The sequence below is a fragment of the Nitrococcus mobilis Nb-231 genome (assembly GCF_000153205.1).
GTDB lineage: Bacteria > Pseudomonadota > Gammaproteobacteria > Nitrococcales > Nitrococcaceae > Nitrococcus > Nitrococcus mobilis.
In genome coordinates, this window is sequence record NZ_CH672427.1 from 2379694 (window position 1) to 2435383 (window position 55690).

Annotated in this window: 54 protein-coding genes (2 of these 54 running past the window's edge); 19 read left to right on the forward strand and 35 right to left on the reverse strand. The window is 59.9% G+C overall.

Annotated elements, in window-relative coordinates; all coding sequences use genetic code 11:
- From odhB to NB231_RS10860, 13 genes are all read right to left on the reverse strand, one after another.
- On the reverse strand, window positions 1-725 hold the 5' portion of the coding sequence (odhB, locus tag NB231_RS10800; RefSeq protein WP_005002670.1) for a 2-oxoglutarate dehydrogenase complex dihydrolipoyllysine-residue succinyltransferase. 607 nt of this gene lie to the left of the window's left edge; the window shows 725 of its 1332 coding nt (coding positions 1-725); its start codon is at window positions 723-725; the stop codon falls past the left edge of the window.
- Window positions 726-817: 92 nt separating this feature from the next.
- Window positions 818-3640, reverse strand: coding sequence for a 2-oxoglutarate dehydrogenase E1 component (locus tag NB231_RS10805; protein WP_005002671.1), 2823 nt, complete (start codon window positions 3638-3640; stop codon window positions 818-820).
- A gap of 274 nt (window positions 3641-3914) precedes the next feature.
- A complete protein-coding gene (gene tatC / locus NB231_RS10810) occupies window positions 3915-4691 on the reverse strand; it encodes a twin-arginine translocase subunit TatC (protein ID WP_005002672.1) in 777 nt (258 codons plus the stop codon).
- Entirely contained in the window at window positions 4688-5017 is a 330-nt protein-coding gene (gene tatB / locus NB231_RS17825) for a Sec-independent protein translocase protein TatB (RefSeq protein ID WP_005002673.1), read from the reverse strand. The genes tatC and tatB overlap by 4 nt, the downstream gene beginning before the upstream one ends.
- Window positions 5018-5049: 32 nt before the next feature.
- Window positions 5050-5316: a Sec-independent protein translocase subunit TatA gene (locus tag NB231_RS10820; RefSeq protein WP_005002674.1), complete on the reverse strand. Its 267-nt coding sequence runs from the start codon at window positions 5314-5316 to the stop codon at window positions 5050-5052.
- The gene (locus NB231_RS10825) at window positions 5316-5660 is read right to left on the reverse strand and encodes a phosphoribosyl-ATP diphosphatase (protein WP_005002675.1); all 345 of its coding nucleotides are present in this window, start codon (window positions 5658-5660) and stop codon (window positions 5316-5318) included. The genes NB231_RS10820 and NB231_RS10825 overlap by 1 nt, the downstream gene beginning before the upstream one ends.
- A gap of 8 nt (window positions 5661-5668) precedes the next feature.
- Complete coding sequence (gene hisI / locus NB231_RS10830) at window positions 5669-6058, reverse strand: phosphoribosyl-AMP cyclohydrolase (protein ID WP_005002676.1); 390 nt, start codon at window positions 6056-6058, stop codon at window positions 5669-5671.
- Entirely contained in the window at window positions 6055-6828 is a 774-nt protein-coding gene (gene hisF / locus NB231_RS10835; protein WP_005002678.1) for an imidazole glycerol phosphate synthase subunit HisF, read from the reverse strand. The genes hisI and hisF overlap by 4 nt, the downstream gene beginning before the upstream one ends.
- A 19-nt stretch (window positions 6829-6847) precedes the next feature.
- Window positions 6848-7588, reverse strand: coding sequence for a 1-(5-phosphoribosyl)-5-[(5-phosphoribosylamino)methylideneamino]imidazole-4-carboxamide isomerase (gene hisA, locus NB231_RS10840; protein WP_005002679.1), 741 nt, complete (start codon window positions 7586-7588; stop codon window positions 6848-6850).
- Window positions 7589-7595: 7 nt separating this feature from the next.
- Complete coding sequence (hisH, locus tag NB231_RS10845; RefSeq protein WP_005002680.1) at window positions 7596-8243, reverse strand: imidazole glycerol phosphate synthase subunit HisH; 648 nt, start codon at window positions 8241-8243, stop codon at window positions 7596-7598.
- 36 nt (window positions 8244-8279) lie between these two features.
- Window positions 8280-8873 (reverse strand): imidazoleglycerol-phosphate dehydratase HisB, encoded by a 594-nt coding sequence (hisB, locus tag NB231_RS10850; protein WP_005002681.1) that lies wholly within the window; start codon window positions 8871-8873, stop codon window positions 8280-8282.
- A gap of 79 nt (window positions 8874-8952) precedes the next feature.
- On the reverse strand, window positions 8953-9402 hold the full coding sequence (gene dtd, locus NB231_RS10855) for a D-aminoacyl-tRNA deacylase (protein WP_005002682.1): 450 nt from the start codon (window positions 9400-9402) through the stop codon (window positions 8953-8955).
- A gap of 312 nt (window positions 9403-9714) precedes the next feature.
- Window positions 9715-10023 carry a tetratricopeptide repeat protein gene (locus NB231_RS10860; protein ID WP_005002683.1) on the reverse strand — a complete coding sequence of 103 codons (309 nt, stop codon included), beginning with the start codon at window positions 10021-10023 and terminating at the stop codon, window positions 9715-9717.
- A 614-nt stretch (window positions 10024-10637) separates the two neighbouring features.
- Between NB231_RS10860 and NB231_RS10865 the strand changes: the two genes are divergently transcribed.
- Window positions 10638-10925: a CsbD family protein gene (locus tag NB231_RS10865; protein ID WP_005002684.1), complete on the forward strand. Its 288-nt coding sequence runs from the start codon at window positions 10638-10640 to the stop codon at window positions 10923-10925.
- A 128-nt stretch (window positions 10926-11053) separates the two neighbouring features.
- Here NB231_RS10865 and NB231_RS10870 read toward each other — a convergent pair whose 3' ends face one another.
- The 8 genes from NB231_RS10870 to def form a co-directional block, all read right to left on the reverse strand.
- Window positions 11054-12502 (reverse strand): TrkH family potassium uptake protein, encoded by a 1449-nt coding sequence (locus NB231_RS10870; RefSeq protein ID WP_005002685.1) that lies wholly within the window; start codon window positions 12500-12502, stop codon window positions 11054-11056.
- A gap of 13 nt (window positions 12503-12515) precedes the next feature.
- Window positions 12516-13892: a Trk system potassium transporter TrkA gene (gene trkA / locus NB231_RS10875; RefSeq protein WP_005002686.1), complete on the reverse strand. Its 1377-nt coding sequence runs from the start codon at window positions 13890-13892 to the stop codon at window positions 12516-12518.
- An 81-nt stretch (window positions 13893-13973) separates the two neighbouring features.
- A complete protein-coding gene (locus tag NB231_RS10880) occupies window positions 13974-15320 on the reverse strand; it encodes a sigma-54-dependent transcriptional regulator (RefSeq protein ID WP_005002687.1) in 1347 nt (448 codons plus the stop codon).
- A complete protein-coding gene (locus NB231_RS10885) occupies window positions 15317-17524 on the reverse strand; it encodes a sensor histidine kinase (RefSeq protein WP_332247701.1) in 2208 nt (735 codons plus the stop codon). Before NB231_RS10885 ends, NB231_RS10880 begins: the two co-directional genes overlap by 4 nt.
- Window positions 17521-18117 (reverse strand): DUF4390 domain-containing protein, encoded by a 597-nt coding sequence (locus tag NB231_RS10890; protein WP_005002690.1) that lies wholly within the window; start codon window positions 18115-18117, stop codon window positions 17521-17523. Before NB231_RS10890 ends, NB231_RS10885 begins: the two co-directional genes overlap by 4 nt.
- Window positions 18114-19454, reverse strand: a complete 1341-nt coding sequence (rsmB, locus tag NB231_RS10895) for a 16S rRNA (cytosine(967)-C(5))-methyltransferase RsmB (RefSeq protein WP_050756095.1) — start codon at window positions 19452-19454, stop codon at window positions 18114-18116. The genes NB231_RS10890 and rsmB overlap by 4 nt, the downstream gene beginning before the upstream one ends.
- Window positions 19438-20382, reverse strand: a complete 945-nt coding sequence (gene fmt / locus NB231_RS10900) for a methionyl-tRNA formyltransferase (RefSeq protein ID WP_005002693.1) — start codon at window positions 20380-20382, stop codon at window positions 19438-19440. Before fmt ends, rsmB begins: the two co-directional genes overlap by 17 nt.
- 12 nt (window positions 20383-20394) lie before the next feature.
- Window positions 20395-20928, reverse strand: a complete 534-nt coding sequence (gene def, locus NB231_RS10905) for a peptide deformylase (RefSeq protein WP_005002694.1) — start codon at window positions 20926-20928, stop codon at window positions 20395-20397.
- A gap of 124 nt (window positions 20929-21052) precedes the next feature.
- Between def and NB231_RS10910 the strand changes: the two genes are divergently transcribed.
- The 6 genes from NB231_RS10910 (at window position 21053) to hemF (ending at window position 27800) form a co-directional block, all read left to right on the forward strand.
- Window positions 21053-22135, forward strand: coding sequence for a LysM peptidoglycan-binding domain-containing protein (locus tag NB231_RS10910; protein WP_005002695.1), 1083 nt, complete (start codon window positions 21053-21055; stop codon window positions 22133-22135).
- A 71-nt stretch (window positions 22136-22206) separates the two neighbouring features.
- The gene (gene dprA / locus NB231_RS10915; RefSeq protein WP_005002696.1) at window positions 22207-23322 is read left to right on the forward strand and encodes a DNA-processing protein DprA; all 1116 of its coding nucleotides are present in this window, start codon (window positions 22207-22209) and stop codon (window positions 23320-23322) included.
- Between the two features lie 2 nt (window positions 23323-23324).
- The gene (locus NB231_RS10920) at window positions 23325-23798 is read left to right on the forward strand and encodes a DUF494 family protein (protein WP_005002698.1); all 474 of its coding nucleotides are present in this window, start codon (window positions 23325-23327) and stop codon (window positions 23796-23798) included.
- A gap of 75 nt (window positions 23799-23873) precedes the next feature.
- On the forward strand, window positions 23874-26198 hold the full coding sequence (locus NB231_RS10925) for a DNA topoisomerase I (RefSeq protein WP_005002702.1): 2325 nt from the start codon (window positions 23874-23876) through the stop codon (window positions 26196-26198).
- Window positions 26198-26764, forward strand: coding sequence for an L-threonylcarbamoyladenylate synthase (locus tag NB231_RS10930; RefSeq protein WP_005002703.1), 567 nt, complete (start codon window positions 26198-26200; stop codon window positions 26762-26764). The genes NB231_RS10925 and NB231_RS10930 overlap by 1 nt, the downstream gene beginning before the upstream one ends.
- Window positions 26765-26876: 112 nt before the next feature.
- Window positions 26877-27800, forward strand: a complete 924-nt coding sequence (gene hemF, locus NB231_RS10935) for an oxygen-dependent coproporphyrinogen oxidase (RefSeq protein WP_005002706.1) — start codon at window positions 26877-26879, stop codon at window positions 27798-27800.
- 82 nt (window positions 27801-27882) lie between these two features.
- On the opposite strand, the gene NB231_RS10940 is transcribed toward hemF, so the two are convergent.
- Complete coding sequence (locus NB231_RS10940; protein WP_040662231.1) at window positions 27883-28518, reverse strand: PilZ domain-containing protein; 636 nt, start codon at window positions 28516-28518, stop codon at window positions 27883-27885.
- A gap of 166 nt (window positions 28519-28684) precedes the next feature.
- On the opposite strand from NB231_RS10940, the gene djlA reads away from it, so the two are divergent.
- Window positions 28685-29479, forward strand: a complete 795-nt coding sequence (djlA, locus tag NB231_RS10945) for a co-chaperone DjlA (RefSeq protein WP_232210454.1) — start codon at window positions 28685-28687, stop codon at window positions 29477-29479.
- Between the two features lie 58 nt (window positions 29480-29537).
- On the opposite strand, the gene NB231_RS10950 is transcribed toward djlA, so the two are convergent.
- Both NB231_RS10950 and NB231_RS10955 read right to left on the reverse strand, forming a co-directional pair.
- Complete coding sequence (locus NB231_RS10950) at window positions 29538-30953, reverse strand: DUF4139 domain-containing protein (RefSeq protein ID WP_005002710.1); 1416 nt, start codon at window positions 30951-30953, stop codon at window positions 29538-29540.
- 85 nt (window positions 30954-31038) lie between these two features.
- Window positions 31039-31758, reverse strand: a complete 720-nt coding sequence (locus tag NB231_RS10955; RefSeq protein ID WP_005002713.1) for a J domain-containing protein — start codon at window positions 31756-31758, stop codon at window positions 31039-31041.
- Window positions 31759-32487: 729 nt separating this feature from the next.
- Here NB231_RS10955 and NB231_RS10960 point away from each other — a divergent pair.
- From NB231_RS10960 to NB231_RS10970, 3 genes are read left to right on the forward strand one after another with little or no spacing between them, the layout of a single operon-like run.
- Complete coding sequence (locus NB231_RS10960; RefSeq protein WP_198007288.1) at window positions 32488-33534, forward strand: phytoene/squalene synthase family protein; 1047 nt, start codon at window positions 32488-32490, stop codon at window positions 33532-33534.
- Between the two features lie 60 nt (window positions 33535-33594).
- Entirely contained in the window at window positions 33595-35562 is a 1968-nt protein-coding gene (gene shc / locus NB231_RS10965) for a squalene--hopene cyclase (protein ID WP_156776984.1), read from the forward strand.
- Window positions 35559-36305: a phosphorylase family protein gene (locus tag NB231_RS10970; RefSeq protein WP_005002720.1), complete on the forward strand. Its 747-nt coding sequence runs from the start codon at window positions 35559-35561 to the stop codon at window positions 36303-36305. Before shc ends, NB231_RS10970 begins: the two co-directional genes overlap by 4 nt.
- Window positions 36306-36508: 203 nt before the next feature.
- On the opposite strand, the gene dxs is transcribed toward NB231_RS10970, so the two are convergent.
- Window positions 36509-38458 carry a 1-deoxy-D-xylulose-5-phosphate synthase gene (gene dxs, locus NB231_RS10975; protein WP_005002721.1) on the reverse strand — a complete coding sequence of 650 codons (1950 nt, stop codon included), beginning with the start codon at window positions 38456-38458 and terminating at the stop codon, window positions 36509-36511.
- 351 nt (window positions 38459-38809) lie between these two features.
- Between dxs and ispH the strand changes: the two genes are divergently transcribed.
- From ispH to NB231_RS10990, 3 genes are all read left to right on the forward strand, one after another.
- Window positions 38810-39730, forward strand: coding sequence for a 4-hydroxy-3-methylbut-2-enyl diphosphate reductase (gene ispH / locus NB231_RS10980; RefSeq protein WP_005002722.1), 921 nt, complete (start codon window positions 38810-38812; stop codon window positions 39728-39730).
- Between the two features lie 62 nt (window positions 39731-39792).
- Window positions 39793-40950: an adenosyl-hopene transferase HpnH gene (gene hpnH, locus NB231_RS10985; RefSeq protein WP_005002723.1), complete on the forward strand. Its 1158-nt coding sequence runs from the start codon at window positions 39793-39795 to the stop codon at window positions 40948-40950.
- A gap of 22 nt (window positions 40951-40972) precedes the next feature.
- Window positions 40973-42094 carry a glycosyltransferase gene (locus NB231_RS10990; RefSeq protein ID WP_005002725.1) on the forward strand — a complete coding sequence of 374 codons (1122 nt, stop codon included), beginning with the start codon at window positions 40973-40975 and terminating at the stop codon, window positions 42092-42094.
- 173 nt (window positions 42095-42267) lie between these two features.
- On the opposite strand, the gene NB231_RS10995 is transcribed toward NB231_RS10990, so the two are convergent.
- The 3 genes from NB231_RS10995 to NB231_RS11005 form a co-directional block, all read right to left on the reverse strand.
- A complete protein-coding gene (locus tag NB231_RS10995) occupies window positions 42268-42780 on the reverse strand; it encodes a hypothetical protein (protein ID WP_005002727.1) in 513 nt (170 codons plus the stop codon).
- A gap of 91 nt (window positions 42781-42871) precedes the next feature.
- Window positions 42872-45151, reverse strand: a complete 2280-nt coding sequence (locus tag NB231_RS11000; protein ID WP_005002730.1) for a Tex family protein — start codon at window positions 45149-45151, stop codon at window positions 42872-42874.
- A gap of 115 nt (window positions 45152-45266) precedes the next feature.
- The gene (locus tag NB231_RS11005; protein ID WP_005002731.1) at window positions 45267-46403 is read right to left on the reverse strand and encodes an AI-2E family transporter; all 1137 of its coding nucleotides are present in this window, start codon (window positions 46401-46403) and stop codon (window positions 45267-45269) included.
- 339 nt (window positions 46404-46742) lie between these two features.
- Between NB231_RS11005 and NB231_RS11010 the strand changes: the two genes are divergently transcribed.
- Window positions 46743-47891, forward strand: coding sequence for a coiled-coil domain-containing protein (locus tag NB231_RS11010; protein ID WP_040662235.1), 1149 nt, complete (start codon window positions 46743-46745; stop codon window positions 47889-47891).
- A 10-nt stretch (window positions 47892-47901) separates the two neighbouring features.
- Complete coding sequence (locus NB231_RS11015; protein ID WP_005002734.1) at window positions 47902-49221, forward strand: peptidoglycan -binding protein; 1320 nt, start codon at window positions 47902-47904, stop codon at window positions 49219-49221.
- Window positions 49222-49262: 41 nt separating this feature from the next.
- Here the strand turns inward: NB231_RS11015 and NB231_RS11020 are convergent, their stop codons facing one another.
- The 4 genes from NB231_RS11020 to NB231_RS11035 all read right to left on the reverse strand — a co-directional run bounded on the left by NB231_RS11020 (window position 49263) and on the right by NB231_RS11035 (window position 53053).
- A complete protein-coding gene (locus NB231_RS11020; RefSeq protein ID WP_005002735.1) occupies window positions 49263-49763 on the reverse strand; it encodes an alpha/beta fold hydrolase in 501 nt (166 codons plus the stop codon).
- A 7-nt stretch (window positions 49764-49770) separates the two neighbouring features.
- The gene (locus NB231_RS11025; protein ID WP_005002736.1) at window positions 49771-50088 is read right to left on the reverse strand and encodes a DUF4389 domain-containing protein; all 318 of its coding nucleotides are present in this window, start codon (window positions 50086-50088) and stop codon (window positions 49771-49773) included.
- A 163-nt stretch (window positions 50089-50251) separates the two neighbouring features.
- Window positions 50252-50623, reverse strand: coding sequence for a DUF2237 family protein (locus tag NB231_RS11030; RefSeq protein ID WP_005002737.1), 372 nt, complete (start codon window positions 50621-50623; stop codon window positions 50252-50254).
- Window positions 50624-50758: 135 nt separating this feature from the next.
- On the reverse strand, window positions 50759-53053 hold the full coding sequence (locus NB231_RS11035) for a transketolase C-terminal domain-containing protein (RefSeq protein WP_005002738.1): 2295 nt from the start codon (window positions 53051-53053) through the stop codon (window positions 50759-50761).
- A gap of 218 nt (window positions 53054-53271) precedes the next feature.
- Between NB231_RS11035 and NB231_RS11040 the strand changes: the two genes are divergently transcribed.
- Window positions 53272-53481: a hypervirulence associated TUDOR domain-containing protein gene (locus tag NB231_RS11040; RefSeq protein ID WP_005002739.1), complete on the forward strand. Its 210-nt coding sequence runs from the start codon at window positions 53272-53274 to the stop codon at window positions 53479-53481.
- Window positions 53482-53823: 342 nt separating this feature from the next.
- Here the strand turns inward: NB231_RS11040 and NB231_RS11045 are convergent, their stop codons facing one another.
- Together NB231_RS11045 and NB231_RS11050 are read right to left on the reverse strand one after the other, a co-directional pair.
- Window positions 53824-54246 carry a type II toxin-antitoxin system VapC family toxin gene (locus NB231_RS11045; RefSeq protein WP_005002740.1) on the reverse strand — a complete coding sequence of 141 codons (423 nt, stop codon included), beginning with the start codon at window positions 54244-54246 and terminating at the stop codon, window positions 53824-53826.
- Window positions 54237-54491, reverse strand: a complete 255-nt coding sequence (locus tag NB231_RS11050) for a type II toxin-antitoxin system Phd/YefM family antitoxin (protein ID WP_005002743.1) — start codon at window positions 54489-54491, stop codon at window positions 54237-54239. Before NB231_RS11050 ends, NB231_RS11045 begins: the two co-directional genes overlap by 10 nt.
- A gap of 321 nt (window positions 54492-54812) precedes the next feature.
- On the opposite strand from NB231_RS11050, the gene NB231_RS11055 reads away from it, so the two are divergent.
- Entirely contained in the window at window positions 54813-55022 is a 210-nt protein-coding gene (locus NB231_RS11055; protein ID WP_005002751.1) for a hypothetical protein, read from the forward strand.
- Entirely contained in the window at window positions 55015-55263 is a 249-nt protein-coding gene (locus NB231_RS11060) for a hypothetical protein (protein WP_005002753.1), read from the forward strand. The genes NB231_RS11055 and NB231_RS11060 overlap by 8 nt, the downstream gene beginning before the upstream one ends.
- A 17-nt stretch (window positions 55264-55280) precedes the next feature.
- Here the strand turns inward: NB231_RS11060 and NB231_RS11065 are convergent, their stop codons facing one another.
- On the reverse strand, window positions 55281-55690 hold the 3' portion of the coding sequence (locus NB231_RS11065; RefSeq protein ID WP_005002755.1) for a type II toxin-antitoxin system VapC family toxin. Its footprint extends 10 nt past the window's final position; the window shows 410 of its 420 coding nt (coding positions 11-420); the start codon falls outside the window, past its right edge; its stop codon occupies window positions 55281-55283.

A 55690-nucleotide genomic window follows, 5' to 3' on the forward strand; every position in this document is an offset into this window, starting at 1 on the left:
GTGGTGAGCATCGCCGTGTTCTGTTGAGCTTCCACGAGCCGTTCGGCGATGCGCTGGCGCAGCCGGGTCATGGGTGCACGGCGCTCGGGTCGTTCACTGGTCGAGGGCGTCCAACGCGCTTCACTTGTTTCACTCGTCGGTGGCCGTGCGCTTTGCCGGGGCGCCTGCTCGGTTCCGGCGGTCCCGTCGGGTGACTCGTCTTGCTCCGGAGCCGGCTGCTCGTGTGACGCCAGGTGGCGGATGACGTCCTCTTTGATGATTCGCCCGTCTCGGCCGGTACCTTCGATTCGTGCGGGGTCCAACTCATGTTCGGCCACCATGCGGCGCACGGCGGGGCTCAAGTTGTCGTTACGGTGCGGTGTGGCATCGGGCTCGGCGGTCCGGTCCCGGGCCGCATCATCCGAGCCTTGCCTCGAAGTGGGACCCGGTGCCCGGTTATCGTCCTCGCCCTTGGCCGAAGCCGGCCGTTCGGCCTGGCTGTTGGTCTCTCCCTGCTCCAGGCAGGCGAGAACCTCGTCTGCCACTACCGTGGCTCCCTCATCTTTAAGAATCTTGCCGAGCACCCCATCTTCCGGCGCCGGTACTTCAAGGACGACCTTGTCGGTCTCGAGGTCTACCAGATTTTCATCGCGCGCCACCCGATCGCCCGGTTTTTTGTGCCAGCCTACGACAGTTGCCTCGGTAACGGATTCTGGTAGCGCCGGTACTTTGACTTCGATGCTCATCGGCTCCTCGTTTCCTTTTCGTTCAACCTGTCGGGTTGCGTTGTTGTGTCTTGTCTACCCTACGGACCGTCGGCCATGAGGCCACAGGGGAATCAGCTCAACGCCTCGTCAATCAGCTTGCGTTGTTGCTCGTGATGCAGCTTGGCGTAGCCGACAGCCGGCGAGGCTGAGGCTTCGCGTCCGGCGTAGCGCAGCGTTTGGCATTTGGACATGCAGTGCAAGAAGTGATGTTGCGTCGAATACCAGGCGCCCTGATTTTTCGGCTCTTCCTGACACCAGACGATCTCGGTGGCCTGCTCGTAGCGTCGCTGGAGCAGGTTCGAAAGCGCTCGCTCGGGAAATGGGTACAGTTGTTCGACGCGTATGATCGCCACGTCTTGCAGCTCACGCTTGCGCCGCTCCTGCAGCAGATCGAAGTAGACTTTACCGCTGCACAGGATGATTCGGCGCATCTGCCCAGCGCTGAGCGCGTCGATTTCATCGATGACGAGCTGGAATGTTCCCTGGGCGAGTTCGTCGAGCGTCGAGGTCGACAGCTTGTGGCGCAACAGGCTTTTGGGGGTCATGACGATGAGCGGCTTGCGGTAGGGGCGGATCATCTGCCGTCGGAGCATATGGAAGAACTGAGCGGGTGTACTCGGTATGCAAACCTGAATATTTTGCTCGGCCGCCAGTTGCAGAAAGCGCTCGAGGCGGGCCGACGAATGCTCTGGGCCTTGGCCCTCGTAGCCGTGCGGCAGGAACAAAACCAGGCCACAAAGGCGGCCCCATTTGGCCTCGCCGGAGGCGATAAATTGGTCGATTACCACTTGCGCCCCGTTGGCGAAATCACCGTACTGAGCCTCCCAAATGGTCAGGCAATTCGGCTCGGCCGTAGCATAGCCGTACTCGTAGCCGAGCACGGCTTCCTCCGAGAGCAACGAGTCGATGATCGTGAACTCCGCCGGCTCGCGAGGGATCTGCTTAAGCGGTATGTGAGCGGAGCCGTCTTTAGCGTTGTGGAGCACCGCATGACGGTGGAAGAAGGTGCCACGAGCGCTGTCCTGACCGGTCAGGCGTATTCTGTAGCCTTCTTCGAGCAAGCTCGCATAGGCCATGATCTCGGCGAAACCCCAGTCCATGACTAAAGCTCCCGCCGCCATCTTGCTGCGGTTTTGCATTATGGCGGCCACCCGGCGGTTGAGCTCCATGCCTTCCGGTAGCTTATCAAGGCGCTCCTGAAGATGCCGAATGCGCTCAAGCGCCACCCGAGTATCCACTTTGTCGGCCCACTGTTTGTTGAAATAGGAGGGCCAATCCACCAGATAATCGCTGGTTACGCCATGCAGCACATGCGGTGCGACAATTCGTTGCTCGTCGAGCGCATCGCGGTAAGAGTGTTGCATTTGTTGGATCTCTTCTTCGCCGATGATCCCTTCGTCGCAGAGCCGCTCGGCATAAAGCTGGCATACTGGGGGATGTTGCTTGATCTTTTGGTACATAATTGGCTGCGTGGCCGAAGGTTCGTCCGCCTCGTTATGACCGTGCCGGCGATAGCAGACCAAGTCGATTACCACGTCGCGTTTGTATTTTTCCCGATAATCAAGCGCCAGCTGAGTAACGAAGATCACGGTTTCCGGGTCGTCGCTGTTGACGTGGAAAATCGGCGCTTGAACAATTTTCGCCACTTCGGTGCAATAGAAGCTGGAGCGGATATCGAGTGGGTTGCTGGTAGTGAAGCCGATCTGATTGTTGATGATGATATGCACCGTGCCGCCGGTGTAGAAACCGCGTGCCTGGGAGAGCTGAAAAGTCTCCATGACCACGCCCTGGCCGGCAAACGCCGCATCGCCATGGATGAGCACGGAGAGCACCTGGTCGCCGTTATAATCGCGGCGGCGGTCCATCCGGGCGCGAACCGAGCCCAATACCACCGGATCTACGATTTCCAGATGAGAGGGGTTGAAGGCCATTGCCAAATGCAGTGGCTCCCCCGACGTATCCAGATCAGTGGAGTAACCGAGGTGATATTTCACATCCCCGGTGGACGCTTTGCCCAATTTATAATTGCCCTCGAATTCGGCGAAGAGTTCTCTAGGAGATTTGCCTAGAAGATTAATCAATACATTGAGCCGGCCTCGGTGGGCCATGCCCAAAACCAGCTCGGCGATACCCTTTTCACCGGCACGCTGCACGAGCTCATCCAACAAGGGAATGAGGGTTTCGGCGCCTTCCAGTGAAAAGCGCTTTTGTCCAACGTACTTGCTGTTAAGGTATTTCTCGATGCCCTCGGCGGCGACCAAGCGTTGCAGGAGCTGGCGTTTTTTCTCTGCTGCCAGATTGGTCCATCGGCGCGGATTCTCCAAGCGTTCCTGGATCCAGCGCTTTTGAGCCGTGTCGGTGATGTGCATATATTCCGAGCCGATCTTGCCGGCGTAGACTTTGCGGATCAGCTCGACGATCTCCCACAGTGGCAGTTGGTCCTCGGCGAACAGCGACCCCGTGTGGAACGGCCTGTGCTGGTCCGCCTCGCTGAGCCCATGGAAGGCGGGATCCAGGTCGGGGATATCGGGTGACGCCCGCAGCTGCAGCGGATCGGTATTAGCGTGCTGGTGACCGCGCACGCGGTAGGCGTTGATTAGCTGTAGGACAGCGGCCTGTTTCTGGGCGGCCTCTGGCGCCATGGTGGCCGTCGCAGCGGGGCGATGCTGACCGTTGCCGCGGCCGAGCAGTTCGAACTCACGTCGGATTGGGGTGTGGGGGATGTCCTTTTGCGCCTCGGTGTCGCCGGTTTGGAGTCCTTGAAAGTAATGGCGCCACTGCGTATCGACCGACTCGGGATCATGGAGATAGCTCTCATAGAGCGCTTCTATAAAGGACGCGTTGGCACCGTTTAGATAGGAGTTGCGCAGGAGTCTCTCGAAAACACCGTTCATTGGCGAATCACCTGGCGGTTGGACAAGTGAGGCGGAGAATTGGGACAGCTGATCTCGGCGGTCACGGCATGTTCAACGAATAAGCTTATTGTATAAACGCAATTTTGCGTCATTGTGGTTGGATTCCAACTGGTTGCACACTCGGTCGCATACCGGCAAACGGTGACTCGCGAGCTTGCGCACCTGTCAGGATACCTCAATCTTCAGATGATAAATGCAACGGGGCTTGACTGGTTCTCGGGCTTTTGGCAGGCGGTCGTGCCGCAGCCGCCGCTCAGCGCTGGCGGCCGCTGGTTGTGAGGTCGGTATTCGGGTGCGGCGCGAACCGTGCCGATAAGATGAGGCCGATTTCATAGAGCAACCAAATGGGAACCGCCAACAGCACCTGTGAGAGCACATCAGGCGGTGTCAGCAGCATGCCGATCGTGAAGGCGCCGACTATGACATACGGGCGCTGCCCAGCCAGTGTCGCTCGCGTAGTGAGGCCGGTGCGCACTAGTAGAACGGTTGCCACGGGTACTTCAAAGGCGGCTCCGAACGCGAAGAACAGCGTCAACACGAAGCTGAGGTACTCACCGATATCCGTCATCATCGCGACTCCGGGGGGCGTTGCGCGGGCGAAGAATCCGAACAGCAGCGGGAAGACAACAAAGTAGGCGAATGCCATGCCGATATAGAACAGCGTCACGCTGGAGATCAGCAGTGGCCATAGCAGACGGCGTTCGTGACGGTACAGACCCGGCGCGACGAATGCCCAAACCTGATAGAGAATGTAGGGGATGCAGATGAAGAAGGCCATCACCAAGGCCAGCTTCAAGGGGATAAGAAATGGTGTGGCCACCTGGGTGGCAATCATGTGCGCATCCGGTGGCAAAACGGCGCGCAAGGGTCCGGACAGCCAAGCATAGAGAAGCTCGCGTATGGGATAGAGGCCCAGGAAGACCACCAGCACCACGCTGAGCATGCGCAGGATGCGACTGCGCAGCTCAAGCAAATGCGAGATCAACGGCCGCTCGGTATCTTCCTGCCGCGAGTGCTTTTCGTTGGTCATTGCCGCGTGTTTCGGCCGGTATGATCGGGTTCGTCGTGATCGGTGTTCAGTTGGTCGCGCAAGCTCGGTGTCGCGCCGGTAGTGGTTCGAGAATACCCTTGCCGAGCGCTTGCCTCCATCTCGCGCTGCAAGGCGCGTTGAGTTTCGCGCAGCCCCTCGGCATTGATCTCGCGCTCTACTTCCTCACGCACCGAATAAAATGCCGCTCGCGCTCGCCCGATCCATAACCCGACGGTCCGTGCCAGCCTGGGCAGACGTTCGGGTCCCAGCACGATAAGCGCGATCAATCCAATGACGAACAGTTCCCAGAAGCCGACGTCAAACATGGTTACAGCAACCCTCCAGTGATGGGGCGCCGTTACGAGGGGGGATGCTCTTCGCGGGCTTTTCGAGCGTCGCTGCTGTTCGGCTGGGATTCGGTCGAGTCGCGCAGGGAGATCCGCGGGGATTCGTCGCTGCGCTCAGCGTGCCGTTCGGTTTGGCCCTCGTCGAGGGCCTGTTTGAAGCCGCGAATCGCTCCACCGAGATCCATGCCGATGTTGCGTAGCTTCTTGGTGCCGAACAGCAACATCACGATCGCCAAGATCAGTAGCAACGACCAGATACTGATTCCACCGAAGCCCATTACTGCCTCCGCGCCGAAGCGCTTTTATCATCATTTCGCGCCGCTTTCTCCTCGATTCCGGAGGTGCCGAAGCGACGTTCCAGCTCATCCAGCACCGCCTGTGGGTGCAAGTTACTGTGAGCTAGCATGACCAGTGTATGGAACCACAGATCTGCGGTCTCATGAATGATTTGCTCGCGCTCACCTGATTTCGCCGCAAGTACGGTTTCGAAGGCTTCCTCCCCGACTTTCTTGAGGATATGGTCGCCTCCTTTGCAATATAGGTGAGCGACATAGGAGGTGGTAGGATCGGCCCCCTTACGGCGTTCGATGATTTGTGCCAGCCGTTCGAACGTATCGACCATCGTATGACTCAGCTTGAGTAGATATCCTGCGGATCCCGCAGCACCGGCTCTACCGTGTTCCAGCGCGCTTGTTCATGGCGCGTGGAGAAGCAGCTGCGCCGGCCGGTATGACAGGCGATACCGCCTATTTGCTCGACCCGCAGCAGCAAGGTGTCACGGTCGCAATCCGTCCGTATCTCGCGTACCTTTTGAATGTGTCCCGATTGCTCACCCTTATGCCACAGTCGTTGCCTGGAGCGCGACCAATAAACCGCTTCCCCGAGTTCGACGGTCCGGCTCAGCGCTTCGCGATTCATCCAGGCCAACATCAGCACTTCGGCACTGCAATGATCCTGCACGATTACGGCTATCAGAGCGTCGGCGTTCCAACGCAGTTCCTCGAGCCAGGCCTCACTCATCGGCGCACCTCGATGCCGTGCTCCGCCAGGGCGGCTTTCGCCTGTTGTATCGTGAACTCGCCGAAATGAAAAATGCTCGCTGCCAGCACGGCATCCGCCAAGCCAAGCCGCACACCGTCGATCAGATGCGCTAGACTACCGACGCCGCCGGAGGCGATCACCGGCACCCCGGTGCCCTCGGAGACCGCCCGTGTGAGCTCCAAATCGAAGCCGAGCTTGGTGCCGTCGCGGTCCATGCTGGTAAGCAGGATCTCGCCTGCCCCGGTTTCGGCCATGCGGCGGCACCAAGCGACGGCATCAAGGCCGGTAGGCCGGCGCCCGCCGTGGGTGTATACGCCCCAGCGCCGGGGTTCACTCGCTTCGCTCACCCGTTTGGCATCCACCGCCACTACGATGCACTGGCTGCCGACCCGTGCGGCCGCCTCGCTGACCAGCTGTGGACGTTCGACGACCGCGGTATTGATGGCGACCTTGTCGGCACCGGCGTTGAGCAGCCGGCGGATGTCGGCCAGAGTGCGGATGCCGCCGCCGACGGTGAGTGGAATGAACACCTCGCTTGCCACGGCCTCGACTACGTGCAACATGGTATCACGCTGCTCGTGACTGGCCGTGATGTCCAAAAAGACCAACTCATCGGCACCGGCGCGGTCGTACTCGCGAGCAATGGCGACCGGATCGCCGGCATCACGCAGATCGACGAAACGCACGCCTTTGACCACGCGTCCGGCATTCACATCAAGGCAGGGAATGATCCGCTTCGCCAACCCCACGATCGCCGTATTCCTCCTGCTATGAATCGGTGCGCTGCGCGACCGCAGTCAAGGCCTCGCGCAGGTCGATAGCGCCTTCGTATAGAGCCCGTCCGATGATGGCACCGGCGATGCCATCGTCGGCCGCAGCGCAAAGATCATGGACGTCGGCCATCGTGCACACGCCGCCGGAGGCAATCACCGGAATGCTGACTTCCCGGGCGAGCATGCGGGTGGCCTCCACGTTGACGCCCCGCATCATGCCGTCGCGGCCGATGTCGGTGAACACCACGGCTTCCACTCCGGCCTCCTCGAAGCGTTGCGCCATCTCCGCTGCGCCACGCGATGAAACCCGTGCCCAACCGTTCGTTGCTATCATGCCGTTTTTGGCGTCGAGACCGACGATGATATGGCCCGGAAACTCCAGGCAGGCGTTATCGACGAAATAGGGCTCACGAACGGCCTGGGTGCCGATGATCACGTAATCGACCCCGACATCCAGATAGGTCTGGATCACACTGAACGTTCGGACACCGCCGCCGACTTGGATTTCGACCTCCGGGAAGCCCTCGGCGATGCGCCCGATGATATCGGCATTGACCGGAAAACCCGCCACAGCGCCGTTGAGGTCGACGATGTGCAGGCGGCGTCCGCCGGCTTCCACCCAGCGCTCGGCGATGGCGATGGGATCGTCGGAGAAAATGGTTTCGTCATCCATCCGACCTTGGCGGAGCCGTACGCATTTCCCGTCCTTGATGTCAATGGCGGGGATGAGCAGCATGTTGGCCTCAATAACGATTTTGGACGTATCCGTCCCAGCGAATGAAATTTTCCAGCAGCCGCAACCCCGCTTGCTGGCTCTTTTCAGGATGAAACTGAGTCGCGAAGATGTTATCTCTTCCGATCGCGGCAGCGAACGTGGCGCCGTATTCGGCTTGCGCGAGCACAAGGTGCTCATCGGCAGGCGCTACGTAGTAGCTGTGCACGAAGTAGAACCACGCGCCTACTTCGATGCCTTCCCACAAGGGATGTTCGCGCATCCGACACAGGCTATTCCAGCCCATGTGCGGTATCTTGAGTCCTGGGTGTGCGGCGGTCAGATGGCGAAAGTGACGGACGGAGCCCGGCAAAAAATCCAAAGCCCGAACCCCCTCGTTCTCTTCGCTGACGCTCATGAGCGCCTGCATGCCCATACACACTCCGAGAAAGGGGCGCTCAGCGGCGGTTTGGCCGAGCACGTCGATCAGTTCGTTGCGCTGCAGCGCGGACATGCAGTCGCGGACGGCGCCTTGTCCAGGAAAAACCACTCGCTCGGCGTGTGCTACGGTCTCAGCATCGGCCGTGACTACAATACTCTGCGCTCCTACATGTTCCAGAGCCTTGGCCATGGAACGCAAGTTGCCCATGCCATAGTCGATTATCGCGACCCCGGTCATTGTTCGCTCCCGTAATCGACCGCCCCTGGTCAGCGCCTAAAGCAGGCCTTTGGTCGACGGTGTGATCCCCGCAAGCCGTGGATCCGGCTCGCAGGCCATTCGTAACGCCCGACCGAAGGCCTTGAAGACGGTTTCCGCAATATGATGGGCATTGCGCCCGCACAGGTTATCTATATGCAGGGTCATGGCTGCATGATTGACCAGCCCCTGGAAGAACTCCCGCAACAGATCGACATCGAAGCGGCCGATGCGCGCTCGAGGATAATCCACATTGTACTCCAGTCCCGGGCGTCCGGAGAGATCCAGCACGACTCGCGATAGGGCTTCATCGAGCGGGACATAGGCGTGACCGAAGCGGCGGATGCCGGTTTTGTCGCCGATCGCCCGGCTCAACGCCTGTCCCAATACGATGCCGACGTCCTCTACCGTGTGGTGCGCGTCGATGTGGAGGTCTCCGGTAGCCTGGATGGTGAGGTCGATCAACCCGTGACGGGCCACCTGATCCAGCATGTGCTCCAGGAACGGGACGCCGATGGCGAGTTGACGATCGCCACGGCCGTCCACGTTGATGGAGACGCGGATTTGGGTTTCAAGGGTATTTCGCTCGACGGTTGCAGTGCGATCTGCCATATAGTGCAGCCACCCCTCATTCGGTCCGGCGGAGGATACCACGGGTGACCGGACGGTGGGAGTTGGTCGGCCTGCGACATCAGACTGCCGGTGGGACTTGCAGCCAAAAGGTCACGGGTCCGTCATTGATCAGGCTCACCTGCATGTGGGCGCCGAAGCGACCCGCTGCCACAGCACCGTGCTCGGAGCGAGCGCGGTGCAACAGATATCCGAACAGCGCCGAGCCCGACTGGGGTGTCGCAGCGGGCGTAAAGCTGGCGCGCGTTCCCTTGCGGGTGTCGGCGACGAGCGTGAACTGTGGCACGAGCATAAGGGCGCCCGCTGTCTCCCGCAACGAGTGCTCCATGCGCCCTTCGGCATTGTCGAACACCCGGTAGCCGAGCAGCCGCTCCAGCAATCGTTCAGCCTGCGTACGGGTATCGCGGCGCTCGATACCGATCAGCACCACCAGTCCGGGCCCGATCCGGCCAACACAGGTGCCGTCGACATGGACGGCCGCCTCGGTGACCCGTTGCAGCAGCCCAATCATCGCCCTACCTACAAAAGTTGTCAGAAAAATCCTACACGAAGTATCAGCACCACCCGACAGTCTGTACTGATTATCGGTGGCACTATGGAACCTCGGAATAGCGTTGCCTTGTAGTATACGTGACTTCAGGGAAGACGCCGCAAACAAAAAGAAACACAGGGATGCCGCGCGATCTTAAGAAGATAAGGATGCTCCTCCGCTCAGGAAGAGGATAAGCGCGCAGATCACCTCCAGCCAAGTGAACCTATCATGCCGGCGCACGGATTGCGCCGGTTTTTTTGTCCTTGGCCGCCGCGCCTTGCGGATCAGGGTTCAACGCTCCAGCCGTCGGATAAATACCCTGAGCTCCCGCACCACCTGCATATCGCCGTGGCGCTCAGCCACTGCCAAACCCTGACGGTATGTCTCTAATGCCTCCTCTGGGCAGCCGGTCTCGGCAAGAAGGCGCCCGAGTCCTTTCCAGGCAGCCGAATAGTTCGGGTCCAACCGAACCGCTTCCCGTAAATGGCGTAGCGCGGTCTCCCGTTCCCCGCGACGTAGATACGCATTGCCCAGCGTTAGCCGCAGCATTGCACTATCCTGGCCACGGGCGAGCATCTTCTCTAAGGCATCGATATCCATAGCTTGAACATTACCGCCATCCTGTTATTTAAGGCCAATTCCCAATAGCAAGTGCTGACCTTCCGGTCCGCCCGGGCGCCGCCCGGCAGGCGAGCAAGGGGGGGTGGCCACCACCGACCGGCCATTTTAATTGTCAACCGATCGGAAAACCCGAGTCGCACCTCATGACTCCCCGCGCAGCTTCAGAAAATCGTAACTTCTCATTAAGTCCGGAAGTCCGGGCAAGAAGACATTGAAGAGAGTGGTTCGTTGCTTACCATCAACAATAAGCGCTTGATAATTTTGCATTTAATGCACGACCGTAATCTTACCTCCGCCACCCCACACACATTACGCCCGGACTTAATGAGAAGTTACGGAAAATCGAGGGGAGCCTGGAAAGCTTGAGCAAGTCTAGTATAATTATAGACACAGATACTTAAATATATTAATTGCGGAATCAGCCTGTTGTATTCGGGTGAGGGGATGGTTTTTTTGGTTGGATGATATAGATCGGGGGGGCAGCTACCGATCTTTTAGAAAATCCGATTTTGAAGTCGGTAACAGCATTGATCAAAAAATCAATTTCTAACGCAGGATCAATTTCTAACACACCACAGGGGAGGATATTGATCATGAGTTGGAATACGGTTCAAGGAGATTGGCAGCGGCATGTAGGACAGGTGCGGATACTATGGAGCAGGTTGACTGAGGGCGAGCTGCAAGAGATCAACGGCCGCCGGGAGAAGTTGATTGATAAGATTCATGAAAGATACCAGGTTCCTAAGGATTTGGCGGACGAGCAAGTCAGGATATTTGAGAATCGATTCGATGAACCCAACCCCAAGATCGAGCGGGAAAAGAGAGGCGAGGAAATAGTCCCTGGCCCTGGAAAGGCATTGGGCTCGGACGCCGGCACATGATATCGGGGTTAGCCGATATTGAGACTGCTTAAAAGAATATTGATTTGAGGCAAATTTAGATCATTCGTCATAGTTGAGAAGCCTGTCCCGCATCGGTAGCCGGGCAGCAGGTTTCTCAACTATATAAGTTAGCGACGCCAGAAGGCGGGAAGAAAGAGCACCAGTACGGTGAAAATTTCGAGGCGTCCCATTAGCATAGCCAGCGAGAGCAGCCACTTGGCGGTATCGCTTATGTTGGCGAAGCCACCGCTGACCGAGCCGAAAGCGATGCCGAGGTTGTTGATGCAGGCAACGACGGCGCTGAAGGCTGTGAGTTGATCGAGGCCTGTGCACAAAAGTGCCAGTAGAAGGAGCGCGAAGACGGCCATATAAGTGGCAAAAAAGCCCCACACAGCGGTGGTGATGTGCTCGTCCACGCCCCGGTTGCCGAGCTTGACCATGAACTGGCCCTGAGGGTGAATGAGCCGCAACATCTCGCGATAGCCTTGTTTGAACATGAGCAAAAAGCGTATAGCTTTGACTCCGCCGGCCGTAGACCCGGCGCAGCCGCCGATAATGCTGATGAGCATCAGCCATACCGGCAGGAAGCTCGGCCAAGTGGAATAGTTCGCCGTAGTCAGGCCGGTGCTGGTAGAAAAACTGACTACCTGGAAGGCCCCGTGGCGTAATGCATCCACTAAAGAGTTCGCGCCGTAGCCGTATAAAGCGGCGCTGACGACAGCGATGCTTCCCAGGCTGATCAGCAAATAATAAAGGAACTCCGGATCCGTAAAATAAAGGCGCAGGCTGCGTCGGCGCCAGGCACTGAAGTGCAGTGCAAAATTGGCCCCGCCAATGAACATAAACGCCACGCCCAACCAGTGGAGTACTGGTTGCTCGTAATAGGCTATGCTGGCGCTGTGCGGCGCAAACCCTCCGGTCGATACAGTGGAGAAGCTGTACGCGATGGCATCGAACAGCGTCATTCCGCCGGCCCAATAAGCCAGGGCGCAGGCCAGCGTCAGCCCGAGATAGATGTACCAGAGCGCTTTCGCCGTTTCGGCGATGCGCGGTGTGAGCTTGGCATCCTTGATGGGGCCCGGGGTCTCGGCACGGTAGAGCTGCATGCCGCCGATGCCGAGCATGGGGAGGACGGCAACCGCGAGCACGATAATGCCCATCCCGCCGAGCCAATTGAGTTGCTGGCGGTAGTAGAGGATGGAGGGGGGCAGTAAATCGATTTGCGCCAGCACACTTGCGCCGGTGGTCGTCAGCCCGGACATGCTCTCGAAATAGGCATCGGTCAGCGACATGTGGGGGTGTTCGGCAAACATCAGCGGTAACGCTGCGCAGCCGGCCAGCACGGCCCAAAACAGGGTGACGATGAAGAAACCGTCGCGTGAACGCAGATCTCGGTGGCGGGTGCGCATAGGTAACCACAGCCCCGCACCGATTCCGAGAATGGCGAAAAAAGCAATAAGAAAAGAGCCGAGGGCGCCATCTTGCGTCCATAGCGAAATGCTGATGGGTGGCAGCATGGTGGCGCTGAACACCATCATCAGCATTCCGAGGATCCGCTGGATGACATCGAAGTGCATCGATAGCTGGCTCTTAAATAAAGGTCACGCCGACCTGGAACAGCCGCTCCACCTCATCGATTCGGCTTTTGTCCACCAAGAACAAAATGACGTGATCTTCGGGTTCGATGACAGTGTCGTGGTGTGCCATGAGCACTTCCTCGCCACGCACGATCGCACCGATGGTGGTGCCGCGCGGCAGTTTGATCTCCTCGATGCGCCGGCCAACTACCCGAGAACTGGACGCATCGCCGTGGGCGACCGCCTCGATCGCCTCGGCTACGCCGCGGCGCAGACTATGTACATTGACCATGTCACCGCGGCGGATATGTGCGAGCAGGCTGCCTATGGTCGCTTGTTGAGGTGAAAAGGCGATATCGATGCCCTCGGTTGATTGCACCAAGTCTACATAGGCGGGCCGATTGATCAGCGCCATGACCGTGCGTGCGCCAAGCCATTTCGCCAGCATGGCCGAGAGAATGTTGGCTTCGTCGTCGTTGGTTAAGCCACAGAAAATATCGGTATTCTCGATGTTCTCCTCCAGTAACAGGTCTTCGTCGGCCGCATCGCCGCATAGAATTATGGTTTTTTTCAGCTCCTCGGATAGAAGATGGCAACGCCGCTGATCGTGTTCGATGATCTTGATCTGATAGCGTCCCTCCAAAGATCCGGCCAACCGCTTGCCGATGTTACCGCCACCGGCGAGTATGATGCGCTTGACTGGCTTTTCCAAACGCCTGAGCTCGCTCATCACGGCGCGAATGTTTTTTTTCGCAGCCACGAAGAATACTTCGTCGTTCGCTTCGATAATGGTGTTACCTTCCGGAATAATGGCTCGCCCACGCCGAAAAATCGCTGCGACTCGAGCGTGAACCCCTGGCATATGCTCTTTGAGCGTACTGAGTTCATGACCGACTAAAGGCCCCCCATAGTAGGCGCGCACGCCCACCAAACGGACCTTGCCATCAGCGAAATCCAGGACTTGTAGAGCGCCGGGGTGCTCGAGTAACCGCCTGACGTATTGGGTAACCAACTGTTCTGGGCTGATCAGTACGTCGATCGGCAACGCCTCCGGCGAGAACAGCTGCGGGCAACTCAAGTATTCCATGGCACGAATGCGAGCGATTTTGGTCGGCGTATGGAACAGTGTATCGGCGACCTGGCAGGCGATCATGTTGGTTTCGTCACTATCGGTCACGGCAATGAGCATGTCCGCATCGTCCGCGCCGGCGCTCGCCAAGATGGTTGGATAAGTGCCACTACCCACGATCGTCCTGAGGTCGAGCCGATCCTGGAGCTCCTGCAAGAGCTGCGAGTTGAGGTCGATGACAGTGATGTCGTTGGCTTCGCTGGTCAGCTCTTGCGCAACTGTCCGACCAACCTGCCCTGCACCGAGGATTATTATTTTCATAAAGACATAAGGCACATCAACGTTGTTAGCGTGATCATGGTCGGGTACCGTGTGACCCGGCCAATGACGCTTCGCGCGGGTTCAAGCGCTTTCCTTCGGATCGATTCCGAGCGCGCGCAGCTTGCGATAAAGATGCGTGCGTTCCATTCCGGTGAGCCGTGCCAGCCGGGCGACGCTGCCGGCGGCACGCTTGAGTTGATGTTGCAGATAGAGACGCTCGAACTCCTCGCGCGCCTCGCGCAACGGCCGGTCCAGCGACAAGTTTGGCAAGTTCGTGGCGGCATCCATCTCAGCGATCTGTGCGGAGGTGGTGAGGGCGTTGTCTATCTCGGATACCGTGATTTCCAAGCACTCGCCAAGAATCAACAAACGTTGCACCAAATTGCGCAGTTCCCGCACATTACCGGGCCAGGTGTAGTTGCGCAGCCGGTTTTGGGCCGCCACGTTGAAGCGACGATAGGGCAGACTTTGCTGCTCTACCAGATGGTTCACGTAGAAGTTAAGCAGGTCGGGGATGTCTTCAATGTGCTCGCGCAGCGGCGGTATATGCACCGGTACGACATTGAGATGGTAATAAAGATCCTCGCGAAAGTGACCGGCGCGTACCACTGCGGCGAGATTAAGGCGCGTCAGGGCGATAATGCGGGTTGTCAAAGGCTGGGATCGGCTGCCATCGATACGCTGAAACTCCTGTTTTTCCAGTGCCGATACCAGCCGGATCTGGGCCTCCGGCTCGAGATCGGCTACTTCATCCAACACTAAGGTTCCGTTGCTAGCCGCTTCCAGACGACCGGGTGTGTCTTCGTAGCCGAACAGCTCCACAGCCGCTTTTTCGCCGGCGAACTCGATTAGCGGCCCCCGTCGGCGCTCGCTCAGTGCATGTAGGTAGCGGGCAAAACACGTCTTGCCGCTGCCGGGCTCACCGCTGAAAAGAACCCGGCTCTCGCTTGCCGCGAGGCGCCGGACTTGCTTCCGCAATTCCTCGAGCTGATGACTGTGGCCTACGGGCTTTAGCGGTTCACCCGCCCCCGGCGGGCTGCTCTGCGCCGTCTTCCCCGCGCTGTCGGCAAGAGCTTGGCGGACAGTTACAAGCAACTTGGCCATCGACAGTGGTTTTTCGATGAAGTCAATGGCCCCGAGCCGGGTAGCTTCCACCGCTGTCTCTACGGTACCGTGCCCGGAGATCATCACCACCGGGCAACGGTTTGCGTCGTTTTCGCTCCACTCTTTGAGTAGAGTGACGCCGTCTTCGTCGGGCATCCAAATATCGAGTAGGATCAGATCGGGGCAGCGCCGCCGTCGCGCTTCTCGGGCAGCGGCGGCGTTGCCCGCCGTCGCTACTTGGTAGCCTTCGTCCTCCAGGATCTCCTTTACCAATTGTCGAATATCCGGCTCGTCGTCAACGACCAGAACATACGCTGCATTCATAGAAATGCCTCTTTGCTGGTCTTGGCGCGGCGTGGAGATCGGACCCGGCGGTGATCTGGCACCGGGAAGCGGACGATGAGCTGAGCACCCAGCCGTGTATTGTGTGCGGAAATGCGCCCATGGTGTTCTTCGACAATCCGCTTGACGATCGGCAGGCCGAGCCCGGTTCCTTTCGGTTTGGTAGTGACGTAGGGCTCGAAGATCTGATTAAGCATATTTTGGGCGAAGCCCGGCCCATTGTCGCTCACTACCAGCTCCACTGCCTCGGTAGCGCGACCTTCATCCAGGCGGGTGATTATAGCAACCCGACAAGGGCGATCGCCTGGGTTCGCTTCCAGGGCGTTGCGGATCAGGTTGTTCAGCAGTTGGCGCAAGCGTCCCATGTCGGCACATAAGGTCGGTAGATTGTGGGAGAGCATAAGCTCGAATTCGGGCTGATCCGGGTGGCCGCGATAGAGCTCTACCGCATCTTGGATAAGTGCATTGAGGTCCAGTGGCCGGATCTCCAGCCTGGGTGGCCGCATATACTCTGAGAACGCCTTGACCATAGCCTGCATATTATCCACTTGCGCAATGATGGTTCGGGTCGCCCGCTCGAGTACCTCCGCATTCTGTGCATCGGCTCGCGCCAGGTACTTATGGCGGATGCGTTCGGCGGAGAGGCGGATTGGCGTCAGCGGATTGCGGATCTCATGAGCTAGGCGCCGAGCTACTTCACTCCAGGCGGCATCACGCTGTGCCTGAATCAAAGCCGTGACATCGTCGAAGACGATCACGTGCCCCCCGGAGGCCATATCAGCCGGCAGTGCAGCGCCGCTGCAGATGAGCACTCGGCGGCCCTCCGCGGTGTTCAGAGTCAGCTCCTCGCGCCACTCGGCCATGCCGCTAGCCATGCGTTCGGCGACCAAATCCGCGAATGGGGCAACACTCGCATGGGTCCGCGCTATTGCAATCAACGGCCTGCCTATGCTGTCGGCTAGATGCACTGTTAGGATATGGTCCGCCGCCTGATTATGAGTGCGCAAAATGCCTTCATGGTCAACTGCCAGCACACCAGAGGAGAGCCGCCCGAGAACCGTCTCGAGATAGGCGCGTTGCGCTTCGGCTTGTGTCTGACCCTGGCGCGCCGCGTTACGAGCTAGGGCTACACGGCGGCTCATATCGTTGAAGGATTGAACCAAGAAGCCGAGTTCGTCCTTTCCTGCCGAAGGCAGTTGTGTCCCATAGTCACCTTGTGCCAAGGCTCGGGTACCCTCGACCAGGCCGCTGATGGGTGCGACCAGCCGTTTTGCAAGAAAAAACGCCGACCAGACGGCGAACAGCAATGACAGCAGCAGGATCAGTGATAGGGTAAGAATAAAACTGTCTTTGAGTGGGTCACGAAGATAGGTGATTTCGCGGTAATCGCCGAATGCCCGCTGGACATCACCGGCCAGGATTCCGAGGTGTGGCGAGATCGGGAAGAGCGCCTGGAGGATGCGGCTGTTCTGAGGGTTGCTCGGATCGGGGGCTGGGATAACCGCGTAAATTTGTAAGCCTGAGTTGTCGATCGGGTCCAGCCCAACATAGGGGCGGCCTTGACGCAACTGCAGGAGGATCTCCTTTTCGGGGCGGCGGGGAAGAATCGCGGCTGGATCCTGGCTGCTTGAGGCGATGATGCGCCCGTTGTTACCAAGCAGCGTTAACTCGGATGCCTCTATCCGCTCCCGTAGATCGCCGAGGGTAAGCGCCAACATGCCGTCCGGCATATCGATGAGTTGGCGTCTGGCCGACTCGACGCGTTTCAGTACATCGCGCATGCGTAAATCCAGCGAGGCCTGAGAGAGCTTGAGCGCGTTATTCAGTGCCTCTTCCACGCGGATATCAAACCAGCTGTCGATGCCACTGCGCAGGAACTGCATGGAAAAGGCGTACACGACTGTGCCGGGGACGACCGCAAGCACCAAGAACAGCAACAGCAGCTTTGCTGTGAGACGGCTGCCGGTGCGCTTCGCGCGAAACGCCACGATCAGTCGCCAGAGGTTGTGGCCGATCAATCCCAGCAGCGCTATCAACCCTACGGTATTGAATAGCAGCAGCCAGCTGTAAAGGCGGCCGAAGCGGGCGGAGTTCTCCGTGGCCGCCGTGAGCAGATACAGCGATGCCAGAAGCAGCACGCACAGCCCGATTCGGACCGTGCCTTCACGCAGTAGCAGTCGCTTCACGATCCGAGCTGCCATTGCTGCCAATCGCTTACCAGCCGCCATTCCGGCGATAAATAAATGACTGTGCGCAACGGTTGGGGTAAGGCATCGAGATCCAACCGGGCGCGGGCGCGGACTCGATATTGCTGCGGTGCTTGCAATAGTTCGGCGTCAATTACCGGCAGCCTTTGGATGTTGCCGAGTTCCACCAACATGGTCTGCAGGCGACGGAAGCTGCGCGTCTCGCCGCTGTTGATAGCGGTGAGCATATAGCGCTGGCTCAAGGCATGGTACTGCAAACGATAACGTTGGGTTAGCTCCGCGACCACCTCGTCTAACCACCCCCACGACCACCAGCGGGGTCGGATGACCTTGATCTCCAGTTCCACGTATAACGGCACGCCATTGTCCAGCGCCTCCTGCGCGGCCTCGCTCAAATGATACTCCACCTCGGCATCGAGATAATAAACGCCCTCCTGCAGGGAGATGGCGCCGGCACGGATGCGGAACTCGCCATCCGCTCCGGCGCTGGCCAGCGTCGTTACCAGCGCCAGTAGGAAAGCGAGCAACTGCGCCCGGGTATTGCACCGGAAATACGACGTCGCGGTTGTCAATCTTTTTCCAGGCACGCGTAGTAAAACCCGTCCATGTCCCGCTCTCCGGGCAAGATCTGGTGACCGAACTGGAGCGCGCGCCCCAGCGGGATATCGGGCGCGCGGACGAGGGCATCCCCGTGCCCCCGCAGGAACGACTCGATGACCGCATCGTTTTCGGCCCGCAACACGGAGCAGGTAGCATAGATCAGCCTACCGCCGCTGCTCAGCAACGGCCAGAGCCGGTTGAGCAAGCGCTGCTGGGTGGCGGCGAGCGCCGGCAGGTCACTAGGACGACGCAGCCACTTGATGTCGGGATGGCGGCGGATGACCCCGGTGCCCGAGCAGGGTGCGTCCACCAGGATACGATCGAAGGTCAACCCGTCCCACCAGCTTGCGGGGTCTGTGGCGTCACCGACCAGGAGGTTCGCCTGCAGACCAAGCCGTGCCAGATTCTCCGCTACTCGAGTCAAGCGTTGCGCATCGATATCCAACGCCGTTAGCGTTACCTCCGCCTGCTCCAGGATATGAGTCGTTTTGCCGCCTGGTGCAGCGCAGGCGTCGAGCACACGCTGCTTCGGCCGTAAGGCTAGGAGCATAGCGGCGAACTGCGCGGCGGCGTCTTGCACCGAGACCTCGCCGTCAGCGAAGCCCGGTAGCTCGGTGACCGGTAGCGCTCGACTTAGCATTATCGCTTGGGGCAGTTCCGTGAGGTGCGCGCCGGTAAGCGAAACGGCACTCAATTGCGCCAACCAGGCATCGCGGTCGCGCCGGCGGCGATTGATTCGCACCGTAAGCGGCGCGCGCGCATTGCTTGCCTGCACCAGTGACTGCCAATCGGACGGCCAATCCGCGCGCAGCCACTGCAGCAACCAGGGCGGCATGGCATGGCGGGTAGCGCAATCAAGATCTACCGCCTGGAGCCGATTAGCGCGCTCGCGCTGGAAGCGTCGCAGGACGGCATTGACCCAGCCGGCTGCCCAACTCTTACCCAGTGCCCGCGCGGTGTCCACCGTGGCCGAGACGGCTGCATGCGGCGGTATCTGTGTGTACATTAATTGGTATAGGCCGAGCTCGAGAAGCAAGGTGAGATCGCGGTCGCGGTTGCGTGGGCGCTGTTCCAACAGGTTAAGCACCAACGCCTCCAGCCGGGAGTGCCAGCGTAGTACTCCATAGCAAAGCTCCTGACAGAGCGCACGGTCACGGCTGTCCTGTAGTGCGGCTACGGAATCCGCTAAGGCATTGGGCAGGGTGCGGCCGTGCGCCAGGACATCTTGCAAGGTTTGCACAGCCGCCCGGCGTGATGATGTGGCGGGGCTGGGGCGTCGACCAGGCACGGGCTTAGCCCAGACGGTCATGAGGGGAGAGTGGATAACCGTTGAGAAATGCCTTAGCGTGCTGGCGCTGACGGCCCGGGATCTGTAGCTCCTCTATGCGCAGCAGTCCCTCGCCAGTGGCCACATCGATGCCGGCGTCGCCGGCCTCTACGATGCTGCCTGCGGCGGCGAGCGGTGGCGTGGTGGTCAGCGCCCGGGCCAACCACACTCGAAGGATACGCCCGTGGTGTTGGGTGTATGCGACAGGCCAAGGATTGAAGGCTCGGATCCGGCGGGCAATCTCCGTGGCTGGACGCTGCCAGTCGATGACGGCCTCCTCCTTGTGTAGCTTCGCGGCATATGTGGCCTCGGTTGGGTTTTGGGTCTGTGGCTCGATCTCACCGGCCAGCCAGTGTGGTAGGGTGGCCGTGATGAGTTCGGCTCCCAGCTCAGCAAGCCGATCATGGACGCTGCCACCGGTGTCGTCCGCCTGAATCAGGCAGTCCCGTTGAGCTAGGATGGCGCCGGTGTCCAGGCCGGCATCCATGCACATGATGGTGACCCCCGTTCGGCGATCGCCGGCGGCGATCGCCCGTTGTATAGGGGCCGCGCCACGCCAGCGCGGCAGCAGCGAGGCATGGATGTTTAAACATCCCAGCGCTGGGATCGCCAATACTTCCGGCGGCAGGACCAGCCCGTAGGCCGCGACCACAATAAGCTCCGGAGCCAACTCCGCGAGCTCTGCTTGCGCTGCGGCGTGGCGCAGGCTCTGCGGCTGATATACGGGCAGGTTGTAAGCCTGTGCGGCTGTTTTGACGGGGCTCGGGCGCAACCGCCGGCCTCGGCCGGCGGGTCGATCCGGCTGTGTGTAGACGCCGATCACTCGCTGTGGACCGCGACTCAGCCGCTGCAAGGCGGGTACCGCAAATTCCGCCGTGCCCGCGAAGACGATCAGCGGGGCATCGCTCATCGAGGGGGCGACTCAGATCACCCGTTGTCTCGGATGCGCCGGCGACGTACCTTGACGTGCCTGCTTCTCCAGCTTCTTACGCAGGCGCTTGCGTTTGAGCTCGGAGAGGTAATCAACGAAGAGCTTGCCCTCGAGATGATCGATTTCGTGTTGAATGCAAACCGCCAGTAAGCCGTCGGTTTCGAGCTCGAACGGCTCGCCGCTGCGATCTTGGGCGTGTACCTTCACCCATTCGGCACGACGCACCGTATCAAAATAGCCGGGCACCGACAGACAGCCCTCTTGCATCTCCTCCTCGCCCTTGCGTTCCAGGATCTGCGGGTTGATGAAGGCGAGCGGCTCGTTCTTGGCTTCGGTGATGTCGACCACTAGGACACGCCAATGTATGTTCACCTGGGTGGCGGCTAGGCCAATGCCGGGGGCGTCGTACATGGTCTCGAAGAGATCGTCCACCAAGCGGCGTACCTCGTCGGTCACCTTTTCGACCGGTTGTGCCCGAATGCGAAGTTGCGGATCGGGATAATGCAGGATATCCAAGATTGCCATATTTGATCCGTTGCGATTGGCGACCCTTCATTGCTAATCTGGGCGCTGATTACTTGGACGTAAACTATAACGAACTCAACTCGGTTGCCGCTACTATGGATAGGGCCTCAAACAGGGAACGTCGATGCTCATCAAAAACGCGTTTGTTTGGGTACTGTGCACTCTGCTCATGCTCACCTCCCCGCTCATGGCCGCCGCGCTTCCGCTTAAGCAGGGACACCCGAGCCAGTATACCGTACAGCCCGGTGATAATCTGTGGGATATCTCGGCCCGCTTTCTGAAAGACCCTTGGTACTGGCCTGAGATCTGGTACGTTAACCCGGCTATCGAAAACCCACACCTGATCTATCCGGGCGATGTAATCAAGTTTACCATGGTTGGCGGTAGACCCCGGCTCGTGGTCGAACGGCAAGGCGGCACTATAAAGTTGTCACCCGAGGTTCGAGTGAAAGAGCTGGAAGAGGCCATCCCTGTCATTCCGATCAGTGTCCTGCGGCCGTTTCTTACCGGCGATCGTATGGTTTCGGCCGAACAATGGCGCCAAGCGGCCCACATTGTGGCCGCCGCGGACGAGCACGTGATGGGCGCACAGGGGGATTCGATCTACGTGCGCAGTCTCGGCCAGGATAGGACGAATCGTCTATACGGTATTCTGCGCAAAAGAGGGCCGTTGGTGGACCCGGAAAGCGGAGCGGTGCTCGGCTATCAAGCCACCCACGTCGGCGATGCTGTGTGTAGGTCAAGTGGTGAGCCTGCAACGTGTACCATTAGCCGCAGCAATCGTGAGGTGTTGCCGGGAGATCGTTTGCTGGGCGTAGAAGAAAAGGCGCTCAGGGGTCGTTTCTACCCTCGCCCCCCGGCGCAAGCGGTCGAAGGAGTAATCGTTGCGGTCATGGGCGGTGTCTCACAGATCGGTCAATATAATGTAGTGGCCATCAACCGTGGTGAGGCACAAGCTCTCAAACCCGGTGACGTGTTGCTGGTCTACAAACCGGGACGGGAAGTGGTCGACCACTTCGACGGGCACCTTGATCGGGTGGAGTTACCGGACGAACGGGCGGGGAGCATGATCATTTTTCGTACGTTTCCCCAGCTGAGTTTCGGCTTGATCATGGAGGCTACCCGTGCCATGAGTGTTCATGATCGGGTCCGCAACCCCGCTGTCCAACTGCCGCTGCAGCGCGCCAGCATGACGGCGCCGCTCTAGCCGTATAAGCCGACGGTGTCGGCGCGTATTCCGTCGTCTGGACCTCGGTGGTCGCAGCAGAGCAGCGCAGCATGCCGAATCGTTCGCGGGATGAGTCACGGGTGGCCTGGTTGCGCCTGTATCGCACGCCGGGGCTCGGCGCCCGGACCTTTCAGCGCATACTCGAGTGCTTTCAGACCCCTGCGGCTTTTTTGGCTGCCTCGCGCAAAGAGCAAGCGCAGGCGGGATTTTCCGCCAAGGTGCTCACTGCTCTAGCGCGCGCCGACGAGGCCAGGGTAGAGACGGATCTGCGGTGGTTGGAAAGCGAAGGCCATCATTTGTTGTGCTGTACCGATCCAGTTTATCCTGAATTGTTACGGCGCATCCCGGTACCGCCGCCGCTGCTGTTTGTCGTCGGCCAGCCCGCTGTTTTGAACCAACCGCAGCTTGCCATAGTGGGTAGTCGCAATCCGACCCCGGGTGGCATGAGCAACGCCCGCGCTTTCGCAGCGCATTTGGCAAGCGCCGGCTTGACGGTCACCAGTGGTTTGGCGCTCGGGATCGACGCCGGCGCCCATCGTGGCGCGCTTGAGGCCGAGGGCCTTACCGTCGCTGTTTTGGGTACTGGCCCAGATCGCATTTATCCGGCGCGCCACCGTGATCTCGCTCACGCCATCGCCGAGCGGGGTGCGTTGATCAGTGAATTTCCGATCGGTAGTCAGCCGCGGCGTGAGCATTTTCCGCGGCGCAACCGCATTATCAGCGGCTTGGCCTTAGGCACGTTGGTCGTCGAGGCGAGCCCGCGCAGCGGCTCATTGATCACGGTGCAACACGCGCTCGAGCAGGGGCGGGAGGTGTTTGCCATCCCCGGCTCGGTTCATAATCCGCTCGCGCGAGGCTGCCATGCGCTAATCCGCCAAGGGGCGAAGTTGGTGGAGTCTGCGGCTGATGTGCTCGAAGAGCTTCCCCCTTTTGCGGGGGCGATGACCGAGAGGCCAGCCGACTCCGGGAAGACGCCCTCTTTAGATTGGGGCTACCGTCGTGTGTTGGCGGCATTGGGGTACGATCCCGTCCCGGCGGACGTGCTGCTCCAGCGCACCGGATTGACGCCCGATACGCTTTCCGCCATGCTTTTGCAATTGGAATTAATGGGCTATGTAGCGACCTGTCCCGGTGGTCGGTATGCTCGTCGGGGCGATGGGACGTGAGGATGAAAGAGAACGTTTTCGATGTCTTGATGTACCTGTTCGAAAATGACCTTTATAACGAGGAAGAGTTGGGCTCGGATAGGGAGCTTGTTGAGACAGAGCTGTTCGAGGTGGGATTTAGCCAGCTTGAGATTCGTAAGGCGTTCGATTGGCTCCATGCGCTTGCGGATAGCCGTAACGTTCCTGTTTTGGAACCCGACAGCAAGCGCTCGATCCGGTTGTTCACCGAATCGGAGCTAACCAAATTAGAGGCGGATTGTCGCGGCTTTCTGCTCTACCTCGAACAGGTCGGTATCCTGACTTCAGTCAGTCGGGAGCTGGTTATCGACCGGATGATGGCCCTCGATGATGAAATTGATTTGGACACCTTGAAATGGGTGGTCCTTATGGTTCTTTTCAGTCAGCCAGGACAAGAAGAGGCGTATGCCTGGATGGAAAACCTGATATTCGACAATCCGGCGCATTTCCTCCACTGAACCTGCTTCGCAGCATGTCTGCGTTGCTTGTGTCGCTCGATTCATCTTCAGATCATCTTCAGACTGTTTTTTAACATGGCAAAAAACCTGGTAATCGTCGAATCACCAGCCAAGGCGCGCACGATCAACAAGTACTTGGGGACCGATTTCGAGGTGCTGGCCTCCTACGGTCATGTGCGTGATCTAGTGCCCAAGGAAGGAGCGGTGGACACCGAGTGTGACTTTGCCATGAAGTACACGACCATCGAGCGCAACGCGAAGCACGTCGATGCCATCGCCAAGGCCATTCGAAAGATCGATACCGTCTACCTGGCAACGGACCCGGATCGAGAGGGGGAGGCCATTTCCTGGCATCTCTCGGAGTTGCTCAAAGAGCGTGGCGTGCTCGAGGGCAAGCCCATCCATCGTGTTGTCTTCTATGAGATTACCCAGCGTGCTATCCAAGCGGCCATGGCGCATCCACGCGGGTTATCGACGGATCTCGTCAATGCGCAGCAGGCCCGCCGGGCGCTGGACTATCTGGTCGGCTTCAAGCTCTCGCCCTTGTTATGGAAAAAAATTACCAGTGGACTCTCCGCCGGTCGAGTTCAGAGTCCGGCGCTGCGATTGATCGTGGAGCGCGAGCAGGAGATCGAGGCTTTTACTCCGCGCGAGTACTGGACGATCGAGGCCGATCTAGAGCAATCGCAGCAGCGCTTCATCGCTCGATTGTCCACGCTTGCTGGCGAGCGGGTCGAGCAGTTCTCGATCAATACGGGTACGCAAGCGACCGAGGTGACTGTCCGGCTCGGGCAAGCGGCGGATGGCTGTCTGCGGGTTGCCAAAGTAGAGCGCAAGCAGCGGCGGCGTAACCCGGCGGCCCCTTTCATCACCTCGACCCTGCAGCAAGAGGCCTCGCGCAAACTGCGCTTTTCTACCCAGAAAACCATGCGAGTGGCACAGCAGCTCTACGAGGGCATCGACACGGGCAGCGGTGCCATCGGTTTGATTACCTACATGCGCACCGACTCGGTCAACCTGGCCCAGGAGGCTGTAGCGAATATCCAAGAGGTGATTGCCGAACGATACGGCCGCGACAAACTGCCCGAGCGCCCGCACCGTTATCGAACCCGGGCCAAGAATGCCCAGGAGGCGCATGAGGCCATTCGGCCAACCGACGCTTGGCGCCTGCCCGATGAGCTCAAGGCCTTTCTTACCCAGGATCAATATCGACTCTATGAGCTTATCTGGAAGCGCTCGGTTGCCTGCCAGATGATCCATGCCACGATCAATACGGTGGCGGTGGATCTCGCCTGTGGCAGTGAGGGCGTATTCCGCGCCACCGGTTCTACGATCGCGGATCCGGGTTTCATGGCGGTGTATTCGGAAGGCACCGACGATGCCAATGCCGCTGAAGACAATGAGCGGACCCTGCCGTCTATGCAGGTCGGCGATGAGATCAAGTTGTGGGAAATCCGGCCCGAGCAGCACTTTACCGAGCCGCCACCACGCTATTCCGAAGCGAGCCTGGTACGGGCTTTGGAGGAACGGGGCATCGGTCGCCCTTCCACCTATGCCGCTATTTTGTCGACGCTGCAGCAGCGCAATTATGTCGTGTTGGAGAATCGGCGTTTCCGTCCCACGGATACCGGTCGGGTGGTGATCAAGTTTCTCAAGGAACACTTCGACCGCTATGTGGATTACGATTTCACGGCCCGTATGGAGGATGATCTGGACGCCATCTCCCGCGGCGAACGGGATTGGATTCCGGTGCTGCGCGCGTTCTGGGAACCATTCAAAGAACGTATCGAGGATAAGAGCAAGGTGTCGCGTGGCGAGGTGATGCAGGCACGCGAGCTGGGCGTCGACCCGATCAGTGGTCGACCTGTGACCGCCCGGTTGGGTCGCTATGGCCCCTATGCGCAGATCGGCAGTGCGAACGATGCGGAAAAGCCAAGCTTTGCCGGGTTGGTTCAGGGACAGAGCATCGATACCATCACGCTCGAGGAGGCCTTGGCGCTGTTCAAGCTGCCCCGGGAGTTGGGTGAGACGCCGCAAGGGGAAAAGCTCGTGGTCGGCATCGGTCGTTATGGTCCCTATGTGCGCTATGGCAGCAAGTTCGTTTCCCTGAAACGCGACGATGACCCCTATACGATTACCCGCGAGCGGGCGTTGGAACGGGTGGCCGAGAAGAAGGAAGCCGAGGCAAATCGGCTTATTCGTCGCTTCGATGGCGCTGAGATAGAAATTTTGCGTGGTCGGTTCGGACCGTATATCACCGACGGCAAGAAGAATGCCCGTATTCCCAAGGGGCGTGAGCCCGATGAGCTCGATCTCGAGGAATGCCGACAACTGTTGGACAAGGTGCCGGAGCGTAAGAGCGGGCGGCGCGGGGGTGGACATCGACGTAAGAGCGGTTGATGGTGCGCGCTCCGTCTGGTTTTCGTCTGTGCCGCTATGCGGCGTTACTGAGCGCCGGTGGTGTTATTGCCTATCCCACGGAGGCCGTTTATGGTTTAGGCTGTGATCCGCGGCGCCGCGATGCCGTCGTTCGTTTGCTGGAGCTGAAAGGTCGCTCGGCGCGCAAGGGATTGATATTGATCGCCCCGGAGGCGGATTGGCTCGCTGAGTATATGGCTCCCCTCAGCGAGGCGGTGGCGGCGCAAATGATGGCGAGCTGGCCGGGTCCGGTGACTTGGGTGGTGCCGGCCGCGGCCCGTGCACCCATTTGGTTGACCGGTGGCCGCGGGACTATCGCGTTGCGAGTGACGGCGCACCCGGTCGCCAGTGCCTTGTGCCGGGCCTTCGGCGGAGCGCTGGTGTCGACTAGCGCCAATCGTGCCGGCGGCACCCCGGCGCGTACGGCGTTGCGCACGCGGTTATTATTCGGGCCTGATTTGGATGCGGTCGTGCCGGGCAAGCTCGGTGAACTCGATCGTCCTACCCCGATTCTCGATGCGCGCTCGGGGATGATTCTGCGTGAATGAGTTTGCATTCCATGATGGCCAAGAGCCGGTTGTCAAAGCTTGGTAGGTAGTAAGCCCTTGGTGGGTAAAATATTAACAGACCATGGCAGATCGAGAGCAAAGCAGCACCCGAATGGATAAGCCTCGCCCAGCAGCCGTTAAAAGCTATCTCCTGGACCTGCAGGATCGAATTTGCGAGGCCATTAGTGCCGAGGACGATGCCACCGCGCGCTTCCACGAGGATCCTTGGAGCCGTGAGGAGGGGGGCGGTGGTCGCTCTCGTGTGTTGTGCGAGGGCGTCACCTTTGAGCAGGCGGGTATTAACTTCTCCCATGTATATGGAAGCGCTTTGCCGGACACCGCCAGCGCGCGCCGTCCGGAACTGGCTGGACGGTGCTACCAGGCCATGGGTGTTTCGCTGGTCGTCCATCCGCGCAACCCCTTCGTGCCGATCTCTCATGCTAATGTCCGCTTTTTCCTTGCCGAGAAGCCGGGAGAGGCCCCGGTGTGGTGGTTCGGTGGCGGCTTCGATCTGACCCCTTGCTACGGCTACGACGAAGATGTGTTGCACTGGCACCAGAGCGCCAAGGCCGCCTGCGATCCGTATGACGAACGCTTCTACCCCCGCTTTAAAGCGTGGTGCGATGAATACTTTTATCTGCCGCATCGTAACGAGCCACGGGGAGTCGGGGGGTTATTTTTCGACGATTTCACCGGTGCCGGGTTCGAGCACGCTTTTGGTTTCATGCGTTCTGTGGGTAATGGCTTCCTACAGGCCTATTTGCCCATTGTCAGGCGCCGCAAGAGCACCGACTATGGTGAGCGCGAGCGCCGCTTTCAACTCTATCGGCGGGGCCGCTACGTGGAGTTCAACCTGCTCTTCGACCGCGGCACACGCTTTGGTATCCACTCCGGCGGCCGAGCCGAGTCCATCCTCATGTCGTTGCCGCCACTGGTGCGCTGGGAGTACGGCTGGCAGCCGGAGCCCGGCTCAAGGGAAGCGGAACTCTACGCGCGCTATCTGCAGCCGCGTGATTGGTTGACGGAACTGCGGTAGGGCGCTGAAGGTAGGCCCGTGTTCAAGTGCTCGATTCGCCGGCTTGCAATTCGAGCGCGCACCGAGGCCGTCTGACGCGTTGTCAGTGCTGCGCTTGTGTGTGCTGGCGGAAGACGTAGCGGTTAAGGATCGTTTGCGTTTCGGCGGCGATATTTTCAAAACGGATAGCGAGAGTCCGGCGGTTGGTATCGGCATGGTCCCGGTTTATCCGCACTACCTGGCCTTTGACCTCGAAGCGTTCAGCATTGCTAAACTGGACTCGCAGATGAATAGAGTGGCGCCCCGGGCGGGTAAGGGTTGAGGGCAGATCGGTCAGTGACAACCCCGTGGCGGAGAGGTCGCGCACCTGGGGCGCTTGCAACAGGCCGCGGCTGTCGATCACTCGTATATCGCCTTGGTAGGGGTGAACACGGACCGCCCGTGCGGTCCCATCGCGCTCGATGATGGTGGGATAGCCAAAACGCAGGGCCACCGGAGGGCCGGCCGTTGGGCGCTCCACGTAGAGCTTGAAATCAAAGATGTAGTTGCCTTGTTCGAGCTTGAGCTGCAGGTGTTTGGCATCGCTTAGCAACTGCAGCAGCTCGGTATCGCCGCCGTAGGGATCGAGCGCAAGCGTGCGTGAGCGAAGCAGGGGAACCTCGCGCAGCTCGTTTGCAGCAAACAATTCGCGTAGATAGCCTACTTCCTCAGCGGTGAGGTGTGCTGATTTAACCACCATAATCAGTCTCTTCCACTGGTGTGGCTGTGCCCTGCCGCCGTGATCCCTATAAAAGCATAATGTCTATATAACGAACGTATGGCAAGACTGTTGCTATCTTGATCAGTCAGAGTTGGTTTGCCTCGGGGGCGTAGGCTCGGGCAAACGCGATTTGGCCAGGAGGAATGTGGATACGACGATGTGGGTGGGAAAGCTAATCGGTGGTCTGCTCGGGTATTGGCTAGGAGGGCTATTCGGTGCGTTGTTTGGTGTGCTGCTAGGGCATCTAATCGATCGAGGCCTAGCTGTTTCCCGCTTTGCTCTAGGTGATCTGAGGCGTATCCACGAGATTTTTTTTCGTTCCACTTTTGGCATTATGGGCCATGTGTGCAAGATCGATGGTCGCGTCAGCGAAGCCGAGATCGCCGCGGCCGAATCGATCATGGCCCAAATGAACCTCTCGGCGGAGCAACGGCGTGCGGCGATCGGCTACTTTAATGCCGGTAAACGCGCCGATTTCGACCTGGATAGAGCCCTGAGAGAGTTTCGTCGGGTCAGCCGGGGGCAGATCAATTTATTGCGGATGTTTCTGGAAATCCAAATTCAGGCAGCCCTGGCCGATGACCGTATCGACAAGGCCAAGCGCGGTATTTTACTCTACATCGCCCGAGGACTCGGCCTACAGGAAAGTGAGTATGCTCGTTTAGAGGCATTTTTGGCCGGTAACTACCAGCGCGCCCAGGCAAATCCTCGGGGCGCCCGGAGCGATGGACTTACGGATGCATACCGCACATTGGGCGTCAGCCCAAGCAACAGTGATTCCGAGGTAAAAAAAGCCTACCGGCGGCTGATGAATCAACATCATCCGGACAAGTTGGTTGCTCGGGGTTTGCCCGAGACGATGGTCAAGTTAGCGCAGCAACGCACCCAGGAAATACGGGCCGCTTATGATTCCATCAAGCGTGACCGTGCCATAAAATAGCTCCCGAATCTCGTCGCAGTTACTTCGCTCGCCGTGTGGCTATCGATACTCATCCGAATCAGCGCTGATAACGGGCTTGGTAGCTCATTGTAGCCGTGCCGGTTGCAGGCACCGCAACCGCCCATTGTGCGATCGCGGACGATATGCGTTCGTGTGATGCGGTATGCTGCACGATTTCCCAGTCACCGGGCAGATGTTCGCGGAGTTGCACCGTGACTGGTTGTGTCCCGGCGTTGCGCAGTTCGATGCGCCAGCCGACTTCGTAGTGATCTTTGCCTAGGCGCCGGAACAGTGTGCGCGTGCGGCGGGCGGTGATATCAAAAGCCGTGCCGAGGGCTAGCTCCAGCGGCTTGCCGGTGGGCGTATGATCGATCCGGTCGGCACCTAGATAACGCGGCTCGCCATCCGCGCCCACCTCCCTTATACGCACCGTTCCGGCTGGAAGTGCAAGTGGTTGTTCTGCGGTGGTGGTATCCACATGCAGACGCACTCGAACCGGTGTTTCGCCGCCATTACCGGTGGCGTTGCCGCTAACCCGATAGTAGCGCTGTACCGCCAAGCCTTCCGCTCGGAGCAATTGCAGGCGCAGCGTGGCGGCATCGGGTAAGCTCACTGGTTGATCCAGGCGATATAAATGCCACGCCAAGACCGGCTCGGCTGCGCTCGCTTCGGCTGCTGAGCGCAGATGCTGCGTTTTCATCATGATGGGGCTTATCCGATCAGCGCGGGCAATATCCCCGGCGATCAAACGCACCTTGGCGCTCGGATAGTCTCCGCCACTGTGGTTGACGATTCGTGCAAAGCCTTCGAGCCGAAGTTGCTTGGCCTGCAGCTCGGCCCAATAGTCCATTTGCCAGCCGAGCCCGTCGCTTAGGTAAATCAAATCCAGTTTGTGACGGCCGCCCATAGTACCAGATAGCCACAAGTTGAGCGCGGGGCCGGCCACATTGACACGCGGATCCAGCGGCAAGGCAATGCGCCAGGGCGTATCGGGCCCGCCGATTTCCAGCCGCTTGCCGATTCGAACGATCGGGTTATCCCCAGCCGCGCTGACGAGTATCCCTCTGCGCGGCTGGCCATTTTCTCCGGAGCGGGGCATAAGCAGTACCGGACGGCCCTGATAAGCTTGCAATAGCGTGCGGGGTGTCCATTTTGCGTTGCGAAACCGCTGTCGCTGGACATGAACAGTCGAGTTCAGGGTGATGGCCAGCGTATCCGGCTGTAGACGTGCCGGTAAATCAAGGAGTGTGAGCTGATCACGGGCCGGAGAGAGGGTAATTGCTCGAGCCTCGTGCACGAGGCTCAGGCCGTTTTGATAAATCGTCAGGGTAAGCGCACGGCGGTCTGGGGTATCACCTTGGGCGGCCGCGGCTGCAATCGGTTGCGGGGGTGCGCGGCCGACATCGTTCTCGACGGGCAACGCGCGAGCCGCCGCTGCGCCCATCGCACTGGCAGCAGCCAGGGCGAATGCCATAAGGGGTGGATAACTCCCGTGCAATGCGGTCTCCTCTTTATGCTAAGGGTTAGTTTAGTGCACCACCGAAAGAGCGGCGATTCGATCATGGGTTCGGCCGCTGTGTGCGTAACAGCTGCGCTTTAGCCGCATTGAGGCGCGCAGCGAGATAACCGGATCCGCCGCGGTCCGGGTGCAGCCGTTGCATCAGCCGTCGATGGGCCGCCACAATTTGCGCCCGGTCGGCGCCATTCGCGAGCCCGAGCATGGCGTAGGCTTGGGTATCCGACAAGGCTTTATTGCCACCCGAAGCATAGCTTGTATTCTCGTTGCCCTGATTGGCCTCGCCAGCTTGCCAGCCCGTATGGGCTTGATCGAGGTAGGCGGCCAAAAGCGCTGCCGTTTCCTCGTCGAGTGCTAAATAAGCGTTGTGTAATACCCGCAGTTCACTGAGCGCAAGTCGGCTCAACTGGCGGCCCTGCAGACGGCCGTCGAGGATTGTGCCGTCGATGCATCCGCTGCGTGGATCGATTGTAATCGCTAAATTTTTCGTTTTCAGGTAACAATAGCCGTCCCCCTGGGAGGGGTATGCGTCTTCGGACGAGCCGTTTAGCTTGATGAGCGCTCGGCGTCCTAGCAGAGCGATGGCGAGGATGAGCCCGACTATCCAGTGCAGGCGCCCGGTCGCGACCAGTAGGGCAAACAAGCCCAGGCCAGCGTAGCCCAGTAGCCGTGGTAAGCGCCGCCGCAGCGCCGCGCGCGCCTCGGCGGAGCGCCAGAGGACGAAGGCTGTGATGACGGCGGTGAACAGGAGCAGTTGAGCCATTGACATGCACCCATAAAGCGGTGGAACAAGGCCGCTCGGGAAAGCGGTCATGCCAAGCTGGCAGCCAGAGAGAGCCCGCTGGGTTGGCCGCCCCAATAGCTCCGAGTGCCTGGCTGAACTATACGAGATAGGGTGCAGCGGGGTCGATCTGTTGCTCCTCGTGGCGGGCACGCACCGTCATATCCCGCCGCAGGGCGACGATCAGCGCCAGCCGGCACTTATTCAGATGGGGCATGCATAGAATATGCTCAGCATTTCCCGGTAATTCTCCTGCATCCAGTCCATGGTGAGCATCGAATTTTATACGCGCAATCCGTGATGTATTCGTGCCGTCGATGCGGGTATGGTCGTTTGGCGATGCCCGTGTTGCCCAGCTTTACACTTCGTACTTATTGGTGTATCAGCCGTATCGCGGTCCGTAGGATGGGTATGTGATGCATGCACACGCGGCGGCGCACCCGGCCGATGCGGTTCATTTGCCACTGTCCGTTGCGCAGCTTACACTTCTTACGGCTGGCACAGGGTTGGGTAAGATAATTGCCGGGTTGAATAAGATAATTTGGATAATTCACGATCGATACACTCGGCCCTTCGTGAGGGAGCGATCCGAGGACACGGCAAGCGAGCGAACACGTCGAGCTTTTAGCCGCTAGCCTGCTCTGCCATATCATGGAGTGAAAAAAGCCCGATATGCAAGCCAGCGACCAGCAATATCCGCGAGGTGGGAGTGTGGGGGTTTCCCAGCAGCAACTGTTGCCGGGTGTTTCGCGCACGTTTGCTCTTACCATTCCGCAGCTTCCCGAGCCGCTTCGAACCTCGGTCACCAATGCTTATCTGCTGTGCCGGATTGCGGATACGATTGAGGACGAGCCTACCTTGAGTGCTCGGCAGAAGCAGAGCTTTCATGACCGCTTCAACGTCATCGTCGCAGGGGAAGGTGAACCGCCCAGTCGTTTCGCGGCCGATCTCTACCCCATGCTCTCCGAGACGATGTCGGCCGATGAACGCGAGCTCATCCGGCAATTGCCCGGGGTCATCGCGATCACCCATTCGCTGCCCGCAAAGGAGCGAGCTGCTCTGGAGCGATGTGTGCGGATCATGTGCGAAGGAATGCCTTGGTTCCAGCGTAATCGACGGCAGGGTGGACTCGACGACATATTCGAGTTCGAGCGTTACTGTTATTACGTTGCTGGCGTGGTCGGAGAGATGCTGACGGATTTGTTTTGCCAATATTCCGTCGACATTGCCCATCAACGAGAGCGATTGCGTGCCCTAAGCGTTTCGTTCGGCGCGGGTCTGCAGATGACCAACATACTAAAGGACGTATGGGAGGATCGCCGGCGGGGTGCGTGCTGGTTGCCCCGTGATGTATTCCAGCAGTTTGGGTTCGAGCTGTGCGATTTGAGCGAAGCGCATTATGATCCGGCTTTCGGTGCCGGGATTCAAGAGTTGGTGGCGCGGGCTCATGGCCATCTTCGCAACGCGTTGGCCTACGTGCAGTTGCTTCCTCCGGGCGAGGTTGGTATCCGGCGGTTTTGTCTATGGGCGCTGGCGATGGCGGCGCTTACCCTGCAGCGGCTGAACGCCAATCCCGCTTACCGTTCGGGCAGTGAGGTGAAGATATCGCGCCGCGCCGTTCGCGCAACAATGCTGAGCTTCGGCTTGGCAGCCGGGCGGGATACCATGTTGCGGCGCCTCTTCGACTGGGCGGCCCGCGGATTACCATTACGCAGTGTGGATTGCACGGTGGTGGAACGTAGGCAGGTCAGGGTCTGACCTGCTCTTTTCCATGATCGCCTGCGTCTGGTTCCTGCGCGTCTTTAGTTGGAGAACTGTATGAGATCGATGGAGCAACAGCCCGAGCTGATCTCTGGGGGGGTAGGCGGTGTCGCTTATCCATGGGATCTTGGCTCGCAAGCGATCGAAGAGGCGATCCTTGCGGCTCGCGCGGCTTTGTTGGCCCATCTGCACCCGGACGGTTACTGGTGTTTTGAGCTCGAAGCCGACTGCACCATCCCGGCCGAGTACATCATGATGATGCATTACACCGGGGAGCTCGAGGCGGCGCTGGAGCTGAAGCTGGCCCGCTATATCCGTGAATGTCAGCTCCAGGAAGGCGGTTGGCCGCTCTACTATGGCGGTGCCATGGATATTAGCTGCTCGGTAAAGGCGTATTTCGCCTTGAAGTTGGCCGGGGACGACCCCGAGGCGGCGCATATGCGCCGCGCGCGCAAGGCTGTCCTCGAGCGCGGTGGAGCGGTCAACGCCAATGTCTTCACACACATCGCCCTGGCTCTTTTTGGTGAAATCCCCTGGCGCGGCGTGCCGTTTATGCCGCCGGAGATCCTGCTTTTACCCCGTTGGTTTCCGTTCCATCTGAGCAAGGTCTCCTATTGGTCGCGCACGGTTATGGTGCCTTTGTTCATTCTGGCCGCGCACAAGCCGCGGGCGCGCAATCCGCGCGCGATACATATCAGCGAGCTCTTCGTTACCGATCCGCAGCTTGAGACCGGATATTTCAAGGCGCGTTCTCGCCTTAACCGCCTGTTTATTACCCTCGATGCGCTGGGGCGGCGCATCGAGCCGTTCATTCCCCGAGCAGTGCGTGCCAAGGCCTTACGCCGGGCCGCCGAGTGGTTTATAACGCGTCTCAACGGTGAGCACGGCTTAGGCGCGATTTTCCCGGCCATGGTCAACTCTTACGAAGCGCTTGAACTGTTGGGGTATGCAGCCGATCATCCTCTTCGACAGCAGGTTCGCAAGGGATTGCGCGATCTGGTAGTCGAACAAGCTGATCGAGCTTACTGTCAGCCCTGCTTATCCCCGATTTGGGATACTGCGCTGGCTTGTCTCGCCCTGCAGGAAGCCGACCGTGGCAGCAGCAGCGCGCAGGTTCGCCACGCCTTGGATTGGCTGCAGGCCCGTCAGTTGTTGGATACACCGGGAGACTGGTCTGAGCAGCACCCGAGCCTTCCGGGTGGGGGATGGCCGTTTCAGTTTCGCAACGATCATTACCCGGATCTGGATGACACCGCCATTGTGGCCTGGGCTATGCAGCGCGCCTCGGACCCCGAGCGCTATGGTGCTGCCATTCGCCGGGCGACAGTTTGGTTGCTCGGTATGCAATCCGCCAACGGCGGCTTTGCGGCATTCGACTCCGATAATACGCGCTATTACCTCAACGAAATCCCGTTCGCCGACCACGGCGCTTTGCTTGACCCGCCGACGAGCGATGTGACCGCCCGCGTAGTGGCATTGCTCGGTAGTTTGGATGGGGAAGTGCACGATCGTAGTGCTTTGAATCGCGCCGTTGCGTTTCTGCATCGTGAGCAGGAAGCCGAGGGTTGCTGGTACGGGCGCTGGGGTACCAATTATATCTACGGCACGTGGTCGGTTCTGACCGCACTCGAGCAACTCGGCTACGATTTTAATGCACCCTGGGTGCGCAAGGCCGTGATTTGGTTGAAGAGCGTGCAGCGGGATGACGGCGGTTGGGGAGAGAGCAACGATACCTATCTGGACCACCGGCCCCAAGATAGGCAAGCCGACGAGAGCACACCGTTTCAGACGGCTTGGGCGGTGCTTGCGCTTATTGCCGCAGGGGAATGCCGCTCGCCCGAAGTATGGCGGGGGGTGGAATATCTGCTACGCCACCAGCGCCCCGATGGGCTTTGGTACTGCCCTTGGTTTACAGCGCCGGGATTTCCGCGGGTCTTTTATCTCAAATATCATGGTTATGACGCGTATTTCCCATTGATGGCGCTGGCTCGTTATCGAAACTGTGTTTTGGACAACGACGCGTGAGCCGAATCGGCATAGTGAGCGCCCTGGCGGTCGAAGCCCGCTGCCTGCCAAGTCGCCGCGGGTTGTTTGGATGGCGGAATGCACTGCCCGCTGAGGCAATGCTGGGGGTATCAGGCCCCGGCGCCATACGTGCACAGCGCATGGCCGAGCAATTGGTGGCGCGAGGCGCTACGCAATTGGTCAGTTGGGGGTTGGCGGGTGGGCTGGATCCCGGGATTGCCCCCGGTACGCTGATCGCTACCGATCGGGTAGTGGTTGCTCGCGGTGGAGAATATCCTACCGACAAAGGTTGGCGGCAACGCATCCTCTCCGTTCTCCCGCGACAGGTGGCGGCGCTCGAAGCACCGCTACTTGCGAGCGAGAACATCGTCGCAACCTCGGCGGACAAGACTGCATTGCGTCGCCGTTATGCGGCGGTTGCGGTCGATATGGAGAGCGGTGGCATCGCTTGGGTGGCAAGCCAGCACCGATTGCCGTTATTGGTGCTGCGGGTGGTCGTGGACCCGGCTGCTATGGCGCTGCCCCCGGTGCTTGCCGAGCTCGTGACGAGCGATGGAGGAGTGCGTCTATCCGGCCTGGCCGGCCTCCTGATCCGCCGGCCAAGCGTACTGTGGCCATTGCTCGAGCTTGCTTGGAATGCTCGGATCGCCACTTCGACCTTACGACGGATCGCGCCGATAGTGACGGATCGTGGTGTTTGGCTCTCGGCCGCAGCTGAGGGCAGCCTCCCATTACCGTCTTGAATTCTGCCCCCATGCAGTAATTCCCGGTCAACGCTTAACAAACTGATTTAGAAGTATATTTTCTGGAGTTTTTTGCAAATCTAAAAGCACGAAATACATATATTTCAACAAGTTATAGAAAGATTGGCCGGGGATGCTGGCTCCTCTGTTCTCTTGACCATTGTCACCGTTTTTTTTGCTTCCTCAATCAGCGACGAGCCTCTTTAAGGCTTAGCCGCCGGGTGCTTTTGGGTGTCTGAGCTGATCTTTCCCGGGCCATATATCCGGGGTTTGCGGCGGGGCTGTGCGCCGACTATATGCTGTGCTCGGCTATCGTTTTGCAGTGTGGCCAGGATTCCGTCGGCATCGAGTCCAAGCTCCGTTAACTGCTCTTCCTGGCTGGCGTGATCGATAAAGCGATCGGGTAGCCCGAGCTGCAGCAACGGAATACTGATGCCTTCTTTGGCCAAAGCCTCGCCGACCGCACTGCCCGCGCCTGCGGCGATGACATTGTCCTCGACGGTTACGATGAGGTCGTGACCCGCGGCAAGTTCGGTGAGCAGCTTCGTATCCAGCGGCTTTACGAAACGCATATTGACCACGGTTGCTCCCAAGCGCTCGCCCACCTGTAGACATGCCGATAGGAGAGTGCCGAAGGCTAGTATGGCAATACCTGAACCCGACCGGCGTATCTGCGCCTTGCCGATCGGCAGCGCGCGCATCTCCGAGCCGATCGCCACTCCCGTGCCTTTGCCGCGCGGGTAGCGCACGGCTGCCGGTCCGTCGAGCAGGAAACCGGTATAAAGCATCTGTCGACACTCGTGCTCATCCGCCGGCGCCATAATGACCATGTTCGGTACGCAGCGCATAAAGCTCAGGTCAAAGGCGCCTTGGTGGGTTGCGCCATCGGCGCCTACCGCCCCGGCTCGGTCCACCGCAAAGAGTACCGGCAGATTCTGCAGCGCCACATCGTGGATGAGCTGATCATAGGCCCGTTGCAGGAAGGTGGAATAAATAGCCACCACAGGCTTCAAGCCATCGGCGGCCATGCCGGCGGCAAGCGTTACGCTGTGTTGCTCGGCTATGGCGGTGTCGAAGTAACGCTCCGGAAAGCACTCGGAAAAACGCACCAACCCTGAGCCTTCGCGCATCGCGGGGGTGATGGCGACCAAGCGCTGATCGCGGACCGCCATGTCGCAAAGCCAGTCGCCGAATACCTGGCTGTAGGTCGGGCTTGAGGGGGGCGTGCTCGATTTGCGTATTCCAACCTTGGGGTCGAACGGCGAGACACCATGGTATTGGACCTGATCGGCCTCCGCCGGTGGGTAGCCTTTGCCTTTGCGGGTCACGACGTGCAATAGCCGCGGCCCTTGCTGCATGCGCAGATTGCGCAGCGTGTGGATCAGCGTTGGCAGATGGTGGCCATCGATCGGTCCAAAATAGCGAAAGCCGAGCTCCTCGAACAGCGTGCCGGGCACGACCAATCCCTTGGTGTGGGTTTCGACCCGTTTGGCGAGTTCCCACATCGGCGGTACCGTCTGCAGGATACGTTTGCCGCCTTCGCGCAACGCTGTGTACTGCCGGCTCGAAGCACAGCGGGCGAGATAGTTGGTCAGACCGCCGACATTGCGCGAGATGGACATTTCATTGTCGTTGAGGATCACCAGCAGATCCGGATGCCGATCACCCGCATGGTTGAGGGCTTCATAGGCCATTCCGCAGGTCATGCCACCATCGCCGAGCACGGCCACGGCCCGCCGTTGCGAATTATGCTGCGCGGCGGCGAGGGCCATGCCGAGTGCCGCGCCGATCGCGGTGCCTGCATGGCCTACGGCGAACGTGTCATACGGGCTTTCGTCGCGGTGCGGAAAAGGCGCCAGGCCGCCGTGCTTGCGGATCGTGTGCAGCCGCTCCCGCCGGCCGGTCAGAATCTTGTGTGGATAAGCTTGATGTCCAACATCCCATACCAGACGGTCGTCCGGGGTTTCAAATACGTAATGCAGCGCGATGGTCAGCTCTACGGCACCGAGTCCGGCGCCGAGATGGCCACCGTTACCGGAAACCGTCTCCAGCAAAAATTCCCGCAGCTCCCGCGCGAGAACCGGCAGCTGCGATTCGGGCAGTTGCCGAAGGGCCTCGGGATACATCACGGATTCCAGCAGGGAGTGCGCCATAGCGAACACCTTCCATACTCAGCGGTTAACCTTGATCGTTTCTTTGGCGCCTATTGTGACTGTGGTTGCGATGAACAGCTACCGCCAGCACAATCGGCCGTTATGCCACCAGTTGCGAATCAGGTTGCACTACAGGGGCATAGAAAATCGACTTCATCTGCCAACTTAGGCTTGAATGGTCAAGCGGTCTAGTGCTACACGTGACATAACGCGCGCGGTTTGTTGCTCTGGGCATTGTTGCCGCCGTTGCGCCGACGAGTCGATGGGACGCAAAACTACCACAGTCCCGCCGCTAGGAGTGTGGCAAAATTGTCGACAAACTGTCGGACCCGATACTGAGCCGTGTGTGCAATGGATGTGATATTGGCTCAACCCCGTGGATTTTGTGCCGGCGTGGTTCGCGCCGTCGAGATCGTCGAAAGTGCTTTGGCACTCCACGGCGCCCCGGTCTACGTGTTGCACGAGATCGTGCACAATCAGCATGTGGTACGGGATCTCAGCGAGCGTGGCGCAATCTTCGTGGAGTCCGTGGAGGAGGTTCCCGCGCAATCGGTCATCATATTCAGCGCTCACGGGGTTGCCAATGCCGTAGCCCAGCGAGCGCGTGGGCGGGGCCTGCGGGTGATCGATGCGACCTGCCCACTGGTAACCAAAGTCCATCGGCAGGCGCAGCGCTATCGTGACGCGGGTCGTGAACTCATCATCATAGGCCATGGCGGACACCCTGAAGTGCAGGGCACCCGCGGTCGAGTGGACGGGCCGGTGCACGTGATTGCAACGTTGGAGGACGTCGATGCATTGCAAGTTCAGGATCCGCAGGCGCTCGCCTACGTCACTCAGACGACCTTGAGTCTCGATGACACCCATGAGGTTGTCACGGCGCTCAAGGCCCGATTCCCGAAAATTCAGGGCCCCGGTCTGAACGACATCTGTTACGCTACTCAAAATCGTCAGAATGCGGTGCGTGAGCTGACCGCGCAAGTCGATGTGTTGCTCGTGGTCGGGGCTCGCAACAGCTCCAATTCCAATCGTTTGCGCGAGGTTGGCGAACAGATGGGAGTTCGTTCCTACCTGGTGCAGACTGAGGATGATCTGGAGCCGGAGTGGTTCTCTGCCTGTACCCGGGTAGGTATAACCGCGGGGGCGTCGGCCCCGGAAGTGCTGGTGCAGAGGGTACTCGAGCGATTGCGCGCGCTTGGCGCCGATGCAGTCGCGGAGCTCGATGGCGTGAAGGAAGCGACGCGCTTCCGGTTACCACCCATGTTGGATTGACCGAGCGGTGCGAGCATTTGAATTTTACTTACCCCTCTTCGGTCTAGGGAAGGAAGTTTATTATGGGCATCCCGCTGATCCAGAAGTATCGGATCGGTCGTTATATTCTCTCCAAGCGACTCAAGGGCGAACGGCGTTACCCGCTGGTGTTGATGCTTGAGCCGTTGTTCCAGTGCAATCTGGCGTGTGCCGGTTGCGGCAAGATTGATTATCCCAGCGAGATTTTGCGCAAGCGCTTGAGTGTTGAGCAGGCACTCGGCGCGGTGGACGAGTGCAATGCGCCCGTGGTCTCCATTCCCGGAGGCGAGCCCTTGATCCACAAAGAAATGCCGCGCATCGTCGAGGGGATCATCGCACGCAAAAAATTCGTCTATCTCTGTACGAACGCAATTTTGTTGGCGAAGAAGCTGGATGACTACCGGCCCTCACCGTATCTGACGTTCTCGGTGCATTTGGACGGCAACCGCGAGCGGCACGACGAATCGGTTTGTCAGGAAGGTGTGTTCGACAAGGCGGTCGCCGCCATCCGCAAGGCGAGGGATCGCGGGTTTCGGGTCAACATCAACTGTACCCTTTTTCAGGGCGAAGACCCGGCCGCGGTCGCCGATTTCTTCGACTTTGTTACCGAACTCGGCGTCGAGGGTATTACAGTATCCCCAGGCTATAGCTACGAGCGCGCACCGCGCGATGATGTTTTTCTAGCTCGCAGCCAGAGCAAGCACTTGTTTCGTGAGGTCTTCCGTCGTGGCTACCGCCGTCGCCGGCGGTGGCCGCTGAGCCATTCCGCGTTGTTCTTGGATTTCTTGGCGGGCAATCAAACCTACGAGTGCACGCCCTGGAGCAATCCCACCTACAATGTCTTCGGCTGGCAAAGACCGTGCTACCTTCTGGCGGATGAAGGCTACGCAGCTACGTTCAAGGAACTCATGGAGGAGACCGACTGGGAGCGCTATGGCACCGGACGAAACCCGAAATGCGACAACTGCATGGCCCACTGCGGTTATGAGGGAAGCGCGGTAGCCGACACTCTGTTGCACCCTTGGAAAGCGCTTGGGGTGAGCTTGCGTGGCCCGCGTACTCGAGGTCCGATGGCACCGGAGGTGCCGATTCGTTATATCCGGGAGGAGTTTGCGGCCCGCGCCGATGAGGTTCGGATACCAGTGGAGCGCATCACCCAGAGCGAGTCGCGCGCGGCTGTGCGGTCCGGGGCGCAGCGCTGATTCAGGGAGCGTCGCGTTCAAGGTGCTCTGGACGGCTTATTCGGCTTTGTTGGGGGCGGTTTTATGGCTGAGCGTGCTCGCCGCGCCGTGGCGACCCTGGAGCACACAGGAACGCCTGGATGAGGCCTGGGGCGATGTCGGGCAGGGCGCTGATCTACGTGATATCACGGTTTTGATTCCAGCGCGCAACGAAGTGCAGGTGATCGCTCGCTGTTTGTCTGCACTCGGCGCGCAGGGCAAGGATTTGCGGGTCGTGATCGTCGACGATCAGTCTACGGACGCTACCGTAGCGGCCATTCCCGCGTTGCCAGCTCTGCGCCTCGAGGTTATCGCTGGTCGGCCGCTGCCGGAAGGTTGGGCCGGCAAGCTTTGGGCCTTGGAGCAAGGGCTGCAGCGAGTTCACACGCCATTTACCTTGTTGCTCGATGCCGATATCGTGCTGGCTCCCGGGCTGGTGGCCATATTGCGTGCTCGCCTTCTGCAGCAGGGCTTGGATTTGATCTCGGTCATGCCGTGGTTGCGCATGCAGGCTTTTTGGGAGCGGCTGCTCATCCCGGCGTTTATCTTTTTTTTCAAATTGTTGTATCCGTTTCGGCTCGCCAATTCCGGCTCGGCGCGTTTTGCCGCCGCCGCGGGTGGTTGCATCCTGCTGCGTACCGAGGCCTTGCATCGCATCGGCGGTTTTGCGGCCCTGCGTGGTGCGCTCATCGATGACTGTACTCTGGCGCGGCGAGTCAAGGTGGCCGGAGGGCTGACCTGGATCGGTCTGACGCGCAGCGCGTGGAGTCTGCGCAGCTACCGGCGCCTGAGCGAGCTCTGGAATATGGTCGCGCGTTCGGCCTTTACTCAGTTGCGCTACTCGACCGTCCTCCTGTTTGCGTGCACGCTCATAATGATGATCGGTTTCTGGGGTCCTGTGGTCGGGTTGGCCTTGGGGGAGGGGATGGTTCGATGGGTCGGTCTGCTCGGTTGGTCCGCTTTGTGCGTAAGCTATCTACCGACGCTGCTGTACTATCGATTGAGCCCGCTGTGGGCGCTGCTGTTGCCGATCATCGCTATGCTGTATCTGGCCATGACTTGGACGTCGGCCGTACGCTACTGGCGCGGCATACGCTCGCGCTGGAAAGGGCGCACTTATGTGTGAGACGCAATTAATTCTGGCTAATCGAAGCGCAGGCTCGGCTGCCATCAACGAGACTGCGCTCGTTACGCCTCTTCTTGGATACGAACTTTCAAGGCGGGCGTGATAAGCCTACAGAACCGGGGTGAGTTGCCGTGCCCGGCAACCACAATGGGGCGCATCGATACCCTAGCGGCTCAGGCAGCGGCCGCCAGAGCTGTTGGCTGCAGCGCTTCGACCAGTTCCAGCAGCAGCGCTTTCTCGGGTGGCGAGAAGCGTTCATGTGCATCATAGGGATAGCGGGGTACCGTGGCGGCTCCGATATCGAGGCAGTACTCTAGGATCATCCGGCGCCGTTTATTATTCACCTCGGGATCCGAGTGATCGAAAATCACGGGCATGGCCAATTGCCGAAGCTCGCGCAGCATCGTGGGACTCGGCTGCTTGTTGAGGAAGCGCTCGACGAAGGCGTTGACTTGCCCGGCGGTAAGCACACTCAGACCATGTGCTTCGTAGTCCAGCTCAGCGAGCCGCCGTAAGGCGAACTCGTAGACGAGGGCCGCCTCGGGGGGTTTGCTTCGGCCGTCAGCCCATACCATCTCAATGAGCGGAATCAGCTCGAGGAGGTAGATCTCATGGCCTTGAATGCCGTACTGAGTTTCCAGCACCGTCAGAGCATCTTCACGCGTGATGCGCACTACGTTTTGCATTCGTATTCTCTTCGTATCCTGGCCCAGCGTGGCTCATATCGGCAGTATGGCAGCAACTCGTCTCGGCGCATAACCGATCGTCTGCTATTTGCTACCGTTGATGCTTTTTGAACGCGGCGGTTAGGGCCGGCGCTGGGCCGTGCTCCCTAGCGCTGGCGTTGTCTTTCCGTTGGTCGCGCGACGGCCGTTGCCCATCACCGGCTAGGCGCATGGAAAGCCCGATGCGGCTGCGTTCGAGATCGACGCTCACCACCCGCACCTTCACCACATCGCCCGTCCTAGCCACTTCGCGCGGATCGCGCACGAAATGCTCGGCCATGGCCGAGATGTGGACTAGCCCATCTTGATGAACACCGATGTCCACGAAGGCACCGAAGCTGGTGACATTGGTTACGACGCCCTCGAGAATCATACCGGCGGCGAGATCCCCCAGTTGCTCCACGCCATCCCGAAACTGGGCGGTGCGAAATTCCGGGCGCGGATCTCGCCCCGGTTTCTCCAGCTCACGCAGGATATCGGTTACGGTGGGAATGCCAAAGTGTGCATCGGTGAAATGGGCGGGTTTGACAGTGCGCAGTAGTTCGGCATTACCGATCAACGATTGAATGGGACAAGCTAGAGTCTTGGCGATACGCTCGACCAACGGGTAGGCCTCGGGATGCACGGCGGAGGCATCCAAAGGTTGCTCGCCATTGCGAATCCGCAAGAAGCCGGCAGCCTGCTCGAAGGCCTTGGCACCGAAGCGCGGTACGGCTTTGAGTTCTTCTCGGCAGCGGAAGCTCGTATGACTCTCACGGTAGGCGACCAGTCGCTCGGCCAATGCCGACGAGAGCCCGGCCACGTGCGCCAGAAGCGCGGCTGAAGCTGTGTTCAGCTCGACGCCCACGGCATTGACGCAGTCTTCGACCACGTCTCGTAGAGTGTTTGCGAGCTCTGTTTGATCAACGTCGTGTTGGTATTGGCCGACGCCAATCGAGCGGGGTTCGATCTTGACCAATTCGGCAAGCGGATCCTGTACTCGGCGAGCGATGGAAACCGCACCGCGCAGGGAAACGTCCAGCTTCGGCAGCTCGTCGGCGGCTCGTTGCGAGGCAGAGTACACCGAAGCCCCCGCTTCGGAGACCATGATGTCCGTCAAACCGAGCTGCGGATGCGCACGGCGCAAATCGCCGACCAGCTTCTGAGTCTCGCGCGAGGCAGTTCCATTGCCAATGGCGATCAGTGTGACCTGATGCGTTTGTGCGAGCGCGGCCAGAGCGGTAATCGTTTCAGCCCAGTGGTGCCTTGGTGCATGCGGATAGACCGTGGTCGTGGCCAATAGCTTGCCAGTCGAGTCCACGATGGCGACTTTGCAGCCCGTACGCAGGCCGGGGTCGATGCCTAGCACCACGTGCGGCCCGGCTGGCGCAGCGAGCAGCAAATCGCGCAGATTGCGGCCGAACACTTGGATGGCCTCTGCATCCGCCGCCGTTTTGAGACGGCCGAACAGATCGGTCTCCAAGCGGGTGAGCAGCTTCACCCGCCAAGTAAATCGCACCACTTCGGCGAGCCAACGATCACCGGACCGTGTGCCCTCGCGCAGGCCAAGGTGGGCGCTGATCATGCGTTCCCCGACGCTGGATGTACCGCGCGGCTCATCCAGCTCATCCGGCATGACCAGGCGAAGGCGTAGCACGCGTTCGCGCCGGCCTCGAAACAGCGCCAGCACTCGATGAGACGGGATTTTGCGGATGGCCTCGCGATAATGCGCGTAATCGGAGAACTTGGCCTCGTTTTGTCCCGCCTGCTCGCTGCCTTCGGCGATCAGCAGGCCATGCCGCCAAGCGTGTTCGCGCAGACGATCCAACAGCTCCGCGTCCTCGACGAAGCGCTCGGCGAGGATAAACCGTGCGCCTTCCAAAGCGCTTGCCGGAGCATTGATGCCTTGCGCCGGGTTGAGGTAATGCGCCGCCAGCGTTTGCGGATCCTGCGACGGGTCAGTCAACAGGGCTTGTGCGAGTGGCGCCAAGCCCGCCTCGCGCGCGATTTCACCTTTGGTACGGCGTTTCTTTTTGAATGGCAGGTAGAGATCTTCCAGGCGGGTTTTGGTGTCTGCCTGTCGGATCGAGCGAGCGAGCTCCGCCGTGAGCTTGCCCTGTTCTGCGATGGCCTTGAGAATTACATTGCGGCGCTCTTCCATGCCGCGCTGATAGCTTAGCCGTTTTTCCAGCGCACGCAGCAGGTTGTCATCGAGCCCACCGGTCGCCTCTTTGCGATAGCGGGCGATGAAGGGCACGGTTGCACCTTCATCGAGCAGATCAATCGCCGCCGCCACTTGCTTGGAGCTTACCTGCAGTTCCTCAGCGATACACTGCGCGATGTTTTGCGCCATGGGTCGATCCGTCCGAATTAATAGCGGATTACCGTTCAACAGGCCCTGGTACGATAACAGCGGCTTTCAGCCGTGCAACCCCTTGCGGCAAAGCTTCCCCAAGGGTGGGATGGGCTCAGTATTCCGAGTCCTGCTGTTCGCCGCCTACCCGCGGTTCACCATAGAGGCTGCTGCGCAGGTAACGATCATGGGCATGCCGCAGCAGCACCATGATGATCGCGGCGATCGGCAGTGCCAGTAAAATCCCGCTGAAGCCGAACAGCTGCCCGCCAGCGAGCACGGCGAAGATAACCGCCACGGGATGCAGGCCGATGCGATCCCCGACCAGTAACGGTGTCAGCAGCAGGCTCTCGAGTAGCTGACCGACCAAGAACACGCCACAAACCAAGCCGAGCGGCATCAGCCAGTCGCTGAACTGAAACACCGTAGCCAATGCCGCCGAGCCGATCCCGACGATAAAGCCGAGATAGGGCACGATGCTGGCGATACCCGCCAGCATCCCCACGAGCAATGCCAGATCGAGCCCGAGCAGCCATAAACCGAATGCGTAAATCACACCCAGCGCGAGCATGACCAAGAGCTGGCCGCGCAGGAACGCCGCCACAACCTCATTGCACTCGCCCGCCAGCGTGCTGATGATCGGCTCCATCCGGCGCGGTAAGAGGTCGCGAATACGCGCGATCAGTACATCCCAGTCTCGCAGTAAATAAAAGGTTACTACGGGGATGAGGGCCAGGTTGGCCAGCAACCCGGCCAGAGCCAGGCCGGAGCTCGTCGCCTGGGCGACTACGCTGGCCGCAAAGCTGCTAGTGGATTGCCAGTGCTCGGCGATCGCCCCACGTAGGGTTGCCAGATCCAGCGACTCGATGCCGACCCCAGCGTGGGTGCGCAACCAGGGCAGTCCTACCTGATGCACCCAATCCACCACTTGAGGCAGCAGCGAGCGTAGCGAGTCGAGCTGACTGCCGAGCATGGGCAGGAGCAGCAATAGCGCGCCGACGCCGACCAAGCTCAGTCCAGTGAATACGACAATGACCGCGAATGTGCGATTCAACCGCAATCGCTCCAGACGGTCGGCCAAGGGGTCGGCGAGATAAGCCAATAAGGCACCGGTGAGAAAGGGCATCAGAATGGGGCGCAACAAATAGATCAACACACCGCCCAAAGCCAGAGCGAGCAGGAGCGGCCAAGCCCGGCGGTCGGGCAGGCGTGGCTTCAGCTCCGGTCCCGGGCCGGGGTCGAGGGTTGTCATGGCCAAGCTCTACGGCGGCAATGGACAAGCCCGACTTCGCCTCGAGTGGGACTGGCCGAACAATAACGGCTGTCTCTGGCGCAGCGTGTGATCATGGACGGTATCCACATGATGCAGCGGTTCTCCCCCAGATCCTTTAGCGGTTAGGCTAGTGGTGGATGAAGATCTTGAGGAGTCGTATTTTTTGTTAATCTGGCATGCGGGAACAGGACTATAACAGATGGGTGGCGGCATGACCGCATCCAAGGGTTTCTGCAGGAGGGGCGGGTTTGAAATCTACTGCTATAGGGGTCGGTGGAGGTGGTGCGCCGAGTGTACCGCCCTATCAGGAGGCCCGCAGTGCGTAATCCGTATCGTGTCCTGATCTGGATGAGCCTGTTTCTACTTGCCGTGGCCATCGTTTGTGCCATGCTGGCGGTCCCGCTGCGCAGCGCCTTTATGGCGAATCCGATCTTCAACGGCATGATCCTAGCCGTGTTGGGCATCGGGCTTGTCATCAATTACCGCCAGGTACTGGTGCTGGCCCCCGAAGTGCGCTGGATCGAAGCCTTTCGCCGCGCCGAAGGCGAGATGCCGTTACCGAGCAGTCGACTGCTTGGTTCGATGGCCCGCATGCTGACGGGTCGCTATGGGGATCGCTTCAGCCTCTCGGCGCTGTCCTTACGCGCTTTGCTAGATGGAATCCGCTCCCGGCTGGATGAGGCCCGCGACTTATCTCGTTATATTGTCGGACTGCTGGTTTTTCTGGGATTGCTCGGGACGTTTTGGGGTCTGCTCGAGACCTTGCGGGCCGTGGCGGGTGTCATCGGCGAGTTGGACGTGCAAGGTCAAGGCGCGGCGGCCATGTTCAGCGAGCTCAAGTTGGGGTTGCAGCGGCCGCTCTCCGGTATGGGCACTGCCTTCAGCTCCTCGCTGTTCGGCTTGGCGGGCGCGTTGGTGTTGGGTTTTATCGATCTGCAGGCGGGACACGCCCAAAACCGTTTTTACAACGATCTTGAAGAATGGCTCTCCGGCCAGACCCGATTATCCTCGGGGGCCTTCACTGGAGAAGGTGAGGGCTCCGTGCCCGCCTATATCCATGCCTTGCTGGAGCAGACCGCGGACAGCTTGAATAAGCTGCAGCGTGTGATGACGCGCAGTGAGCATGAGCGGCGAGCCGCTGATCAAAAGCTACTGAGTCTCGCCGAGCAGATCGCGAACCTCTCCGAACAGGCACGCAGCGAGCAGAAGGGCCTGATCGGCTTGACTCGGATGCAGGCCGAGTTGCAAGGCCTATTGGACCGGATTGCCGATGGACTCGCGGGTAACGAAGAGCACGCCCAAGAGGCAAGTGCGCTCCTGCGTCATATCGCGCACGGCATCACGAACTTGCGTCAGGAACTTACCGTGGATCGAGAACGCCTGAACAACGAGCTGCGCGAAGAGGTACGCTTGCTGACACGCACGGTGGCCCATTTGGGCAGTACGGATCGGCCCCCGAGCCAGTGACGCAGAGGCCATGTTCGAAGCGCAGCGCCGCGGCCGTTACAGTCTCAATATTTGGCCGGGTTTCGTCGACTCTTTGGCCACGATTCTGCTGGTGTTTGTCTTTGTCTTACTGCTGTTCGTGGTCGGGCAATCCTATCTGAGCCAGGTGTTGACGGGGCAGAGTCAGGCATTGGAGCAGCTACACGCTCAGGTGGACCAGCTTGCCCAGACGCTGTCGCTCGAACGGGAGCACAAGGCCCAGGTCGAGGCGAAGCTATCACGCGTCTACCAACAGCTGCATGCCACGCTCGCGGAGCGGGCTCAACTGCGTAGCGATTTGCAGCTGAGCCAGATCAAAGTCCACCAACTTCAGGCTGATATAGCCCAAGCCAATGAGCGAGTGAATGTCTCGCAGCGCCAGCTCAAGCTGCGGCTCAGCGAGATTGCCTCGTTGCAGGCGGACATAGACACGCTACGTAAGGTGCGTGAGACGCTCGAGGCAAAGGTTGGCGAGTTGGTTTCGCATCTTGAACACTCAAGGGGACAGCTTAGTGCGGCTCGGGATCGTACTAAGGCGCTTGAGGCGCTGCTTGCCGAGGCGCAGGAGCGCACCCAGCTGGCCCAGAAGACGCTCCAGCATAGGGATATCCGCATTCAGGATCTGGTGGCTCAAATAGAGGAGCGGCAAGAGGCACTCGCGCACCAACATCGGCTAAGCGCCGCGGCCGATGCCAAACTCGGCGCATTGCGCCGGCAGCTACAGGCCTTGCAAGAGCAGATCAGCGCGCTGGCCGCTGCGCTGCACAGTTCCAAGCAAACGGTGGTTTCACAGAAGGTGCAACTCCGACGCCTCGGCGAGCAGCTCAACGTAGCACTGGTGAAGAAAGTCAAGGAGCTGTCGTATTATCGCTCGGAATTCTTCGGCCGATTGCGCCAAGTGCTGGGCGATGTGCCGGAGATTCGGGTCGTCGGCGATCGCTTCATGTTCCAGTCCGAGCTCTTTTTCCCCAGCGGTTCGGCGCAAATCGCAGCGCCAGGCAAGGATAAGCTCGACCGTCTCGCTACCGTACTCGAGGAGGTTTCCCGGCGTATTCCCGGCGATGTCGACTGGGTGTTGCAGGTCGATGGCCATACCGACCGGCGCCCTATTCACACGCCTCGATTTCCCTCCAACTGGGAGCTCTCGACAGCCCGCGCCTTATCCATCGTGCATTATCTCGTCACCCGGGGCGTGCCGCCAAACCGCTTGGCGGCGGCGGGATACGGCCAATACGATCCGATCGATTCCCGCGACTCACCGCAAGCCCTTGCACGCAACCGCCGGATCGAGCTGCGTTTGACGAGCCGTTGATTGAACGGTTCAGACGGCCGATCCGCAAGGATGAGCGGAGTTCACAATTGCAGCTCGTCGAGAAAGTTCTCGAACAGCCGCTCAAGCCGTGGCAGGTGGACATTGAGCGTATGGTTACCGTCGAGCACATGCAGGCGGACGCGATGTTGCTGCGCAAAGCGCCAGCTATGCTCAACGGGTATCACCTCATCGGCCCAGCCGTGCACGATCTCCACGAGGCTGGCGCACGGCGGCGTGTCCACCTGATAACCGGGCATGAGCAAGGCGGGCGCAATCAGGAAAAGCCCCCGCGGATTGAGGGTACGGCTCGCCACCGAGGTCACGTAGCCACCCATGCTTGAGCCGACGAGCACCAGTGCGTTACCCCTCGGTGGATTGAGGGATAACAGATAACGCACTCGCTCGTCGGCATCGTAGGTAAAGCGGAAGTCCGGGCTTTCGACAGCGAGACCACGGCGGCGAGCGAGTTCGGCCAGTGCCGTGATCTTGTATCCCCAGGGCCCGCTTTCTTTGCCGTGCGCGAAGTAGACACTCGTGCTCATAGGCCAGTTAGTATTGTTGTTGTCGCTGACCATCGGTAAGCGCAGCCAGCTCGGCGGTAGGCCAAGCGTCGAACGGCCAAGGTCGTTCTTCGCGATTGAAGGTGACGTAGAGCAGCACCTGATAGAGGTACGTGCTCAGTTGCCGCGCGAACGCCAGCAGCCGGGGGTTGCATGCACCACTGAGCAGTATAGAGATGAACTGGAAGACCACGATGGCCGTCAGCACCATTCCGGCGGTGCTGTAAATAATCGAGAACAGCACAATGAACAGCCCCCGTAGCCAGGTCTGCCGGTGGGTGAGATGCGCTTTCAGCGTGGAATCCATGAAAAATGCCTCGTGTCGATGGGGTCAGGGGTCGCATGATAACCGCCATCGTGGCTGCGTAGTAGCCATCCGGCGGGCGCTCGACTCAAAAGCAGCCTGACTTGGCCCCGGAAACGGGGCGCTGGGCGAGGTGCTAAATGCCGCGCGGCCAATGGATTCGCGATCAACACAGATCCAGTGCAAAGCGCTTGAGATCCTCCAATGCCACCACCTCTAGAGCGGCCTCATGGGTGGCTGCGAGCACCACGCGTGGCGCGCAGCCTGCTTCCAGCGCCTCCTGCCAGCGGGCCGCACAAAGACACCAGCGATCGTTGGGCTTAAGCCCGGGGAAGCCGGCCTCGGGCAGCGGGGTGGTCAGGTCATTGCCGCGGGCGCGCGAGAAAGCGAGAAAGGCCTCCGTTACTTGAGTACAAACCGCATGCACGCCAAGATCTTCGGGCCCTACTCGGCAGTGGCCGTCGCGATAAAACCCGGTCATAGGATCGTAGCAGCAAGGCTCCAGCTCACTGCCCAGTACGTTGCGATGTTCTGCCATGGCTCTTAGGGGTCCTCTGTGCGAATCGTAGCGAAGCACCCAGTGTAGCTGCGGTGCTCACTAATTCGAAGCCGATTGCGTGCCGCGGCGCTTGAGCGAGCAACAAAATTCGGTCCCCTACCGAGCAAGCACCGCTTATCGGTCGCTTGTGGCAGCCAGCATGGAGCGGGCGGCTGCGATGATCTGTTCTTCATTCGGCAGTACCTGCTGTGCCGCCTTCCCCAAAGGGATATAGCTGTCTTCACCGACGACGCGCCGAATTTGAATACTGCGACCGCAGGTCTCGACAATAGCGGTGACGATCTCCTCCGAGAGCGCGCCGGTGCGTCGACCCTCGTCGACTACCAGGACCCGCCCGATTGACCGCGCGTGCCGAGCGATGAGCATGCGGTTCAGTGGCTTGAGCCAGCGCAGATCGACGATACGTATCCGTGCCCCGCTCTCCCGGCGCAGCCGTCTCGCCGCTCGCAGCGACAGCCAGACTCCGTTGCCGTAGGTGATGATCAGCAACTCGTGTGCCCGCGCATGATAGACCCGCGCTGAACCAAGAGGAATGGCGCGACCAGGCGCGGGATAAGGAAACAGCCATTTGCCGTCGTTGGGTTGGTAGAGATCCTTGGTCATGTAAAGCGCTATCGGCTCGAGGAAGGCCACCACACGGCCATTTACTGTGTTCAGCGCTGCGCAGGTGCGTAGCATCTGCACCGCATCGTCGCCGCGGGCGGGACAAGCGATGATCAGGCCTGGGATATCGCGCAACGCAGCGATGGAATTATCGTTGTGAAAGTGCCCGCCGAAGCCCTTCTGGTAGGCGAACGCCGCGATGCGCATCAGCAGGGGGTTGGCGTACTGGCCGTTGGAAAAAAACTGCAGGGAGGCCGCCTCGCCGCGGATCTGATCGCAGGCGTTGTGAAAATAGGCGAGATATTGGATCTCCGGGATCGGCAACAGTCCCAGGTAGGCCGCACCTTGAGCCAACCCGAGCACGGCGGTTTCGTCGATCAAGGTATTGAATACACGGTGGCCTTTGAACGTCTCGTAGAGCCCGGCGGTGACCGTGTAGACACCACCTTTTTGGGCGACGTCCTCGCCAAAGACGATGGCCTGTGGGTATTTCACCAGCAATTCGTGCAGCGCCCGGTTGAGCTGAACGGCGAGGTGGCGGGGCGGCTGGCGCTCCGGCAGTCCGCCCGAGCCGCCGAACGCGCGCTGAGGCTCGGTTTGATAATCGACCCGGCGCGCCTCGGTGTTGACCGCCGCGGCATCGTAGGGTGCGAGCGGGCGCATGATCTGCGTGCGGTGCTCGAGTTTGGGCGTCCGTGCCGCGCGGGACGCCGCCTTACGCACCCGCTGACGAGCCATTTGATAGCGGTCCAGAATCTGCGTCACGCTCAACAGACCCGCACGCAGCGCCGTGCGTGCACTATGCAGTAGCGGGTCTTGTGCCTCGCCAGCCTCGATCTGTGCCAGGCTGCGGTATTTGTCTTCCAGGTCCGAGCCTGCATGGCCTAGCAAGCGCTGCATATGAAGGTGCAGGAAGGCGGGTTGGCGGGTGCGGCGGACATACTCCACGGCCGCCGCGGCGACGGCGTGGGCCGCGACGAGATCCAAGCCGTCGCCGGTAAAGTAGCGGATGCCCGGACGCCCGCGCAGGCTAGCCTCGATCCAGCCCGCCGGCGGGCGCAGCGAAATGCCCAAGCCATTATCCTCGCAGACGAGTAGGATCGGGCAGGGCAGATGTTGGTGGGTCGTCCAGGCGGCGGCGTTGAACCCCGCCTGCGTGGCGGCGTGGTCCACGGAGGCATCACCGAAGCTGCAGACGATAATGGCATCCGGCGGGATCGGTAACCCGGTTCCGCTGCGCCGCGCGAGTGCGATGGCGATGGCCATGCCCACCGCCTTGGGTAGCTGCGAACCGATGGTCGAGGTCTGCGGCAATACCCACAGCGGTTTGGAGCCCCAGACCTTGTGACGGCCACCCGAGATCGGATCCGCGGCGCTTGCCGCCAGCGACAGCGCCGCATCGTACACCGGATCGATGTGTGGGAGCTTGCGTGCGCGCTCCATCATAAAAGCGCCGGATCGGTAATGCAGGAATGCGGGGTCGGTATGGCGTGTGAGGCGTCCGAGCACGGCGTTGCCTTCGTGTCCGGCGCTGCCGATCGTATAGAAGCCCTCGTTGCGGGCGCGCATGGCGCGTGCCTCGAAATCGAGATGGCGCGAGAGCACCTGTGATTCGAACAATTCAAGGAAGGCCGCACCGCTGAGAGTCGAGCCGCTGCGGATCGGTTCGGTGAGCGCGGCGCGGCCTGCCAGTAGCTCGTCCCACGTCTGTAGGAGCCGAAGGAAGTTTTGATCGACGATTGCGGCGCGGTTGATGGTGTGCGCCGTGTGCTTGCCGCGGGTGGGGCGAGGATCTTTAGATATCATGGCCAAACCTGGCATGGGGCGTCGGCTAGTAGGCATACTCTAGCGTAGTCTCCCGCCCCATTTGGCGCTTATAGCGCCAAATGGGGCGGGGCACTACACCAGAGCAGCGTATGACGAATCGGTGAGCGACTGACAATCGAGCGCACGCGCCGTGATCTCTATGGTATGAGTTTCGGTGTCGAGTCGGATCATCCACCTGCTACGAGGACGACTCCGTTATGGCTACACGTTTCAAAATCGGCGATCACGTTCGCTGGAATTCCGAGGCGGGCTACGTCAGCGGCTGCATCGTTAACATTCATACTCAAGATTTCCGGTGGAAAGGGCATATCCGCCGCTGCAGCGAGGACGAGCCGCAGTACGAGATCAAGAGCGACAAGACCGATCACATTGCCGTGCACAAGGGCTCGGCGCTGACCCGCATCTGACGCCGCCGGGCCCGATGGCGGGTTAGGACAGGCCTTACATTTGAAATAGCTGTCGAAGAGCCTTGTCGTCTCCAGTTCAATACGCGACGCCGCAAGGCGGTGGCGACGGGATGGTAAACCCCTTATGCATTGAGTTCGCCGGAGCGCTTTATCACGTGACCGCGCGCGGCAACGCCCGAGCTCCATTTTGACGACGAAGACCGGCGACAATTTCTGAGTTTGCTGCGCCAAATGTAAGGCCTAACCCTTGTGCTTGAGTCGAAGGCGGACTCTGTTGTTGTGTTTTTGGGCTTTGCTATCAGAGGCTGAACGGCCAATAACGGCCAATGGAGAACTCCATGTCTACAGCCGTGGTTCGCCCGGCAGCGTTGCGAGCCGCAGCCCCGGCAGCCCAGCGAAATCGCTGGCATTGCGGGTCAACAACGCGTATCCGTGCTCGATTGCCTGCGCGGCCAGCCATAGATCATTATAGCGCGGCCGCGGGGAGCGCCCGGCGCGCTTGACGGCGGCCGCGAGCACGCTAAAAGCCGCGGCCGTGTGCCTGGAGATCTCCAGGGTGGGGCGCTGCTCTACCTGTTGGAGGTAGGCGGCCCGCACCGCTCGCTCGGCCGGATCGGCACAGATCTCAACACCGAAGCCCAGCTCTCCGAGCGAGATTACCGAGGCGAACACCGGTGCGTCTCCGGCCGCTGCGATAACGCTCTGGTGGTCCACCTCGCCGGCAGCGAGCCCCACCCAGATGCAGCTATCGAAAATCATGCCCATGGATCGCGCACCGCTTCGTCGAAATCTTCCTTGCTATCCTCAAGCCAGCGAGCGGCTTGCTCCGGCGTGAGCATAGGCGTCAGTCCGGCGAGTGCCTGGGCTGCGGTCATGGTCGGCTCAGGCGGCACGATTCGGGCGATCATGATGCGGTTTCGCTCGATTGCTACGCTCTCACCCCGACTGGCCACCTTGTCCAGAACCTCGCGAGTGTGCCGGGCCAACTCGGTGGCGCTGATCGTTTGCATCCCTCGATCTCCCTGTTTTACGTATCAATACGTATTATGCACGTTATATGCGCACTCTTCCAGAATGCAGCACACAAGCCGATCGGTTATGGACTGCCGGGCGCCCGCCTCGCGGCCGCGCTGGGGGCGCTATGTTCGTGGTAGGGCTGCAGCAATTCTAATTATGGCGCTCGAGCCAAAACATGTTGAGCGTCAGCGCGCAGCGGATAGAGGAAGAGGCGCTTGGGGGCGGCGTCGTGGCGGTCTTTGTGGCCGCAGTCGGTGGTCAAGCCAACTGTAGTTCCTGGCCTGGGCGGCAATAATTAGAATTGCTGGCTTTCCATGGCTAAGCTTGATCTTTCGACCCAGCCGTCGCAGAAGGAGGCCCAGCTGAAGAGCAACAGCAAGCTGCCGCAGATTACCGAGCAGGTGTCATTGTGCATCATGGTGACTCCCAAGCAGAGGCGCGAAATCAAGTCCTACGCCGCCTCACTTGGGCTCACGAACAAGGAACTGATTCTGCGGGCCATTGAGGCGTTCCGCCATGACTGATCAGGAACCGGAGAGTCAGACCCTTCGCTACCTGCGGTGCATCGACGAGAAGTTGGATGGGCTGCGTGAGGATATGAGTGGCGTCAAGAGCCGTCTTGGCCGTTTGGAGACAGGTGAGGCCCAACTGCATGTTGACCTCGCGCAGATCCACGCCGCACTCGCTGAGCACTCAAATCGCTTTGACCGTACTGACGCGCGGTTTGAACGAATCGAGCGGCGCCTCGAATTTAGTGACATCTAGCTCGCGTTCTTCAGAGCTTACGCCTCCCACGGATTGATAACCTCCACGCCGGCGGCTTTGAAAGGATTTGTGTCGCGCGTGGCGACGGCAAGTCCGTTCGCAGTAGCAATGGCTGCGATATATCCATCGGCTGCGGCGATTGCCAGACCAACCGCATGCGCCTTCGCCATCAGTTCGGCATAGGCTTGCGTGCATGCGAGATCAAACGCGAGCACGCGCCCGGCGAACAGCGGTATCACCCGCTTTTCCATGTCCTCCTGTAGCCTGGTCCGCCGTTTGCCAGGCGGCAGAAGAGCGACTCCCGCTCGTAGCTCAGCAACCGTGATGGCGGACAGATAGAGCGTTTCAAGCGGTTGCGCATCGATCCACTCGATGACTCGGGCTTGCGGCGTACGGCGCAGCGGCTCAGAAACCACATTGATATCAA

What these genes read in the sequence shown, in the direction of transcription:
- NB231_RS10995 (WP_005002727.1), bottom strand. Translation starts at nt 42,780, where the DNA reads ATGCAAAACGTAGTGCGCATCACGCGTGAAGATGCTCTGACGGTGCTG.
- NB231_RS10805 (WP_005002671.1), bottom strand. Translation starts at nt 3,640, where the DNA reads ATGAACGGTGTTTTCGAGAGACTCCTGCGCAACTCCTATCTAAACGGT.
- hisH (WP_005002680.1), bottom strand. Translation starts at nt 8,243, where the DNA reads ATGACCGGGGTCGCGATAATCGACTATGGCATGGGCAACTTGCGTTCC.
- NB231_RS11030 (WP_005002737.1), bottom strand. Translation starts at nt 50,623, where the DNA reads ATGGCAGAACATCGCAACGTACTGGGCAGTGAGCTGGAGCCTTGCTGC.
- tatB (WP_005002673.1), bottom strand. Translation starts at nt 5,017, where the DNA reads ATGTTTGACGTCGGCTTCTGGGAACTGTTCGTCATTGGATTGATCGCG.
- ispH (WP_005002722.1), top strand. Translation starts at nt 38,810, where the DNA reads ATGGATGTGATATTGGCTCAACCCCGTGGATTTTGTGCCGGCGTGGTT.
- NB231_RS11015 (WP_005002734.1), top strand. Translation starts at nt 47,902, where the DNA reads ATGTTCGAAGCGCAGCGCCGCGGCCGTTACAGTCTCAATATTTGGCCG.
- NB231_RS11060 (WP_005002753.1), top strand. Translation starts at nt 55,015, where the DNA reads ATGACTGATCAGGAACCGGAGAGTCAGACCCTTCGCTACCTGCGGTGC.
- dtd (WP_005002682.1), bottom strand. Translation starts at nt 9,402, where the DNA reads ATGATTGGGCTGCTGCAACGGGTCACCGAGGCGGCCGTCCATGTCGAC.
- NB231_RS10950 (WP_005002710.1), bottom strand. Translation starts at nt 30,953, where the DNA reads ATGGCATTCGCCCTGGCTGCTGCCAGTGCGATGGGCGCAGCGGCGGCT.
- NB231_RS11005 (WP_005002731.1), bottom strand. Translation starts at nt 46,403, where the DNA reads ATGACAACCCTCGACCCCGGCCCGGGACCGGAGCTGAAGCCACGCCTG.
- NB231_RS11045 (WP_005002740.1), bottom strand. Translation starts at nt 54,246, where the DNA reads ATGGGCATGATTTTCGATAGCTGCATCTGGGTGGGGCTCGCTGCCGGC.
- NB231_RS10865 (WP_005002684.1), top strand. Translation starts at nt 10,638, where the DNA reads ATGAGTTGGAATACGGTTCAAGGAGATTGGCAGCGGCATGTAGGACAG.
- NB231_RS11040 (WP_005002739.1), top strand. Translation starts at nt 53,272, where the DNA reads ATGGCTACACGTTTCAAAATCGGCGATCACGTTCGCTGGAATTCCGAG.
- hemF (WP_005002706.1), top strand. Translation starts at nt 26,877, where the DNA reads ATGGATAAGCCTCGCCCAGCAGCCGTTAAAAGCTATCTCCTGGACCTG.
- NB231_RS11050 (WP_005002743.1), bottom strand. Translation starts at nt 54,491, where the DNA reads ATGCAAACGATCAGCGCCACCGAGTTGGCCCGGCACACTCGCGAGGTT.
- NB231_RS10955 (WP_005002713.1), bottom strand. Translation starts at nt 31,758, where the DNA reads ATGGCTCAACTGCTCCTGTTCACCGCCGTCATCACAGCCTTCGTCCTC.
- hisI (WP_005002676.1), bottom strand. Translation starts at nt 6,058, where the DNA reads ATGAGTGAGGCCTGGCTCGAGGAACTGCGTTGGAACGCCGACGCTCTG.
- NB231_RS11025 (WP_005002736.1), bottom strand. Translation starts at nt 50,088, where the DNA reads ATGGATTCCACGCTGAAAGCGCATCTCACCCACCGGCAGACCTGGCTA.
- NB231_RS11000 (WP_005002730.1), bottom strand. Translation starts at nt 45,151, where the DNA reads ATGGCGCAAAACATCGCGCAGTGTATCGCTGAGGAACTGCAGGTAAGC.
- hisA (WP_005002679.1), bottom strand. Translation starts at nt 7,588, where the DNA reads ATGCTGCTCATCCCCGCCATTGACATCAAGGACGGGAAATGCGTACGG.
- NB231_RS11055 (WP_005002751.1), top strand. Translation starts at nt 54,813, where the DNA reads ATGGCTAAGCTTGATCTTTCGACCCAGCCGTCGCAGAAGGAGGCCCAG.
- NB231_RS10930 (WP_005002703.1), top strand. Translation starts at nt 26,198, where the DNA reads ATGGTGCGCGCTCCGTCTGGTTTTCGTCTGTGCCGCTATGCGGCGTTA.
- NB231_RS10820 (WP_005002674.1), bottom strand. Translation starts at nt 5,316, where the DNA reads ATGGGCTTCGGTGGAATCAGTATCTGGTCGTTGCTACTGATCTTGGCG.
- NB231_RS11035 (WP_005002738.1), bottom strand. Translation starts at nt 53,053, where the DNA reads ATGATATCTAAAGATCCTCGCCCCACCCGCGGCAAGCACACGGCGCAC.
- NB231_RS10925 (WP_005002702.1), top strand. Translation starts at nt 23,874, where the DNA reads ATGGCAAAAAACCTGGTAATCGTCGAATCACCAGCCAAGGCGCGCACG.
- hisB (WP_005002681.1), bottom strand. Translation starts at nt 8,873, where the DNA reads ATGGCAGATCGCACTGCAACCGTCGAGCGAAATACCCTTGAAACCCAA.
- NB231_RS10860 (WP_005002683.1), bottom strand. Translation starts at nt 10,023, where the DNA reads ATGGATATCGATGCCTTAGAGAAGATGCTCGCCCGTGGCCAGGATAGT.
- NB231_RS10870 (WP_005002685.1), bottom strand. Translation starts at nt 12,502, where the DNA reads ATGCACTTCGATGTCATCCAGCGGATCCTCGGAATGCTGATGATGGTG.
- NB231_RS10940 (WP_040662231.1), bottom strand. Translation starts at nt 28,518, where the DNA reads ATGGTGGTTAAATCAGCACACCTCACCGCTGAGGAAGTAGGCTATCTA.
- dxs (WP_005002721.1), bottom strand. Translation starts at nt 38,458, where the DNA reads ATGGCGCACTCCCTGCTGGAATCCGTGATGTATCCCGAGGCCCTTCGG.
- fmt (WP_005002693.1), bottom strand. Translation starts at nt 20,382, where the DNA reads ATGAGCGATGCCCCGCTGATCGTCTTCGCGGGCACGGCGGAATTTGCG.
- rsmB (WP_050756095.1), bottom strand. Translation starts at nt 19,454, where the DNA reads ATGACCGTCTGGGCTAAGCCCGTGCCTGGTCGACGCCCCAGCCCCGCC.
- dprA (WP_005002696.1), top strand. Translation starts at nt 22,207, where the DNA reads ATGCCGAATCGTTCGCGGGATGAGTCACGGGTGGCCTGGTTGCGCCTG.
- NB231_RS11020 (WP_005002735.1), bottom strand. Translation starts at nt 49,763, where the DNA reads ATGAGCACGAGTGTCTACTTCGCGCACGGCAAAGAAAGCGGGCCCTGG.
- trkA (WP_005002686.1), bottom strand. Translation starts at nt 13,892, where the DNA reads ATGAAAATAATAATCCTCGGTGCAGGGCAGGTTGGTCGGACAGTTGCG.
- hpnH (WP_005002723.1), top strand. Translation starts at nt 39,793, where the DNA reads ATGGGCATCCCGCTGATCCAGAAGTATCGGATCGGTCGTTATATTCTC.
- NB231_RS10880 (WP_005002687.1), bottom strand. Translation starts at nt 15,320, where the DNA reads ATGAATGCAGCGTATGTTCTGGTCGTTGACGACGAGCCGGATATTCGA.
- NB231_RS10910 (WP_005002695.1), top strand. Translation starts at nt 21,053, where the DNA reads ATGCTCATCAAAAACGCGTTTGTTTGGGTACTGTGCACTCTGCTCATG.
- def (WP_005002694.1), bottom strand. Translation starts at nt 20,928, where the DNA reads ATGGCAATCTTGGATATCCTGCATTATCCCGATCCGCAACTTCGCATT.
- NB231_RS10825 (WP_005002675.1), bottom strand. Translation starts at nt 5,660, where the DNA reads ATGGTCGATACGTTCGAACGGCTGGCACAAATCATCGAACGCCGTAAG.
- NB231_RS10920 (WP_005002698.1), top strand. Translation starts at nt 23,325, where the DNA reads ATGAAAGAGAACGTTTTCGATGTCTTGATGTACCTGTTCGAAAATGAC.
- tatC (WP_005002672.1), bottom strand. Translation starts at nt 4,691, where the DNA reads ATGACCAACGAAAAGCACTCGCGGCAGGAAGATACCGAGCGGCCGTTG.
- shc (WP_156776984.1), top strand. Translation starts at nt 33,595, where the DNA reads ATGAGATCGATGGAGCAACAGCCCGAGCTGATCTCTGGGGGGGTAGGC.